The sequence below is a fragment of the Rickettsia endosymbiont of Hedychridium roseum genome (assembly GCF_964028255.1).
In the GTDB taxonomy this organism is placed as follows: Bacteria; Pseudomonadota; Alphaproteobacteria; order Rickettsiales; family Rickettsiaceae; genus Rickettsia; species Rickettsia asembonensis.
Genome location: NZ_OZ034753.1, coordinates 344,955 through 402,625, shown reverse-complemented (window position 1 = coordinate 402,625; position 57,671 = coordinate 344,955). Strand labels below are relative to the sequence as shown.

Here is a 57,671-nt window from a genome sequence, read left to right as displayed (position 1 = left end):
GCTAAATAATTATAGTCCTTCTTCAAATCTAAGGTGCTACTTCCTCTACCAGCGGTTCTAACAATGACGCTGTAAGCATTTTTGTCACCGCTTACTATTTTATTTAAAATATCTTTCAGTCTTTTTCTTTCTTCCCCGTTTGATATTTTACGTGATATGCCGTTTTGCGAACCTTTATTAGGCATTAAAACACAATATTTACCAGCCAAGGATATATAAGTAGTAAAAGCGGCACATTTATTTCCTCGTTCTTCCTTAGTAACCTGTACTAATAATATTTGGTTTTTTCTTATTACGTCCTGAACTTTATATTGTTTATATTGTGGAACGTTCTGCTCAACACCGCTTTGAATAATTTCAATATCGTCAGCCGCTTCTAAATTAAGTTCTGATTGGAATTTACTCTCTACTAAATCTTCTATGGTTTTTAGGTCAATTTCTTCACTATCAACCAAAGAATCATATATAGCAGCCGGTTTCTCTTTATCATCCTCAACCGTAATATTTGAAAGAGCTATTTCAGGAAAAGCATTAACCGGAAAATTTCTCTCTGAGGCAGATAAATTGTAATAGTTAGGATGGATTTCACTAAACGGTAAAAATCCACTTTTATCCATTCCGTACTCTATAAAAACAGCTTGTAGCGATGGTTCTATTCTTGTGACTTTTGCTAAATAAATATTACCTTTATTTTGTTGTCTTACAGTTGTTTGAAATTCAATATCTTCTATATTGTTGCTTTGTCCTAATAAAACTACTCTTGTTTCGCTTGGAAAATTAGCATCAATTATAATCTTTTTATTCATTTATCTTGCTCACTAACTTGAAGAACAAATAATTAATATAATGCTTGTATCTTAAGAAAAATCATTGTTTATCTTGTATTAATTTATTTAAATAGATAATTTATCTATGATTAAAGAGCAAAAATGAAATTCTAGATAAACTTCAAATAACACCTCTTTAAAATACTAAAAAATATATTATTATTTTTCTTACATTAAAATATTTTCATATTATTTAATTCATTAATTTTTTTAAAATTAAACAATAATTATATACAAATTATAAATAAGACTACCATACTTGATTAAAAGCTGATAATCTAATAACTATCCATATATACTTAAATAATGGAATTACGAATCTCTTTAATTTTTAAGATAATAATCTTAATCATTATAATTATGAGTTATATACCATGTATTTATGTTTAGCAAACACTTAATTTATGACTTTAAAAAACAATTATAAAACTATTTTTTTCTCGCTTTTGGGAATATTTATTTTTTCCTGTATCAATGCTATAAATTTTTATAATTTTAAAATCTTTTTACTGATAAATAAAAATCTAGGCGGAGAACAAATAAATCATATAAATCAAACTAAATTTATAGGTTCGATAATCGCAGGCTTTGCCTTAACACAGTTAATTAATAGATTAAGTAATAAAAAAATTATTTTAATTAGCTTATCTTTATTAATTATTTGTACAATAAACCTCATTTTATTAAATAATTATACTCTAATTAAAATTAATTTTATTTTAATTAATTTTGGAACATTTTCATATTTCACTTCTATAACATTAGACATTATTGAGAGTAGCAAAGAAAAGAAATATTTTTTTTTAGCTTGTATAATGTTGTTATGGGTGGGTGGAAACTTAATGGTAGATTTATTAAATCCATTTATAAAACCTACAAATAATACTATAGTAATTTGTGCATTGTTATATTGTATTAATATACTAACCGAATTTCTGCATTATAATCCCACATCTCATAAATTAAATCTAAATTCAAAATTCTCATCCTTAATAAAAAATGTCGAATTACAATTATTGACAGGTTTCGTAGTTGCTTATGTCACATTGGATATATTATGGTATTATGAAGCTTTTGCATTAAAGAAAGAATTAGCATTAATTAATTTAAGACTCATATTAAAATATATTTTCCTAGCAATATGTTTTTCTATAATTCCTATATGCTACATATTAAGCAAAGTAAATAAATATTTGGCTAATTTATTACTAACTATAATTCTGCTCGTCTGCTTTATTTTACTACCGCTTCATGGAACTAGTAAAAATCTTAATATATTATATATAATACTAATCGGTAGTTGTTTAGGATCCATTTATATTTGCAATATTTTAATACTAATTGATAAATTTAGAGATTACGAACTTAGAACAGCTTTATTTTCGTATTTTTCAATGTGCAGCATCGGTATATATGCCGGAGCTTTATCATCTCATGTACCTTACGGCACCATTAACGGCAGTGATTTCTTATTTTCCGTTTTTGCCGTAGTCGGTAGTTTTGTAGCTTATCATTTTTGGTATTTTATTAAGTATAAACTATATAGATTTTAATTGTATACTCGTTTAATTTGAAAAATTGGCTACGTCGTATCATAAGAGCTGCGGTGCTCACGTATTAAGTATACGCTCTGCTCCTCGCCTTATATACTCCTTGCTCTTTTCCAAATTAAACTTCGTCTACCTACATACCACAAAATATATAAATTAATTAGACTTCTTACATCACTTGCTTCTAAGAGGAATGGAAACCGTTACTTAATATAGTTCGTACCGCAGTACTTGTAGGATGACGTAGCCAATTTTTGAAGTTCATCGAGTATATGTGTAATATTTTGTAACATAATATAGCTTGTATAATTCGGCATTAAATATATATATTTAAATATATTTTTTATAGCCTCGCATGCAGCAAAGTACATTATTAAAACCGGTTAGTTGTTACGGGATCGGGGTTCACTCGGGAAAACGTACCCAGTTAACTATAGAACCTGCTAAAGAAAATACCGGAATTATATTCATTAGAACCGATATATCTTCTGAAAATAATTATATTGAAGCTAGCTATTTCAATGTTTCCGATACCTTGTTATCTACCACTATAAGTAATGATCATAAAGTTCAAATTTCAACAATTGAACATTTAATGGCAGCACTTTGGGGATGCAGCATTGATAATGCAATTATTAAAATTGATGGTCCTGAAGTACCAATTATGGACGGCAGTAGTAAACCTTTTGTGTTTATGATTGAATGTGCAGGAAAAAAATTACAAAATGCTCCTAAAAAATATCTAAAAATTTTAAAAGATATAAAAGTAGTTCACAAAGATTGTGAATTATATTGTACTCCTTCCGATCACATGACTGTAGATTTAACCATTGATTTTAGCAGTAAAGCTATAGGTAGACAAAATCTAAGTTTTAGAGATCAAGAATCTTTTACTAAAAATATTGCGGATGCTAGAACTTTTGGATTTATAAGAGATGTTGATTATTTGAAAAGCAAAGGACTTGCCCAAGGTGCCTCATTTGAGAATGCTATAGGAATAGATGAGCAGGATAAAATCTTAAACCCAAACGGCTTACGTTATGAAGATGAATTTGTTCGCCATAAATTATTAGATTTATTCGGTGATTTATATACCAGCGGCACTAGCGTTGTAAGTTCAATTAAAGGCTATAAAACCAGCCACGCTCTTAATAATGAATTATTGCATAGAATATTTAGCGATACTACCTCTTACAAATTTGTAACTAGCAGTGAGTTATAATAATCATTTCATATTGTTAAATTTCGCTTTCTTTTTTGCATCCTTTTTAAATTTTCACTTTTTGTCCTTTTTATTTCAGCATTATTACCTTTATCTTTATCCATAGCTTTAGTTAACGGACTATATCCTTCGGCTTTACTAGGATTTTCATAAAATGGATTCATTACATTTTTAATATCTTTAACATAACTCTCTTTTCTATTATCCATTGTTATTTTATTTTCTCTAAAAAATTCTTCTAAACCGTTTCTTTTTATTTCAAAATTAAAATTACCTCTTATTTCTCGAAATTTTTGTATTTTTTGGTCTTTATTCATACTCCAATAATTCTTACCCGTTATTAATTTTTTTAAAGCCCATGTTTGCAATACTTGATTCTTAGTATAATTCTCTAATTGTTCTAAATTTTCATATATAGGAGTGTCTTGTTTTTTATATTCTTCATTTATATTTAATTTAAATATTGCTTTTATTTCTATTTTTTCCTTTTCAGTAAGACCGTCGATAATTAATGATGCGGTCGTAACTACACCGTAACCCGTAGCTTTTAATATATCAAGCACATTACCGCTAGCACCTTTAATAATAGAGGCAGCCAAACTTGCGGCTCCACCTAAATTATTTCCAAATATTCGTCCTGTACTTTTCAATTTATTTACATTTAACTCATACTTATCTTGAGTAGTATCCTTACCTGCCGTTTGCGGCGTATATAATTCATTTTTCAAAATATCTTTTAAACTCGGTTCTAATGATAATATATAATCTTGCTGACTTTTAGCATTTCTGTTATGTACTAATAAATTATTCTCTTTATGAAGTTTACGCAAACCATGCACTTTCAAAGTCTCATTTATAGCTTGAATTCCTACGCTAACTCCTGAAACAACAGCTACAGCTATAATTATTGGTGATATAGGAGTAAAAAGCCCGGAAACTGCAATTGCTATAGAAGCTACGGAAACTGCATAACTTAAACTATTGCTAAATAATATTTTACCGATTTTACTTTGTCTAAAACTAGTCCAATAAGATTTTAACTTATTAAATATTTTTCTAACCCTTGATTTTTTTGAATCAGACATCTATTTTTCTCTCCAAAGAACAAATATTTTTATAAATTTTTCTTTTATTTATTTAATTAACTTCTCTTACAACTTAAATTATAGTATAAATTCTAATAAAAAAACAAAATAAATGTCTGGAAAAGAATTAAATAAAATTGTTGCAGCCATCTTATTTGCTAGTTTAATTGCTATGACGGTTGGATTTGTTGCAAATATATTATACAAACCCACTCTAGAGTTACAGCATCGCGGCTACAGCGTTGCGGTTCAAGAATCATCAGAAAATCAAAATACTACCGCATTAGAGCAAGCACCGGTAAATATACCGGAATTAATGAAGACTGCTAACGCCGATAACGGTCGTGAAATAGCCAAGAAATGTTTAATGTGTCATTCTCTTGATAAAGACGGTCCAAATAAACTAGGACCGCATCTTTGGGATGTAGCAGGCAGACCAAAAGCAAGCATAGCAGACTATAAATATTCTCCTGCTCTATCAAAACTCGGCGGCGTATGGGATGATAATAGTTTATTTGCTTTCTTACATAAACCAAGTAGCTATGCACCAGGAACTAAAATGTCCTTTGCCGGTATCTCAAAACCACAAGACATAGCTGACGTAATATTATTTTTAAAAACTTATGTTCATGATAAATAATTACCTCACCGAAATATGGTTAATAATAGGCATAATTTGTGTAGTCGTTGAATTCTTTGCAGTTCCAAGTATCGGATTCTTATTCTTTGGGCTTGGAGCATTATCAAACACTCTTATGGTATATAACTATCCTCTAGTTAGCTTAATAAATCAAATAACATTTTTTGGTATATTATCGCTTATTTGGTTTTGCATATTATATTATCCTCTTAAAAAATATGTTTATAATAAAACTGATAAAACAGAAAATTACTCGGATATGATAGGCAAAACGGTAGAGGTTTATAGTTCTACCGTTTCTTCTGATACTATAGGACAAGTAAGATGGTCGGGTGCTATTATGAATGCTTATCTTGTACCGAATGAAATCGATGCAAACACAGGCGACCGACTTTTTATTGTCGAGGTTAAAGGGAATGTACTAATTTGTTCTAAGCATAGACCTAATCATAACTAAATATACTCTTATTATCCTATATATTAATATTATTTCCTAATAAAAAATTAACTATTATCTTGCAAAAATAAAATTTTCGTGTATAATTCACAATATAAGCAATGAATATAATTCTTTAGTTATAATAAATTAGTACTCCTTATAACTATCATAAATATATTTTTATCTTATTTCAATTGCTTAATTTTTTCTAAAAATTTTAATGATTTATTTAAGGTAATAATATATGCAAAAAATAGTTCTCCAAGGACCGAAAATAACAAACTTACCAAACCAAGAAACTTTAGCAAAAATTTATAAAGAAGATGAGATAAAAACATATCTTGCTTCTTCTCATAATCCTCAAGAAATATTTATATATGCTCATGGAATGGAGCATTTTGAAAAAAATTTATTATCACAATTAAGGTTAGAGTTATTTCAAGAAAATAATACTTGCAACCTCTCTGAACAACTAGCACATAACGTTCTGACAAAAATAGCAAAAAATACTGTAGGAGATCAACTTAATATTGTACATATATTTTCCTGTCATTCTGATGTGGCTCAGCATAATTTAAAAGATGTTGAAGGCAATGTTGTATTATGTACTTATATTCCGGCTACAAATACTACAAAGGCAGGGATAGATAATCTGTTGTTTAATAAAAACTGTAACTCAGAGAGTTTAATTGATTTTATAGTAAAAAATCTACCGTTATTAACAGTCGTCGGCTTTTCTATTAGTTACAAATTAAATAATAATATACATAGTTTGGCTTTTGATCATAAAACTATAAAAACAATGGACATGAATAGTTTTTCAGAATTCTTGCAAGAACAATATCAAAAAGTAAAAGAATTTTATAAAGAACTCAAAGAACATTTTTCTCAGGAGCATCTAAATTCAGAGCTATTACCAGATTATGATTTTTCGGAGAAGATATATACAAGTAACGAGTTAGAGGAGGCGTTTGGCACAATACTTAATTTATATAATCAGAGTTTAAGCGGTCAAGAAATGTTAACTATTTTAAATATGATAAATAAGGCCGATCTTACATATCTTTTTTGTGATCTTATTAGTGAAAACGGTTGTGAAATTATATTACTTGCTGAAACAATACTTAATAAAATAAATGATGATCCTAGTCGATATATATCTCATGCTATTAAATCTCAGGCTCCATTTGCAGTTGAAACACTATTGAATAAAGCAGGAAAAATTGAGGATATAAAGTTGAATCTATATCTAGGGAAAGCTATAGAAACAGGTTATTTCCGTATAATTAAAATGATAGTCGATAAAATATCGATAATAAACGAAAATAACCTTGATATAGCTTTTAATTGTCAGTTTGGGATTCAACAAAAGAATCAAATAATTGAATTAATCTCTTCAAAAATTGATAATATTAGTGATTTAAGGGCAATAAAAGTACTTGAATCATGTAACTTACCGGCTATTAAAATGGTACTTAATAGCAAAAAAAAGATAGCACATAAGGAGCTAGAATCAGCTCTTAAAACAAAAAACTCAGAAGTTATTGATTTTGTATATAGCAAATATAACGGTAATTTTGATCTAGCTTTAAACTATGTTATTAGAGAAAAAGCACAAACATCTTTTATAGATGAATTAATAAATAAAAGTAAAATCTCAATGTTAAAAATTTTTCTTGCACTAGAAGAAAATAATTTAGAAATTTTACCAAAATTGCTTACAAAGATTAATATCAAGAATATTAAACCTGAAGATCATGAACGCTGCTATGAGGTAATAACCAAAAAATATGATATTGAACTAGCTAAAGAAGCTATTAAATATATAAAACAATTTAATATTACTTCAAACATTACTTTGCCTGAATTAAATGAATCTACTGAAGTTAGTAATCTCGAAAATGATCTTATGCCTGTAATAGGAGAAGAATCGGCTTTTGGCTTTACCCCAGCTGCCGGGTAATATTGGATCGTCATTGCGAGGAGCGAAGCATTGTTGTAATCTAGAAAAAGATTAAAAAAATTCTGTAAATCAGAATTTTTAACTGGATTGCTTCGTCAATTACTTACGTAATTTCCTCGCAATGACGATTTGATATCTATCAACATCTCTAAACATTCTCTTTAAACCAATCAAAAGCTTTTTTAAAGAAGCTGCTATTTTCATCAAGTCTAATATGAGCGAATTCTTTTTGCTGTTTTAGAGCATGAATTTTTAGCATTCCTATAGTTGCTGAATACATAGCCGGATTATAATCTTCTGTAAAACCGGCAATAATCTCCGGTTTACCGATTCTACTCTGTTTTTCAAAAATTTTATTTGAAAGCTCTTTAAGTCCTCTAAGCTGAGATCCACCGCCGGTAATTACAACTCTAAAAACCTCAACCTGCCCTTTTGTTGCTTTATCATATTCGGCTTTTACCATTGATAATATTTCTTCGACTCTTGCTCTTATTACCTCGGCTAATTTATAAATTGTTACGGAAGTATTTAAATTATGATGAGTATCAACCTGAAAATCATCCATATTTATAATACTATCTTTCTCAAATAAAGGTATAATTGCATTACCGTATAAAATTTTTAATTTCTCTGCCGTAACAAGATCAATACCAAAGACTTTAGCAATATCCGAGCTAATATGAAAACTACCTATATTTACATGCCCCGTATATATTAATTTACTGGCAAAAAAAATGCCGAAAGAGGTAGTTTTATCGCCCATATCTATAATAAGCGAGCCTAGATTTTTTTCATCATTCGTAAGACAGCTAATAGCAGAAGCATAAATTGCTAGAGTAATATTTGTGACTTCAACATGACATTTAGCGAAGCATTGTACAATATTTGATAACATATTTGAACTAGCTGCAATAATATGTAATTCACAACTAAGCTCTCTACCGTACATACCTATAGGATTCTCGACTGAATTATTATCAAGGGTAAATTCAAGAGGAAAATAATGAATAATTTCTTGGTTTTTAACTTTAAACTCAAGTAATGCTTTTTGTAGTAACTTTTTAATATCCTGCTGCGTTACGGTTTGCCCGTTAACTTTAATGGTATAATTAATATAATAAGATTTAGTGTCGGCACCTGATAACGATAATATAACTTTTTTTATATTTTTACCGCAATCTTTTTCAAGTGCATAAATTGCCGAAACAATGCTAGTTTCAGCATTTTTTAAATCTGATATAACTCCTGATTTAATACCTTTAGAATGATGCAAATTTTGGCTAGCTACTTTAATTTCACCTTTTTTACTAATATAGGCAGCAATTACGGCAATCTTACTACTACCGAAATCAAGTGTTACAAAATTTGATATTTTCTCTTTCATTTTTTTATTTTGATGTCATTCCCTATATATTTCAGTCTTGTTGCATGGATGGTTTTATGTCATTCCCGCGAAAGCGGGAATCCAGCATAAAGCGAGATAATTTGAGCTTTTAATTGGCTCTGGATATATAAGTGTGTAAATTCTAAAATAGGCATTAAATTCGCCCCTCAAATTTTATCAAAAAGTGAGCCATGTCCTCTCCCCAATTTTGGATAGGCATATTTCATTTTCGCGTAATATAGTCAATTGTCAAGTACAAAGTCTTAAATACAGAGTCGTCGTTAGGAAAACCCCTTTTGTTATTAGTAACCTTGCGTAATTGACTATTTAAACCTTCGATTGCATTGGTTGTATAAATGATACGCCTAATCACTTCTGGGTATTGTAAAAAAATTATCAAATTCTGCCAATTATTTTGCCATGATTTTGCAATATGTGGGTACTGTTTGCCCCATTTCATATCAAAATCAGATAAGGCAGTAAGTGCTTCATCCTCAGTGATAGAGCTGTATACTAGCTTCAAATCTGCTGCAAGTTCTTTACGGTCTTTATAGCTTACATATGACAAACTATTTCTGATTTGATGTACAATGCACAGCTGATGCTCAGTTTGTGGATATACTGCAGATATCGCCTCACTCATGCCCGTTAGATTATCGCTACAAGCAATTAAGATATCTTTTAATCCCCTGTCTTTCATTTCAGTAAAATTATTTAACCAAAATTTAGCTCCCTCATTCTCGCTAATACACAAGCCTAAAATATCTTTCCTTCCGGTTAAATCTACACCTAAAGCTACATATACTGCCTTATTGATAATTCTCTTATCTTGACGTACTTTAACTATAAGTGCATCAAAATATACTATAGCATATATGGCTTCCAGAGGCCTATTCTGCCAACTCCTGACCTCATCCATAACATTATCGGTAACCCGACTAATAAGGCTTTCACTGTTCTCTGCACCATATAGCTCATGAATCTGAATCTTAATGTCAGAGAGGCTCATCCCTTTAGCATATAAGGATAATATCTTCTGATCTAATCCATCAATCCTAGTCTGACGCTTTGGCACTAGTACAGGAGAAAATTCAGCATTTCTATCACGTGGTACTTCAAGTTCCAATACTCCACCTTCAGTAATTAGGCTTTTTTTGCATACACCATTTCTACTATTGTCAGTCTCTATCCTGCCATATTTGTTATAGACAAGATGCTCATCCATCTCAGCTTTTAAGGCTCTTTCAAATATATTTTTAGTTAACTGCTTTAATATCCCGTCTTTGGCAAAAAAACTCGTTAAATCAGTATCTTTATCTATTAGCAAATCTACTGCTTGTTTTATCTTCTCTTGGTTACTGTTACTCATGTTATTCCTGATAAATTATATTATTGTTAATATAACCTATCCTAGAAATTTACACACTTAGTGAGACAGCACCTCCATGCCGGAATCTTCGCAATAATTTTCATAAGTTTTATAATACTCTAATACGCTATATTAATTTAAGAAAAAATAAACACTTATGAAAAGTTTTCAATATTATTTACAATAGATTTTTCTTTTTTTCTTTCTCAAGTTGCTCTTTTTGCTGTAGTTTATCTAAATATTTATTGTAAAACTCATTAGTTATATACATTAACTCCATATCAAAATTAAGATGTGGAGAATCTAAAGTAATAGTGCAGTCATCATCAACAAAAATTGCCTTTTTATTACCGACAAAAGGTATATTTTTTTCTTTTAATGTATATTTTTCTGACAACATACCAAATAACTCATTAAAATTATTTTTGCTCATTACTAAAATTACAGCTTGCACTATATTATTATCATTACATATTATCAAAGCATCTGAAACATTTTTAAAATCAATACTTTTAGGATCTATATAATAATTAGTACCGTTCCATTTATTAGCTTCCTTGCTTATAACTTTATATTTTTCTTTCACCTCTTCTAAGGTTGCTTTATTTAATTCAAGCCCTATAGGTTTAGGATTAGCATATGAAATTAAATTAAAAAATAATAAAGCTAATATAAGTAAAAATTTTATAAACAACTGTTCATATTGATAATATTTTTCTTTGTTTTCCTTAGAATTAAATTTTCTTTGATAATATATCATTAGTTCATCATATTCTTCATCAGAAAGCCAGCGGTCAAAAACTGAAATACAACGAACATAATATTCTTTTCTAAGCCTTATATGATATTCTTCAATTTCTTTATCGCTCCAAATACACTGATCATCATCTATTAAACAACACATTCGATAAAGCTTAATATTTTCCTTGCTTAAAACTTCTTTCACAATATCACCTATAATATTGATACTTTAAGTATTTAAACGTTAAACCTAAAATGTACTATATCTCCATCCTGCATTTTATATTCTTTACCCTCTAAACGCATTTTACCTACTTCCTTGGCTTTTGCTTCACTACCAAGGTTTATATAATCTTCATAGCCGATAACTTCTGCTCTAATAAAGCCTTTTTCAAAATCGGTATGAATAATACCGGCAGCAGCCGGGGCAAGAGTACCGTCTTTAAAAGTCCAACTATGAGCTTCTTTAGGACCTATGGTAAAGAAGCTTTTAAGGTTTAAGAGATTATACCCCTCTTTAATCACTTTACTAAGCCCCGTTTCCTCTAAACCTATAAATTTTAAGAACTCTTCTTTTTCTTCCATGCTTTCAAGTAAAGCAATCTCAGCTTCTATTTTTGAAGAAATTACAACGCTTTTAGCATTTTCTTTCTTTGCTCTTTCCGCTACTAATTTTGTAAATTCATTACCGACTGCAGCATCTTTTTCAAGTACGTTACATATATATAAAGCAGGCTTAGAGGTAATTAACTGCAATTGCTTTAAATTATCAGCTCCTAAAATTTCATTTAACACTCTTGCAGGTTTACCGTCTGCTAGTACTTTATAAACCTCTTTTAACAGCTCTATCTGCTCTGCCATTATTTTATCGCCTGACTTCAAGCGTTTTTCACTTGTTGCTAAACGCTTTTCGACCGATTCTATATCGGCAAGTATTAACTCTGTTTCAATAACCTCAAGATCATGGATTGGATCAACTTTGTTATGTACGTGCGTTATATCCTCATCTTCAAAGCAACGCAGTACATGCAATATTGCATCGACTTCCCTGATATGAGATAAGAACTTATTACCAAGCCCCTCCCCTTTACTTGCCCCTTTAACAAGTCCTGCAATATCGACAAACTCAATATAAGACGGAATAATTTTTCCACTTCCGGCTAAGCTTGCGAGTCGTTGCAAACGCTCATCCGGTACTAAAACTTTGCTGCTATTAGGCTCAATAGTACAAAACGGATAATTAGCAGCATCCGCAGCCTGACTTGCCGTTAAGGCATTAAATAACGTCGACTTACCGACATTCGGCAACCCAACAATTCCTAGTTTTAGTGTCATAAATATTTCCGTAAATAATACATTATAGAGTCTTTTTCATAACCGTGTCTTGTGAATTCAAGCTTGTAACCAAGCTTCTCGTAAAAAGGCTTAGCCTGAAAATCCGTAGTCGATAAAGCAATAAAATTACAGCCACGCTCACGTGCCAATTCTTCAGCTTTTTCCATTAATATGCTTCCATATTTTTTGTTTCTATGATTTTCATCTACAAACAATGAAGTAATATACAAACTACCCCAAAGGCTTATTCCTTGTATACCGGCAATAAAATTTTTATCTTGATCTAAGCATGAGAAAGAAAAAGATTTTAAATCTCCTGTTAAACCTTTCTTTTCTCTTGCCTCTTTATTAAAAGCATCACAAATTATAGCTGAATAGGCTTTATCCATTTCATCGGCATAAACAATTTCAAAATCTTGTGTCATAAATTTTTCCTTTCTATGTCGTTCCCTATAGTACCAGACATTTTTTATTCTATGTCATTCTTAGCTAGAAGCGGGAATCCAGCATAAAGCGAGATAAATCGAGCTTTTAAAAAGTTTTATAAGTAATGGATTCCCGCCTACGCGGGAATGACATCGAGTAGGCTTTTTTTGAGCCATACAGGCAACTCAAAATAACATTATCCAACCTTACTCTTAAACTCTTCTAACTTATTCTCTAATATTAAACCAAAATTATTAGCTATTTTATCTATAGCTTGCAACGCTGTTTCATACTCGGATTTCAAGAAATTATTAAGTACATAATCTGCTACATCCTGATTATTTTGCGGTCTACCTACCCCAACCCTAATGCGATTATAATTATTGCCTATAACACCGTCAATTGATTTTAAACCGTTATGCCCGCCGTTACCGCCACCCGTTTTGAATTTTATTCTACCTGTTTCTAAATCAATATCATCATGAATAACAAAGATTTTTGCGGGGTGGATATTATAATATGTTTTCACCGATATCACTGACTTACCGGACAAGTTCATATAGGTATTGGGCTTTATAAAAATTATCTTTTGTCCATCACTAATAGTTTCAGCAATTTCACAATTGAATTTTTTCTTTGTACTAAATGATGAATTATATTGGTTTGCTATTTTCTCTATAGCAATAAAGCCTATATTATGCCTCGTATATTGATACTCTTTTCCTGGATTACCAAGACCAATAACAAGAATCATAATAATTTACCTAATAAACAGTAATGGAAAATTTTTGAAGAAATATTAATTTGGAAGAAGTATATGAACATTCAGAATGTCATTCTCGTTTCTAGCGGTATTGCCCGGCATTGCCCGCGTGGATCGAAAAACCTACTCGATGTCATCCCCGCGTAGGCGGGAATGACATAAAATGAGCTAAACAACAACACCTACGAATCCTCACAATGACGATTTAAGTATCTAAGCAAGTCCTTATCGTGAGAATTATCTTACTTCCCTGCTTCAGCGGCTTGTTGTTCACCTTCAGCTTCAGTTCTTGCACCTCTACGTCCTATAATAGTTGCAAGAACAAATTCTTTTTTAGTAGTAAAACTGCATCCTTTCGGCAATTCTATTTTTGATGATTTTAGCGAGGTAGCAATAGGCATGTTAGTAACGTCTATAGTTACATTTCTTGGGATATTATTAACATCACATAATAAAGTAACTCTTCTTTTTACTATATTAAAATATCCGCCTCTTTTAACGCCTAAAGCTCTTTCCTTCCCTTCATATACTACAGGCACTTCCATTTTTTGAGTTTTCTCTTCTAAAAAGACAAAATCCACATGGCGTACCATATCCGTAACAGGATGTAACTCCACGGCTTTCGGTAACACTTTATATTTTTTCTTATCAATTGTTAAATTAATTAACTGAGAGATAAAAGCCGGCTTTCTATAATATTTTGTTATTTCCTTTTCTTCTAAAGAAATACTAACAGGTGTTTTACCCGCTCCGTAAATAATAGCCGGAACACGCCCTTCTCTTCTTAATGCTCTTGCTGCTCCCGTACCGAATTCATTACGGGACTTAGCTTCAAGTTCTAATATTTCACTCATTATTTCAACACTTTAAACTTAAAAAAGATTATAATAGCTTCAATTAATATAAAATTCAAGTATTTTTAAAATATCTGTGATGGCTTAATGCTTCGATGTCATTCCCGCGGAAGCGGGAATCCAGAAAAAATAGCCTTAATATTGGTACAAAAATTATAATTTGATAAAACAAACATATGAAAAATAAGTTTTTTATATGTCTTACTAGATTCCTGCTTTCGCGGGAATGACATAAGAGCCATGCAACAAGCCCGCTTTTAGCTGAGAATGACAAGTGACTTGACAATATTTACTCAATCCCTAAAAATTTATGAGTCTGCAACGACAACCTAGTGCCGCTTTCTAGTGCTAATTTTACTGCTAACTCATTATTTTCGTCATTAAGTCTTTGGTCGTTTTGATCCATAGGCTGAACAAAAACCGGTATATTATAAGAGGTTTGCCCTACTTCCGGTATGAGACTATATTCTAAAATATTTTTAGCAACGATAAATTTCACCGCACTAATTTTAGGCAATAAATCTTCTCTTATTTTACTATAACCGTTTTTACCTGCTTTTGGCGAACAAATTATAGACACTTCATTCGGCAAAGAGCGATATAACGTACCGTTAGTCTCTATCTGGATTTTAAAATCTTGATCTAGTAACTTTTGACATAATAATTCTATAGGTTGACGCATCGGCTCACCGCCGGTTATGACTACTAAATTAATTGATTTTTCATTTTTAGAATTTAATACCAAACTTTCAACTTTATTTAAAATCTTAGCTATATCTATTAACTCAAAATCTTCAAACTCGGTATCGCAAAAATTACAAGCAAGATTACACCCTCCAAGCCTAATAAAGATCGCAGGGCAACCTACAAAAATACCCTCACCTTGTATAGTCTTAAAAATAGACTGCACCTCTAACTTAGTACCGTCACCATTTAATATGCTTCTTTTAGGATTTTGTCCGAACATTTTCAGTATTAATTATGTATTCAGCATTCCCATTATAGCAAATAGCTTTAAAAAATAATAGAGCGTTTGCTCAATAAAAATTTAATCAAGTTCTACAATATTATTCATGGGTACATCACCCAAAGGAGTTACCACTAGCTCATCATTCAGTATAAAATGCTGATAACTCTTTCCTGATTCTAATATTACTGCATTGGAATTTTTATCACATGTGAATTTAATATAAGGTCTACCCTCAAGCAAACCAAGCATTTCATCATTTACTGTAACGCTACTACCTCTAGGGATATGAAATTTAATCGGTTTTCCATGCGGTATATTGAGCTTGAAGTTAGCATCGGTAGGAGCTTCAAAAGAATTAGTATTTTTCATAAAATTTTAATTTTAGATTGAATTTATAGCATATAGAATATGAATTTTTTCTTAAAAAATCAATAATTAATCTAGTTTTAATTTTTATTTATTAGGTGAATCTCTAAGACTTTAAAAAAAAATCTTGCAATAACTAATAAAAAAACTATTATCTAGTTTTGTATCTGTACGTGGCTTTGGTATGCCTAATTACAGTTTAAATCTAGTAAATACCAATATAAGGAATAAATATGCCTAAATTAAAAACAAAATCCGCTGTAAAAAAGCGTTTTAAACTTACTGCTAGCGGTAAGGTTATCGCATCCCAAGCAGGTAAAAAACATTTTATGCGTCGTCGTACTAAAGCTCAAATCCGTAACCTTAGAGGAACTACAATACTTTGTCCTCAAGACGGATATAATATTAAAAAATATTTTCTACCATACGGTATAAATTAATTTAATTAGGAGCTACAGCAATGACACGTGCAAAATCAGGAAAAATTTCCAAAAATCGACATAAAAAAATCCTCAAATTAGCCAAAGGCTATAGAGGTAGAGCTAATAGCTGTTTTAGAGTAGCTATTGAAAAAGTAGAAAAAGCCCTCCAATATGCTTACAGAGATCGTAGAAATCGTAAGCGTGATTTCAGAGGCTTATGGATTCAAAGAATAAATGCAGCAGTAAGAGAGCATGGGCTTGTTTACTCTCAATTTATGGGGGGTCTTAAAAAAGCAGAAATCGATATAGATCGTAAAGTACTTGCAGAACTTGCCGTCAATAACAGTGATGGATTCGCAAGTATCGTAGAAAAAGCAAAAGCATATATTTAGTGTCATCCCGCGACTTGATCGCGGGATCTTAGGACACAAGCTACGATAACAAGATCCCGTGGTCAAGCCACGGGATGACATATTTATAACAATTAATTTTTATTTTCGTTCGGTATAAATATTATGAAACGTACATTTCAACCTAGCAATTCAGTTAGAAAAAGAAGACATGGTTTTAGATCTAGAATGGCTACTCCAACCGGAAGAGCAATCTTAAGAAAACGTCGTGCTAAAGGTAGACATAAATTATCTGCTTAAAATAATCTGACTTATCAAATTGTCTATTACCTCTTTAAAAAATCAAAAAGAATTTGAGCTTATAAATAAGCTTGGAAAGAAGTTCCATGAGAGATATTTTATTTTGGTAATAGCCAAAAAACTTCCAAAAATCTTCATTGAATCAAAATATAACACCTTTTTAGGAATCAAAGTTAGCAGAAAACTAAATAAAAAAGCCGTGGTTCGCAACAAAATTAAAAGGCGTATAAGACATCTGATTAGAATTATTGTTAGCGATTCTAAGCTTAATGCTATAAAATTCGCAATGATTATTATCCCAAGAAAAGGATTTGAAGAGATAAACTTCTCACACTTGAATTGTGAATTAAGTAAAATAATTCTAAGAAATATTTAGATTTTATTGAATGGCTAATGGCTTAACATTGCCCGACGTGGAGCGGTTTTTCCGTCATTGCGAGGAGGCATTACCCGCGTGGATACCATACCACCCCGTCATTGCGAGCAGTCGTAGTACTTGCGTGGCAATCCAGAAAAATAATAAAGGTGCTGTCTCACTAAGTGTGTAAATTTCTAGGATAGGTTATATTAACAATAATATAATTTATCAGGAATAACATGAGTAACAGTAACCAAGAGAAGATAAAACAAGCAGTAGATTTGCTAATAGATAAAGATACTGATTTAACGAGTTTTTTTGCCAAAGACGGGATATTAAAGCAGTTAAAAAAATATATTTGAAAGAGCCTTAAAAGCTGAGATGGATGAGCATCTTGTCTATAACAAATATGGCAGGATAGAGACTGACAATAGTAGAAATGGTGTATGCAAAAAAAGCCTAATTACTGAAGGTGGAGTATTGGAACTTGAAGTACCACGTGATAGAAATGCTGAATTTTCTCCTGTACTAGTGCCAAAGCGTCAGACTAGGATTGATGGATTAGATCAGAAGATATTATCCTTATATGCTAAAGGGATGAGCCTCTCTGACATTAAGATTCAGATTCATGAGCTATATGGTGCAGAGAACAGTGAAAGCCTTATTAGTCGGGTTACCGATAATGTTATGGATGAGGTCAGGAGTTGGCAGAATAGGCCTCTGGAAGCCATATATGCTATAGTATATTTTGATGCACTTATAGTTAAAGTACGTCAAGATAAGAGAATTATCAATAAGGCAGTATATGTAGCTTTAGGTGTAGATTTAACCGGAAGGAAAGATATTTTAGGCTTGTGTATTAGCGAGAATGAGGGAGCTAAATTTTGGTTAAATAATTTTACTGAAATGAAAGACAGGGGATTAAAAGATATCTTAATTGCTTGTAGCGATAATCTAACGGGCATGAGTGAGGCGATATCTGCAGTATATCCACAAACTGAGCATCAGCTGTGCATTGTACATCAAATCAGAAATAGTTTGTCATATGTAAGCTATAAAGACCGTAAAGAACTTGCAGCAGATTTGAAGCTAGTATACAGCTCTATCACTGAGGATGAAGCACTTACTGCCTTATCTGATTTTGATATGAAATGGGGCAAACAGTACCCACATATTGCAAAATCATGGCAAAATAATTGGCAGAATTTGATAATTTTTTTACAATACCCAGAAGTGATTAGGCGTATCATTTATACAACCAATGCAATCGAAGGTTTAAATAGTCAATTACGCAAGGTTACTAATAACAAAAGGGGTTTTCCTAACGACGACTCTGTATTTAAGACTTTGTACTTGACAATTGACTATATTACGCGAAAATGGAATATGCCTATCCAAAATTGGGGAGAGGACATGGCTCACTTTTTGATAAAATTTGATGGGCGAATTTAATGCCTATTTTAGAATTTACACACTTATATATCCAGAGCCATAATAAAAAAAATTCTGTAAATCAGAATTTTTTACTAGATTGCTTCGTCAATTACTACGTAATTTCCTCGCAATGACGACTTGGATATTCATGCAACAATGTCGAGTTTGTAGAGCTTTGTAATATTGTTTATTAAATCTCCGGGTCAGTATTTCCTAATATTGTTATATCTGAATTACTATCCGTATTTTCTTCCGTAAAATTTAAATTGAGTGCAATAGTCTTATTTAAAAGAATTTCAGGAGTTATTCCTTTATAATTTATATTTTCTATTATATTTTTTGAAACAATATTTGATCCTAGAGTTAGTGTACCCTCACCTGATATATTTAAAGTGCTTCCTGATCCTATAGTTAGTAGACCAGCGATATTCAAAGATTTTCCTGTTTCTATAATTACGGTAGTATCAGAATTGAATGAGATATTACCAAGAATCACATCTGATGCTATAATAAGTTTAAGAGTATTCATATTCATAGAATCTAAATGAATATCTAAACAATCTTCAATCTTTATTTCTTTTAAATAATTTTCTTGTGCCTCTTGTGACATTTCAAGTAACTCATTTTTAGCAATAGTCATTTTTTCTGCTAGTTTATATAGATTTTTATCTTTTAAGAGATCTAATAAAAATTTTTTACTAGGTAACAACTGCAATAGTTCCTTATAAGTTATGGTATCGGAAAACCATTTTATTAACTTCCAATTTTCAAAAAAGAATTTTTTATCATTTTCCTCTGTTAGTGTTCTATAGAATTTTATTCGCTCATCATTTACCGTAAAATCATCAGCTAACTTTTTGAGAGTTTCTTCTAACCTAGCTAATATTGCTAAATCAAAAAAATCATTACCACTATGTAGCTGGTCATTATTAAGAGTAAGAATCGCACTATTTCCTGCTATTAACTCACATAATTTATCTAACTCATTACCAACTACGTAATCAATATCTTTAAAACTAAGTTGCTTTTGTTTAAGTAATCTTTGAATATTTTCATTAAGAAGATAAGTTGCTTTTGTATAGTTTATTACTCCAAGTTCATTTATGCCTTTTTGCTTATCATCTTCATAATAATTACGAGCAATTTCAAATAATTTTGTTACTGCATTTGCACTAGCCGTATCATTATAACTAGCTAATGTATTTAACAATTCATGATTTGAAATAATAGTTTTCATTTCTTCTGCACTTAATATTTTCTCTTTAACTAAAAAATGATCTTCCATCTTTTCTATTGATGATTTAGCTCTTAACGCTTGTACCTTTGCACCTAATTGTTTAAAACTGTCTATACTTTCCTTATCTTGTTTTTTCTTATAAGCATTTTCTATTTCTTTTTGCCTTAATTCATTACTCTTACTCCAGTTATAAGCCTCTTTTTCTTCTTCATTTTCAGCTTGACCGTTTTTAATACGCTCTATTTTGTTCTCTATTTCTACAATTTTTTCTTTTATAAATTTAGAAGACTCTATATATATTAACTTCAAAAATTCCTTATCTACATTCCTAACTTTATCTTTAATATATTTTCTAAATTCTGATTTTAATCTGAAAAACTCTTTCATAACCTCAGCATTCTCAATAGGCATTGATTGGTTAAGGTACTTTAAATTATTGTAAATATACTGGAAATTTTCTCTTTGTTTTTCATAGTCAAATAAAAATTCTGCTTTTATATACTCTTCAATAGCATCAATAACACTTACTACAAAACTTGTCTTTTCTACTTCAAAATCTAATTCGCTCATATTCAAATCCTAATTATTATTAATTAAGATAGTGTCAATGTCATATAGTCAATTCAATTGGATTTTCATACAAGAAGCAAGGAGCGAAGCCTATAACTAGTAGGCAAGTCCAAATCAATTGACTATAAAATACGGTCATTGATTTTTATGTAAAATTCTATCAAACTATTATCAATAAAAACTTACAACCACTTCCGTTTCTTAAAATATTTATAGGTAATAATTGTAGATAATAGCATTAAGAATAAGGCTATAGGATAACCATACGGTGATTTAAGCTCAGGCATTACGGTAAAATTCATGCCGTAAATACTGGCTATTAAAGTAGGTGGGAGAAAAAATATAGTAACCAACAAGAAAATTTTAATAATATTATTTTGTTCAATAGCAATCATACCTAGTGCTGCGTCTAGAGTTCTTGCAATCTCACTAGATATAAATTGTGAAAAATTAATTATTGAGTCTACGTCTCGAAGCAATGTATCTAATAGATCCTTAGATGATTTATTTTGAGTTATTTGTGGAGATTTTAAAATATATTGAATAGCCATAGTTAAAGAAAATAAACACTCACGACTTTTAGAAAGTAAATCACCTTTTCTACCTATTTTCTTTAATACATTGGTATGATCTATACGCAAATCATTAATGTTATTATCAAGTATTAAACGTCCATAATCATCAATATCCATACTAATCGACTGTACAATATTCGATAATCTTGTTACCATATTACGAAGTAACATAAATAAAATATTTTCTGCATTATGTTTGTTATTAAGCTGCTTAGCAAATTTATTTATACAGTCATTAAAGGGTATTAATTCTACGTAACGAACTGTTATAAGACAACCTTTATGCAAAATAAATACTATAGAATGTGTTTCGGGAAATTCTTGCTCTTTATTAACGAGTTCCGTAATAGTTAGATATAACGCCTCATTTTCAACATATAACCTCTCGGAAATCTCAATTTGTGATATATCCTTTAAAGTCGGTATTTCTATATTTAATGTATTTTTTACTATTACTTTTTCTTCATCGGTTATATTGAATAAATCAATCCATAATGTGGATTCATTAATAATATATTCTTCATTTTTTACTATAGAATTATTTTCCTTTAAATATGTAGTTATCATATAATCTCAAATATGTTTTTGTAGAGATTAACAAACTTCACTCTTTAAAGCAACTTAAAGCTTTTATTCTCGCAGATGATTCCTATTATTAGACTTCTTACATAACAAAGTTTGAAAGAAACACGAAAGCACTTGCCACCGCAGCGTATATAAATACGTTAGGATGCGAGTAGGTATGTTGCGTGGACCGGTAAAACTCACTGTGTCACCTAGTTCGCTTGCTAACTAGGTCTATAAAAACAATAAAAAATACTAATAATTTTAGTATTTTTAACTAGATCCTGTGGCGGGGCCTATAGTACCGGACAATTTTCAAAAAGCTCTCGATGTCATCCCTGCGAAAGCAGGGATCTATGCTAAAAAAATCTTGATTTCAAAGATTTTTTTATTAGATAATTTTTTTCAAATAAAGCTTTTTAAAGCTTTATTTGACTGGATTCCCGCTTTCGCGGGAATGACATAAAGTAAAAATTATCCGGTACTATAGGCGGGGTCGCGGGATGATAGAGGTAAAATTGAACCACGCGGGCCAATGCCTTGCGAGTACCGGATTAACGTACAAATCATCTTTAAAAAGAGGTTATGCAAGAAGTCTATTTTCTAAATAACAAATAATATACAATATAAAACCATCCAAAAAATCCATGAATGATAGCCCATAATATTGATTTATTCACATTAAATGATATTACTATTGCAAGTATTGTTCCAAGAGAAATACCACCATATCCTAAGTAATTCATATATTTTACCCTTAATATTTTTTAATATTATTGTAGGATATTTATTATGTTTTATTAAGATATTTTATGAATTAAAAATAATTAATTTATATATTATTGCTTAAAAACTACTTTATGGGACTGTTAACAAAATAGATTTAATTAATAATATTTTTGAGAGGATATCCCCTATTTCAAAAAAACCTTATAATTTGCAGCTAAAAAAAGCAAAGAGTCCACAAGACGAAGAATGACAACAGTTATTAAATGTTCAGCATTCGAGAACTTAAAAAGACATTACCGCCAATTTTTTAAGTTCTATCTGAATATATACGTTCCTTATAAAAGCAGAACTTTATATATTAATTATTTTTTTGCAGTAAGATTCCAAATTTTCTCTGCTTTGCTTCCAAGCCACCAAAAGCTTATTCCTAGAATTGTAAAAAATACTGCTTTATGAGTTGTATTCCAAAAATATTCAAAAAATCTTGTATATAAATTAATAAATAAAAAAGTAACTCCAAATCCTTTAGTTATCGAATTATCTTGTTTTAAACCGTGATAAATAGCTGCTCCGGACATTAAGGCAAATAATAAAGACCAATGAAATAATTCTATTGGCTTTATCGACTTTAAGTAATAATCTTCAGGGGCATAATTTCCAAATATTGATAATAACCACATTGCAATAAATGAATATAATAAACCAATTACAAGAGTTACTTGAGTAAAATGATTGAATTTTTTATTTTCCTCTAGTGCAAGAGCAGAAAATGTTAAGATTCCTCCAAATAATATAAAACGTAATGGATAATTCATACCTAAGTAATACGCTCCCCATCCTGACATATACCCGGTTTCTGCTCCCATCCAACTACCTAGTGAAATTAAAGCAAAGCACCAAATTAAATTTGATTTAGAGAAATATCCTAATATGGCATAAACAATAAAAGATAAAAGCAATAAAATGGAAAAATGTCCACTCCCTGAATCAAATGCTTTTCCTAGTTGATAAATAGCACAAGCAGTGGTTAAGACCCCTAAAAATAATATTGCTCCATTGCTAAAAATTTTCTCTGGTTTTTGTTGCTGTCTTTTAAAACCAATAAAATAAATTATTCCCGATAAAGTTGATAAGGTAATAAATTTCAGCAGATACGGGGCATTAAAAATATATTCTAATAATTCTCGTAGATAACGATCAGACAAAATAGCATTAATAGCAATAACTATACATATTAAAGAAACCCAAAAAGAATATCTAGCTAATTTCTTCCAATCAAAATTTAATATTTCTATATCGTTTTTAAGTAATACAGTCATATTATCATCAAGTAAACCAGTGTTATTCCATTCATCTAATGCTGAAAAAAGTATCTTTGCCTGTGATTTAGCAATTTTCATAAGTTAATCTAAATATCTCCCAAATTTTAATAGAAAGATATTATTAATATAAAAATATGTCAAGAATTACTAGATTCTGTAGACAAACTGCCTTTAGAAAGAGTATATGCAATAAGTCTAATGAGTACATAAGCAAATAAGTTTTGTTACCCATTACTTTAATTTTTTCTTTAGAAAAGATAGTATTGTTTTTGAGAAGAGATATAGGAAATTGAGAAAAGAAAATTATAGTCTTAAAAGCAAACAATTAGTTAAAGATAGTGACAGTAAATATTTGGACTGAGTAATTACTTATATAAATATAAGCAATATACTAATTTAGTCTTTAAGGAGGTAATCCAGCCGCAGGTTCCCCTACGGCTACCTTGTTACGACTTCACCCCAGTCGCTAATTTTACCGTGGTTGGCTGCCTCTTACGTTAGCTCACCACCTTCAGGTAAAACCAACTCCCATGGCGTGACGGGCAGTGTGTACAAGGCCCGAGAACGTATTCACCGCGGCATGCTGATCCGCGATTACTAGCGATTCCAACTTCATACTCTCGAGTTGCAGAGAACAATCCGAACTGAGATGTCTTTTAGGGATTTGCTCCACGTCGCCGTCTTGCTTCCCTCTGTAAACACCATTGTAGCACGCGTGTAGCCCAACCCGTAAGGGCCATGATGACTTGACGTCGTCCCCACCTTCCTCCGGCTTATCACCGGCAGTTTTCTTATAGTTCCCGGCATTACCCGCTGGCAAATAAGAATGAGGGTTGCGCTCGTTGCGGGACTTAACCCAACATCTCACGACACGAGCTGACGACAGCCATGCAACACCTGTGTGTGGTCCAGCCGAGCTGAAGGAAAGCATCTCTGCGATCCGCGACCACCATGTCAAGGGTTGGTAAGGTTTTTCGCGTAACATCGAATTAAACCGCATGCTCCACCGCTTGTGCGAGCCCCCGTCAATTCCTTTGAGTTTTAATCTTGCGACCGTACTCCCCAGGCGGAGTGCTTAATGCGTTAGCTGCGAAACCGAAAGAGAATCTTCCGATATCTAGCACTCATCGTTTACGGCGTGGACTACCAGGGTATCTAATCCTGTTTGCTCCCCACGCTTTCGTGCATCAGCGTCAGTTGTAGCCCAGATGACCGCCTTCGCCACCGGTGTTCCTCCTAATATCTAAGAATTTCACCTCTACACTAGGAATTCCATCATCCCCTACTACACTCTAGATTAGTAGTTTTGAAAGCAATTCCGAGGTTAAGCCCCGGGCTTTCACTTCCAACTTACTAAACCGCCTACGCACTCTTTACGCCCAGTAATTCCGAACAACGCTAGCCCCCTCCGTCTTACCGCGGCTGCTGGCACGGAGTTAGCCGGGGCTTTTTCTGCAAGTAACGTCATTATCTTCCTTGCTAAAAGAGCTTTACAACCCTAAGGCCTTCATCACTCACTCGGTATTGCTGGATCAGGCTTTCGCCCATTGTCCAATATTCCCCACTGCTGCCTCCCGTAGGAGTCTGGGCCGTGTCTCAGTCCCAGTGTGGCTGATCATCCTCTCAGACCAGCTACAGATCGTCGGCTTGGTGAGCCGTTACCTCACCAACTACCTAATCTGACGCGGGCTCATCCATCAGCGATAAATCTTTCCTCCGTAGAGAATATACGGTATTAGCTTTTATTTCTAAAAGTTATTCCGTACTGATGGGCAGATTCCCACGTGTTACTCACCCGTCTGCCACTAACTAATTGAAGCAAGCCCCAATTAGTCCGTCCGACTTGCATGTGTTAAGCACACCGATAGCGTTCGTTCTGAGCCAGGATCAAACTCTCAAGTTTGATTCTGTCAGTTTTACTTTAAAAAATTGACAGGTTTAATTATCACTTTTGTGATATGTACATGTTTACTGTCACTATCTATATCTAATTATTTACTTTTAAAAACAGCTGCGACTTTTTTTCATTTATCGCTTTGGATAGGTGTAGTTATATGCAATATAATCAGCCCTGTCAACTACAATTTTGAAATTATTTTATTTTTTTTATTTTTGTTCTATATATCTAATTTAGATCCTTCTTTTGCAGCTTATAATCATTACAAAACTTTAGTTAAAATCTAATCACCACTAATGCTAATATTCTTTATTATATACTGTGCAGATATCTATTACTCATTGATATAGTATTTAATAAATACCTATCTCAATCATAACTTTTCATGCTCATATAAAATATCATGAATAATTTGTAAATTCTTAACAGCATAAAGACCATCTAATGGAGCAATTAAAGCTTTCCACAAAGCCCAGCCTCTTGCTCTATCCCAAGTATCATCATCTAAGGCTAGCTTTTCTTTAAAAACTTTTCTTGCTTCATTTTAAAGAAAAGTCCAAATTATTACTAAATCACAAGCAGGATCGCCAACACTCATACCTCCAAAATCAATTACTGCATCAAGTTTGCCATTTTTTATAATAATATTACCGCTTGCAAAATCACCATGAATCCATACAGGTTTTTTATTCCACTGAGAATTTAATGCTTTTTCCCAAACAGATAGAGCTTTATCTACATCAACCAAATTTTTTAAGTTTTTAATTGCTGATTTTGTCTCAAGGTTATAAACTGCAAGATTCCCCCCACGCCAAAAATTATGAGTACCTGGAATAGGTCCATCAGTTATATCAATCTTATGTAATTCATTTAGAAATTTTGCTAAATCAGAAGCAATTAGAGATAAATTTAAGCTACTAGCATCAAAGCTATTTGCACTTTCTCCTTTAATCCATTTATATATTGACCAATTCCAAGGATAATTTTTTGAAGGTTTACCTAAAGTTAAAGGCTTAGGGATATGAAATGACAAATTAGGTGCTAATACTGGTAACCATTTTTGTTCTTTTGAAACCGCATCTACATATTTTTCTGCACTTGGTAATCTAATCAACATTTCATCGCCTAAATGAAAGGTCCTATTATCGTGACCACTAAATTCAACCGATTTAATTGATAAATTAGGCCAATTAGGGAATTGTTCTGCAATAAGTTCTTTTGCTAGAAGCTCTGTAATTTCTATATTCATAACTTTTTGCCTATTATCTATTATTAAGTGATCAAGTAACAGGATGACAGCGGTAGAATTGATTCATGCAATAATGCTGGGCTAGTGATGGCATACAGGGTTTTTCAAGAATTGTCCTATACTATAATTCTAACCTCCGGAACGCCCGGCTTTCAAATCCAACTCTTTTAAATCGAATTTTATATCGATTATTGCTCCCTCTTCTTCTATGTTTGCGATATCTAAAACACCGCAATGTTCTTCGACTATTCTCTTGACTATAGCAAGCCCTACCCCCATACCTTTACTACTGGTCGTAACATAGCTTTCGGTAGCTTTGCCTATTAGCTCAGGCGGAAATCCCTTACCGTTATCAATTACAATGACGCTAATAAAATCGTCTTTAGCATCTATAGTAACTTCTATTTTTCCGGATTCTCGCCCTTCTATTGACTCTTCTGCGTTTTTCAATAAATTGATCATAACTTGATTTATTTGGGTAGCATCACACATAAAATCAAATTGATCTACGTTAGACTCAAATTTATACAAAATATTATCATTAAGTAATTTACGTGCTTCAACAATATGCTTAACTAAATAAACTAATTCACTTTTCGTAAATTTAGGAGCAGGAAGACGTGCAAAAAGAACAAATTCGGACACTATATTTTTAATATCGTTAGTATGACGAATAATCATTTTTAAATAATTTTCAAATTCTGCCTTTTCCTTAATTTCAGGACTAAATTTCTTAAGCAATCTTTCAGAAGCAAGTAAAATAGGAGTTAACGGGTTCTTGATTTCATGGGCTACTTTTTTTGCAACATCCGACCAAGCCATAGCCCTCTGTGCTATAACTAAATCACGTTGCTGGCGGGAAAGCTGCTTAATCATTCTATTAAATGCCGCATAAAGCGTACCTATTTCGTCTTTATCTACTTCATTTTCAGGCACTTGTACCGTTAAATCACCATCTTTAACTTTGTCAGTTGCAGTAACTAATTTTTTAATAGGCTTTACTATTTTAGCGGTAAATATAACCCCAAAACTTATAGCTACAAAAAGAAGTAATAAGGCAATAAAGATAAACATTATAGAGAACTTAATCTGTATATTATCTATTTCGTTTTTAAGGCTATTATACTCGGCAGCTGCTCCGTTAGTTGCATCTACATGGTCGATAATTTTATTATCTACTAATCTACCGACTAATAAATACACATCATTATATTCTTTTAATTTAATCAGCATCCTTATTTTGGTTGGATCGGATTTTACTTCCACCGGTTCCCCTAAATCCGCTTTTTTAATTAAATGTGCGGGAATAGTTGCAAATGATAATGAAAAACTTAAATAACTATTAGCTACTATAGTATTAGTAGATTTATTTAAAACTATAGCTTCATCAAGCGAACGCATCTCTGCTTCGGTATTAAGTGTTTTAGTAAATAAAGCGGGATTATGAATTAAATCATAATACATATCGCTTAAATCTTCAGCAACGGCTAGAGCCGTTTCTTTTAGCTGTAATTTATGCTCGGCAATATAAGATTCCGCAACTATTACGGATTGATCAAGAACTGTAGAAATCTTCTTATCAAACCAAGCTTGAACACTAAGATTAAAAAAATAAACAGAAAATACTGAGACAATTATAGTTGGAATAGCTGCAACTAAACTAAAGGCAATTACAATACGATTTTGTAATTTAGAACTATCGTTATTACTATTTTGAGTAAAAAATTTTTGAGTTAGTAAAACGCCTAAAATTAAAAAAATTGCTAAATCAACTAATAAAAATCCAATAATCGTACTAAAATTCTTTGATTCTAAAGATATCACATAAAAAGTAGCACAAGCAAAAATAATAGCCGCTATTGTTAAAGTAAAAATTAGTACTCTACTAGAAAAATAAGAACGTAAATTTTGTTTAAGATAACTAAGCATATATACGGTTTATATGGCTATAACAATTCTTTATAACATAAAAAAAGCTAATTGGGAATATTTGTACTTTAATGTCATTCTTGCGGAAGCAAGAACCCAAAAAAAGCGAGATAACCTAAGCTTTTAAAAAGCTTTAAAGTAATGGATTCCCACTTCCGCGGGAATGACATAGAGCCATGCGAGCAACACCCGTGGCTTTGTTGCAAGGAAAATTACAAAGTAATTTGACGAAAAAATCTACATAACAAAAAAGCTAGAAATATTAATATTTCTAGCTTTTTATTTAGTATTAAAATTGTTTGAAATTTTATTCATCAAACATTTTTTTACGAGCAAATTTTTTCTGTCTTCTCGCTGCTTCTTGTGCTTTACGAACACGCTTCGCTGAAGGTGTTTCATAATAACGCTGTTCTTTCATCTTACGAAAATAAAGCTCTCTTTGTAGCTTTTTCTTAAAATTCTTAAGCGTATTGTCACAATTACCGGCGTGAACATTTACTAGTATCACTAAAATTACTCTCCTTAAAAGATATTGTGGTTTATTGAACTATACCCTATAATTAAGTTATATGTCAAGGTTAAAAAATATGAGCATTAAAGAAGAACACCATATCAAAAAAATAAGTTTCGTGCAATCTTTATTAGAATTATTACCGTTTAATGAATGGAATAATAAACTACTTGAGGAAGCAGAAGAAAAATGCGGCTTTGCAAAAGGTTATGCTTTAATAGTTTTTCCGGAAGGTTTATCTGAAATAATAGAATTCTTTGAAAGCTACTTAGATAATATTATGCTAGAAAGCTTAAAGACAATAGAAGAGCCGGCAAAAATAAGAGATAAAATATCTTTAGCGGTAAAGATTAGGATCAAAACCGTACTCCCTATTATTCATAGTAAGAATGCCGCTTATTTTGCGTTAAACCCAATGCAAGGAACTGAAGTTGCATTCCGTAGTTGTGATGCTATTTGGCGTTATACCGGCGATAAATCTCTTGATTTTAACTATTATACTAAAAGAGGTTTATTGCTATCGGTTTATGTCTCCTCTATTCTTTTTTACATACAAGACGAATCGGAGAATTATATTGAAACCGATAAATTTATAGAGACTTCCGTAGAAAATATAGTAAAAACTTTCTCGCAGATGAAAAAACTACTCGACCCTTCAAATATACCCATAGTTAGAATGTTTACGTAGGTATATATTTAATGGGGCAAAATATATTTTTGTGTAATATTAATTATTTGGTAGCTTTAAAATAAACCCATGATTAATAATTGACACTATATGTATATTATAATATTCTATTTTAGAATTTATTAAGTGATATAATTATGAAAGCTTTACATAGTAGCATTGATAAAAACAGTAGATTATTAATTCCTCATCAAATTAGAAACGCTATGAAACTTAAAGCAGGCGATTCTTTCATTATAAATAAAGTTAATAATGAACTACATTTAGTAACTCTTCATAAGGCTGTAAAGGAAGCTCAAGCATTGTTTAAACAACATGGTTCTAAATCAGAATCATTTGTTGATGAATTTTTAAAGCAGAAATATCAAGAAGCAAATAAAGAAAATTCTAAGTTTTAATTTATGGTCCAATAATGTCTTCTCATAATGATAAATCTGTGATTCTAGATAGCTCTTCCTTGATAGCTTTACTTGCTGAAGAAAAAGGACAGGAAAAAATTATAGAAGTACTACCTTACGCTGTAATGAGTACTGTAAATATTGCAGAAGTAGTAAAATTCTTGATAGACCGAAAAGGTTTAACAAGAGAGCGAATACATAAGCTAATACAAAATCTCATTCCAACAATTTTACCTTTTGATGAGGAGCAGGCTTTTTTAAGCGGAGAGCTAATAACCAAAACTAAACAACTAGGATTATCACTTGGTGATAGAGCTTGTCTTGCTCTTGCACTATCAAAACATTATCCAGTATATACAGCAAATAAAGCGTGGGCTAGCTTACAATTAAGTTGCAATATTTTTTTGATTCGCTAATTTTATTTTTATAGAGCTTAAATACTTCATTTAAAAAACTCTTCTGATTCTTTTGCTGATAACCACGGTGATTGTTGTTCAATATTTGCCGCTGCTTTCCCCCAATAATTATCTTTAAGATTTTCTATCCAAGCTTTATCTCTTATTTCTTCAAAAGAAAACTCATTATTTTTCTTATATTTTGAAAATATTCCTCCTACATCCAGAATAGGATATAACACAGTTTTGGCATTAGAAGGTTTCTTGGTTTTCATTTGTCCCTTAAAAATTAAATAGTTTAGTACAAATTATGTATTTATCTATTTGTCATTATCTATTATTATAAACCAAACTATTATAATAATTTCTAAAATAATGACAAATACTAAATATTATCCTGAAGTTAGTTCAAATGCTGATTTTGCGGCTATAGAGCAAGAAATACTAAAATTTTGGCAAGACAATAATATATTCCAAAAATCTATTGATGATAGGAATGGAGAGTCAGAATTTATTTTTTATGACGGACCACCTTTTGCCAACGGTTTGCCGCATTACGGTCACTTGCTTACTGGTTTTATTAAAGACGTATATGCTAGATACCAAACGGTTAAAGGCAAAAAAGTTGAGCGTCGCTTTGGCTGGGACTGTCACGGTCTTCCTGCTGAAATGCAATCAGAGAAAGAGCTGGGTATTTCAGGGCGTCTTGCAATAACTAATTTCGGTATAGAGAAGTTCAATAGCCATTGCAGAGCTTCGGTAATGAAATATGCCAGCGACTGGGAAGAATATGTAACTCGTCAAGCAAGATGGGTAGATTTTAAAAATTCTTATAAAACGATGGATAAGAATTTTATGGAATCCGTACTTTGGGCATTTAAGGAGTTACATAATAAGGGGTTATTGTATGAATCTATGCGGGTAATGCCTTATTCTTGGGCATGCGAAACACCGCTTTCTAATTTTGAAACAAGACTTGATAATTCTTATCGTGAGCGAGCAGATAAAGCTGTAACGGTGAGTTTTGTACTATGTCATCCTAAAAACATAACCGATGTCATTCCCGCGAAAGCGGGAATCCAGGAAAAAATGGATCCCCGCCTACGCGGGGATGACATTGAAGAGGGCGGTGATTATAAAGAATACCGTATACTTGCTTGGACGACAACGCCTTGGACATTACCGTCAAATTTAGCTTTAGCAGTCGGTAGTGATATCGATTATGCATTAGTCCCTAAAGAAAATATTTGTTATATAATAGCTGCCTCGTCAGTTTCTAAATATGCTAAAGAATTAGGGCTTAGCGGTGAAGAAAATTTTGAGATAATTAAGGGCTCAGAGCTTCAAGGATTGAGCTATAAGCCTTTATTCAACTATTTCAAGAATCATCCAAACAGCTTTAAGATATTTGCAGGCGATTTCGTGGTTGAGGGTGATGGCACGGGTGTTGTACATATGGCTCCGGGCTTTGGTGAAGATGACCAAATACTTTGCGAATCAAAAGGAATCTCACTTGTTTGTCCTGTTGATAATAGCGGTAAATTCACTAAAGAAATTCCTGATTTAGAGGGCTTACAAGTATTTGATGCAAACGACAAAATAATAATCAAACTGAAAGAACAAGGAAACTGGCTTAAAACCGAGCAGTATATTCACAATTACCCTCATTGCTGGCGAACAGATACGCCTCTTATATATAAGGCTGTTCCTTCATGGTATGTAAAGGTAACGCAATTTAAAGATAGAATGGTAGAGCTTAATCAGCAAATAAATTGGATTCCACATCATGTTAAAGATAATTTATTCGGTAAGTGGCTTGAAAATGCCCGTGATTGGTCAATAAGCCGTAATAGATTTTGGGGAACGCCGCTGCCTGTATGGAAATCAGACGATCCAAAATATCCACGTATAGATGTTTACGGTTCTATAGAGGAATTAGAGAAAGATTTCGGCGTTAAAGTTACTGATTTACATCGTCCGTTTATCGATGAACTTACTAGGGGCAATCCTGATGATCCAACCGGTAAATCAACAATGCGTAGAATCGAAGACGTGTTTGATTGCTGGTTTGAAAGCGGTTCAATGCCATACGGGCAAGCCCACTACCCTTTTGAAAATAAAGAATGGTTTGAGGATCATTTCCCGGCTGATTTTATAGTTGAGTATTCAGCTCAAACACGTGGTTGGTTTTATACTTTAATGGTGCTATCTACCGCTTTATTTGATCGTCCGCCGTTTTTAAATTGTATATGCCACGGCGTGATTTTAGACGCTACCGGTCAAAAGCTCTCAAAGCGTCTTAATAACTACGCTGATCCGCTGGAATTATTTGATAAATACGGCTCTGATGCTTTAAGAGTTACGATGCTATCTTCAAACGTTGTTAAAGGTCAGGAGCTATTAATCGATAAAGATGGTAAGATGGTGTTTGATACGCTTCGTCTATTCATCAAACCTATCTGGAATGCTTACCATTTCTTTACGATGTATGCTAATGCCGATTCGCTTAAAGGTGAGCTTAATTTTAGCTCTAAAAACGTGCTTGATGTTTATATATTATCTAAGCTTAAAATAGCCGTACAAAAAATTGAAGAGAGTTTAGATAATTTCGATACGCAAACGGCTTATCATGCAGTTTCAGAATTTTTTGAAGTGTTAAATAACTGGTATATAAGACGAAGCCGAGCTAGATTTTGGAAAAGCGAAAAAGATGCAGATAAACAAAATGCCTATAATACTCTATATTCATGTTTAGAGACCATGGCTATTGCGATGTCGGCATTAGTGCCTATGATTTCGGAGGCGATATATAAGGGACTAATGGACAGAAATGTCATACCGCGACTTGATCGCGGGATCTCAGGAGATAAGCCTGTGGCACAAGATCCCGTGGTCAAGCCACGGGATGACCCCCCATCAGTGCCTCGCAATGACGGGTCTATTTCCGTCCACCTATGCAACTACCCTAATCTCTCAAACTTTGAGATAAATCACGAGCTAGTTGCAACTATGGATAACGTGCTTGATATTTGTAGTAATAGCCTGTTTATTAGAAGTACTGAAAATATACGAGTAAGACAACCGCTTGCAACTATAACTATCATTAGTAAACATAATGATAAACTAACAAGCTTTGAAGATTTAATAAAAGACGAAATTAATGTTAAATCAGTAATTTATCGCGACGATCTAGAGAATTACGCAAGCAAAAAACTATCGATTAATTTTCCAATGCTTGGTAAACGTCTTCCCGCTAAAATGAAAGAGATTATAGCCGCTTCTAAAAAAGGCGAGTGGGAAGCTATCGCAGGCGGTTTAGCTATATGCGGTGAAATCTTAAATAGTGACGAATATAAGCTAGTTTTAGAGCCGCACGTGCATATCAAAGGAGCAGCAAGTTTTAAGAATAATAGTAGCTTGTTAATACTTGATTTAGAACTAACAGCTGAGTTAATAGAGGAAGGATACGCAAGAGACATTGTACGCTTCATACAACAGGCTCGAAAAGATGCAGATTTCTCTATAACCGACAGGATTTTAATTGAGATAATAAGCGAGTTTGATTTATCTAAGATAATTGATAATTATGGAGACTTTATTAAAGAACAAACTTTAGGCGAGTTTTCTAAAAATTTCACGCCTGATTATGTAAGTAAAGTAGAATTAGAGAACCATCAAATACAACTTAAAGTTAAGAGATCGTAAATTATTTTACTATCAATTAAGATATTGATAATTTACTTAGATTAATCTATAGTACGCACGCTATAAATTAATTTAGGTAAATTATCATGCACAACTCCTCCATAGCTCCGAGGAAAGGTTCTAAGATTAAAAACCGTTTAGGAACTAATACCACGGCAACTACAAACACAGAAATTGTAATAACTCTAGAATATTTAAAACAATATTTTAATGCATTTCATCCTCTAGAAGGAACAGCATTAAATATTGTAGCTAGTTTAGATGACCCGAATTTAAATAAAATAAATCTCATAGAAGGCCTTATATCGCAAGGTGCAAATAAATACAAAGCATTAGAATTTGCACTTAAAAACAATAAAGAACAAGCTGAATATTTACTTAATAATCTTACGTTTGAACCTAATTCTAGCCTAATACAAGCAATACAAAACCAAAGTTTAACACTAGTAAAGTATTTTGTAGAAAAACAAGAAGCGGATGTCAATTTTAGTAATTTTGGTTTTAACCCATTAAGACTTGCTGCTGGCTTAGCAGAACCTTATAAAACAGATATTACATGTTATCTTTTAATAAAGGGAGCAACTTATTTAAATACAACCCCACAAGAAGCAACACAAGCTGTGTCAAAATGTAAACGATCTTCATAAGCAAGTCTTTTTTAAAGCAATAAATGAAAATAACCTTGAAGTAATTAAAAAATTCGTCGATATATACGGTTTTGATGTTAATACTGAATATCGTTTTAACACACCGTTAAGTACCGCAAATTTAAAAAATAGAAAAGAAATTGCAAAGTATCTTTTATCTAAAAATGCTAATTCAGATGCAGCATTAGAAATAGCAATAATATCCGGTAATTTAAATGCGGTAAAAACATTATTAGATGCAGGGGCAAATATTAACGGCAATAAAGATGCATCACCTTTAATGCTTGCATCAGAGCATGGACAAGTCACAGTAGTAAAATATTTACTTAAACACGGTGCTAACTATAATGTTAAAGGATGGGAAAAAGATAACTTACATAGTGATGTATCGTATCAATTAACTCAAATCACTGAGATTTCTAAATTATGTAAAAAAGCTAATTTTAAATATATATTAGAGAGGATATTAAAAACAAGTATAGCATCACATTATGACGGATATAAGGATTTATCATCAGAACAAATAAAGCAAAAATTTTCTAAATTCAAAAAACAACTGAATCAAGATTTACAAAATTTTACAGAAATTAAAGCACTGTTAGACGATTATTCTAACAGAAAGAAAATTCCAATAAATACATATACTATAGTAGAAGACGAGGTCTATGTTTCGGATTTTGACAAAGCTGAACCTAAATCAACAAAAACAGGCTCTAGGTTAGAACATACTCCTTCTAAATCAGGTATATTTCGTACTTTTTCGCTTAAGGAACTTAAGGAGCTGGATGAAGAAACTCCCTTAACCGGTGATATAAAAAATCTAAAAGATATATTTCATTTTGAACTTGAATAATGTTTATTCATACAGAGACAGGGAAGTATTGTTGAGTAGATACCCAATTCGTCATTGCGAGGAGGCATTGTTGCGTGGACCTGCTTTTCCGTCATTGCGAGAAGAATTACGCAGTAATTCGACGAAGCAATCAAGTAAAAAATTCTGATTTACAGAATTTTTTTAATTATTTTTCTGGATTGCCACGTCGCTTCGCTCCTCGCAATGACGATTCGAGTATCCATGCAGCAACACCGATTTATTAACGGAATCCAGTTAAAAATACTAATAAAATTAGTATTTTTAGTTGTTTTTCTGGATTACTGATTTTAGTTAGAAATAACATCAAATAAAAAACCTCTTGCACATTTATTAGATACATATATATTACCATGAAACATGGCTAATCCAAATCTTATGAAAGGAAATAATTATTTTAGGAATGAGCAATATAAAGAAGCTATAGAAGCTTATAGCAAAATAGATAAAAGTAGCACATCTTATCCTTATGCTCTGTTTAATATAGGAGAGTGTTACTTTCAACAAGGGAAATTTATAGAAGCCATAAAATATTATAGTCAGATCTCTGATAACCATTTCTCACTCTATCAAAGTGCTTTATTTAATTGCGGTAGTTCTTTTTACAATCTAGATAAATATGCTGAAGCTATAGAAATGGCTGATAAAGTAGACAAATCAAAGATTTCAGGTATTGAAGAAAGTTTTAACTTAATGAAATATATTCTCGAAGAAGAAACTAGCTTTAATATTTTATGTCTTGAGAAAGATACTAACTTTAGTATTTTAGGAGAAAATTGTGACTTAATGGATATGTCTGAATAAATGAATATAGTAAACTGCTTTCTATTGTTGCATGGATAGGCTTTTCCGTCCTTGCAAGAAGGCGTTGTTGCGTGGACACTTATGTCATTCCTGCGAAAGCAGGAATCCATTATAAAGCGAGATAAATCGAGCTTTTAATTTAAAAACTTGCTGTATTTATACTTTTTTTTCTGGATTCCCGCTTTTAGCTAGGAATGACATAAACTAAATGACATCAACTACTTTATGCAAATTCTAATAATATCTGTCCTCTTACAACATTATCCTTTTCATTAACAAAAATTTTAGCTATTTTTCCGTCTCTTTCGGCAAGAATCAGGTTTTCCATTTTCATAGCAGTTAAAATCATAATTTCTTGTCCTGCCGTCACTTCCTGCCCTTCTTTCACCTTTATCGCAGCAATCTTACCGCTTAGAGGAGCTTGTAGTTCGGAGCTTTCTTCTACCACTACTTTTGAGACCATTAATGCTTCAAGTTCTGATATACGAGGAGAGCGTACAAAGGCTTTTACGCTAATACCGGCATGCGATAATAAATAACCGGTTCTGATATTCTCAATTTTTACATTTGTCTTTTTACCGTTAATTATAGCCGTAAAAAGTTCATTACCTAAATTCCAGTTACTACGAATATATATTCTATCGCTTTCGTGACGTATATTATAGCCGTTTTCAACAGGTGTAATTAATACGGGGAATAATTTATCATCGATAGTTACCACCCATCTTGTACCTATTTTGTTAGCTTGATTGTTAATATTGCCGGAAATTAAAGAAGCACGTCTTTGCTCTGATATATAAATAAAAATAGCCGTTGCCAAAAATACGGTAGTTACTTCTGAAGTTAGACTAGCTCCGGAAAAACCGTCAGGATATTCTTCTTGAATAAAGGCAGTAGAAATATCGCCGCTAACAAAGCGTGGATGTAGCATTACAGCTTCTAAGAAACTGATATTATGAGCAATACCGTTAATTATATAAGAACTCAAAGCAGAACGCATTACCTCAATCGCCTGCTCTCTTGTTTCACCGTAAGTACATAATTTTGCAATCATCGAATCATAAAACATACTTACTTCACCGCCAAGCCCAATTCCTGTATCTATACGGATATTAGGACTCTTTGCAGGTTCGGAATAAGCTATAATTCTACCGCTAGAAGGTAAGAAACCTCGGCTTGGGTTTTCGGCACAAATTCGTGATTCAAATGCCCAACCTTTTAATTTTATGTCATCTTGTGTAAAGGATAATTTCTCACCGGCTGCGATTTTTATCATCTCTTCAACGATATCTATACCGGTAATTAGCTCAGTAACAGGATGCTCGACTTGCAACCTAGTATTCATTTCTAAAAAATAGAAATTTTTATTACTATCTACTATAAACTCAACGGTACCGGCCGAATAATATCCCACTTTTTGAGATAAGGATATTACCTGCCGATACATTTCTTGCCTTATATCTTCAGTAATAAAAGAACTCGGTGCTTCTTCGATTACTTTTTGATGGTGACGCTGTATTGAACATTCACGCTCTCCGAGACATACACTATTGCCGTATTGATCGGCAATTAGTTGAATTTCGATATGACGGGGAGTTTGAATTAACTTCTCAATAAACAATCTATCGTCACTAAAACTATTGGCTGCTTCAAGCTTTGCCGACTCAAAAGCATTTGCCATTTCAGCAGGATTATTCACTACTCTCATACCACGTCCGCCGCCGCCGGCAGCCGCTTTTACTATTACCGGAAAACCAATCTCTTTAGCAATATCCACCGCTTGCTTAACATCGTTTATAGTTCCCATATAACCCGGAACGGTGCTAACTTCGGCTTCTATCGCTATCTTTTTTGCTTCAATTTTATCGCCCATTTTTTTAATAGTTCCGGCACTCGGTCCTATTAAAACCACACCTTCTCTTTTAAGAATATTGGCAAAATTTGGATTTTCCGATAAAAAACCGTAACCCGGATGTACTGCACTTGCTCCACTTTCACGAATCGCTGAAATAATATTTTTAATAGATAAATAACTTTCCGTTGCAGGGGAATCACCTATATAATAAGCCTCATCTGCATGCTGCACATACATTGAGTTTGTATCTGCTTCAGAATATACTGCAACCGACTTTATTCCCATCTTTTTTAAGGTACGTATTATCCTAACGGCAATCTCGCTACGATTAGCAATTAAAATTTTATCAAATAATGGTTTTTTCATAGTTTTTTGTTATAATTTTAGTTTTTGTCATTGCGAGGAAATTACAAGGTAATTGAAGAAGCAATCTCAGGACTTTGGCACGAAATTGCCACGTCGCTTCCGCTCCTCGCAATGACGATTTATCCACACAGGAATAACAATTACAACGGCAAATTATCATGCTTCTTCCAAGGTAATTCTACTTTTTTAGTACGCAGGAAATTTAACGCCTTACATATTCGCCATCTAGTATTTTGCGGTCTTATAATATCATCCAAATATCCCCTAGATGCCGCAACAAAAGGCGAAGTTACTACTTTTCTATATTCATCGATTTTTTGTTTTTTAGCTTCAGGGTCTTTACATTCTTCCTTAAATATTATCTCGGCTGCTCCCTCTGCACCCATAACAGCGATTTCCGAATTAAACCAAGCATAGTTTATATCGCCTCTAAGATGCTTGGAGTTCATAACTATATAAGCACCTCCATAAGCCTTACGGGTAATTACGGTAATCTTCGGCACTGTAGCTTCCGCATACGCGTATAACAGCTTAGCTCCGTGTTTAATAATACCGTCATGCTCTTGGGAGGTACCAGGCAGAAATCCAGGTACATCAACAAGGCTTACTATAGGAATATTGAAAGCATCACAAAATCTAATAAATCTTGCTGCTTTTCTTGAGGCGTTTATATCTAAACATCCTGCTAAATGCAAAGGCTGATTAGCCACAAATCCTACCGGATAACCTTCCATATAACCAAAGCCGATAATGATATTCTTAGCAAAATCAGGTTGTAGTTCAAAAAATTCTCCCTCATCAACGATACGTTCAACAAGCTCTTTCATATCATAAGGCTTATTAGGAGTGTTAGGTATTAACGTGCTAAGAGACATATCGACTCTATCGGCAGGATCAATAGTCGAACGAACAGGAAGAGGACTACGATTGGATGACGGAAGGAAATTAAAGAACTTACGAATTTCGAGCAATGCTTCTATATCATTATTGAATGCAAGATCGGCAACACCGCTTTTAGTGGTATGCATTCTAGCACCCCCGAGCTTTTCTTGGCTTACTTCTTCACCCGTAACGGTTTTTACTACATCGGGCCCGGTTACAAACATATAAGAACTATTCTTAACCATGAATATAAAATCGGTTAAGGCAGGGGAATATACCGCACCACCGGCACAAGGTCCCATAATTAAGGTAATCTGAGGGATAACACCAGATGCTAAAACATTACGCTGAAATAATTCACCGTATCCGGCAAGAGCATCAACACCTTCTTGAATTCTTGCTCCCCCTGAGTCGTTAATACCGATTACGGGAGCACCGGTTGCTATAGCTTGATCGATAATATCGCAGATTTTCTTAGCATGATATTCACCGAGTGAGCCACCAAGTACGGTAAAATCTTGGCTATAAATAAATACCAACCTACCGTTTATCGTACCGTGTCCCGTTACAACACCGTCACCTAAAAACTTTTTATCCTGCATCCCAAAATTATTGCATCTATGGGATACAAACATACCTGTTTCGGTAAAGCTATTCGGATCTAATAATACTTCTATGCGTTCTCGTGCAGTTAACTTACCTTTTTGATGTTGTGCGTTGATCCTAGCTTCACCGCCCCCTTGCCTTGCAATATTTTTTCTCTCATCCAGTAACTCAGGAGAGATTATATTACTTTGATTCATAGATTATTTATAGTTTTATTTCCAAAATATCCATAATATAATATAATAATGCTAATGTGAAAAGATAATTATTTATGTCATCTACCGAAGATACCAAAGAAGCATCGAAAAAAGCCAAACCGACAGCTAAATTTAATAACTTATCAACTGCTTTAAAAAAGAATTTACAAAGAAGAAAGAAAGTACAAAAAGAAAAGAATAATAAAGAAAAATATTGATACTAGGGCCTTATATCTATAAAGAGCGATAGAATAGAAAATAATTTTTAGGAGAATACAATGTGAGTTTACATGAAGTAATAATTAAAATTAGTAAAATTTTTTCTCTTTATTATTCCCAAACAGGATATAGAGGAATCTAATAATAATATTCCTGCTAATAGAGAAGAAATGCACGATTATTATGAAGATTTAAATAATCCTCATTAAAAAGTATTTATCTATATGCAATTTGACATATTAATATAAATTGCTAATATTTGGGGAGTTTAGATTTTGTTTTGAGTCCTATGTCATTCCTGCGAAAGCAGGAATCCAGTAAAACCTACAAAAAACTTGTTTTTTTAGGTTTATTTTGTCAATATTAAGACTATTTTTTGGATTCCTGCTTTTAGCTAAGAATGACATAAATAAGCCATGCGGGCAAAGCCAACACCTTGCAGCAATGACATCAAAATCCAACAAAATCGGTATTTTAAATATTTAATATAATATGGACACAAACAAATTATATCTTTTCAAAGATAGACGATTTTTACCAAATTTTATAGTACAGTTATGTGGTTGTCTTAATGATAATATATTAAAAAATGCTCTAGTAATCCTTATAACTTACGGCATTACTGGTTCTTTAAGTAAATATAATAATCTACTCGTTTTAATTGCTAATGCTACTTTTGTACTACCTTTCATAATATTCGCAAGCATAGCAGGACAAATTGCCGATAAATACGAACGTGCAAATCTTATTAAAATTATTAAGATTTGTGAAATCGGTATAATTGCCTTTGCAATTTATGGATTTCATCATAATAATCTGCTAATTCTGTTCTGTTCTATTTGCTTAATGGGTATACACTCTACTTTTTTTGGTCCAATAAAATATAGCGTATTACCTGATCACCTAACTAAAGACGAACTACTCGGAGCTAACGGCTTTGTTGAAGCCGGAACTTTTATCGGTATTTTTATCGGTACTATAATCGGCAGCTATTATACAATCAGCAATAATTTTATAATTTATTCCTTAATTACCATCGCCTTTCTCGGCTTCATTACAAGCCTTTTCTCTCCAAAATCTAAAAATGCAAATCGTGATATTAAAATAAATTTTAATATTATAGATGAAAGCATAAATATGATTAAATATGCCAAAGCAAAAAAAGAGATATATTTAGCTATACTTGGTATTTCATGGTTTTGGTTTATCGGAGCTGCTATAATTTCACAAATACCTTTACTTGCTAAGATAACTTTTAAAGCTGATGAGAATGTTGCTAACTTATTTTTAGCGGTTTTCTCGCTTGGTGTTGGGGTCGGTTCGTTTTTATGTAGCAAAATATTTGAAGATGAGATTACCGTAAAATATCTATTTATTTCAGCCCTGGGCATTAGTATTTTAGGTATTGATTTATTCTTCGCAAGTAGAATTAGCTCAGTTAACTATGAACCTACTCAGCTAAAAAGTATTTTGGTATTTTTATCAAAAAGACATAATTGGCGAATAGTTATAGATTTATTTTTCTTAGCAGCAATAGGCGGTTTATATATCGTTCCCCTTTTTGCTATATTACAGCATTATGCAAACCCTGCTCATCGTAGCCGAATTATTACCGTTAATAACCTCATTAATTCCATTTTCATGGTGGGATCAACAATTATTTTATCTTTATTATTTTACCTAAATTTCACTATACCCTGGATTATATTATTTATTAGCCTAGCTAATATAATCGTTACTATACATATTTACCGCTTAATACCTGAAGTTAAAATTATTCCGTTTAAGCTGTTGCGAAGAATATTCCAAATCTGTTTTGATCTTATGTATAAGGTTGAAGTTAAAGGATTTGAAAATTTCCAAAAAGCCGGTAAAAAAGTAGTAGTTGTCGCTAATCATATTTCATATCTCGACCCGCCGCTAATTGCTACTTACTTACGAGAAGAAATGACTTTTGCAATTAGTCCCGATATACAAAAAATATGGTGGATTAAACCGTTTTTACGTATGGCAAGAACTTTGCCGGTTGATCCAAGTAACCCAATGGCAATAAAGACTTTAGTAAAAGAAGTACAAAAAGATCAGAAAGTAGCAATTTTCCCTGAAGGTAGAATAAGCGTTACCGGCTCTTTAATGAAAATATACGAAGGACCGGGAATGATTACCGATAAAGCCGGTGCTACCGTTTTACCGGTTAGAATAGACGGTACTCAATTTACTCATTTATCAAAATTAAAAAACATATTAAAAAGAAAAATATTTCCTAAAATTACTATAACCGTTTTACCGCCGGTAAAATTCGCTAATATTAATATGGATGCTGCAAGTAATCAAGAACGACGCAGTTATATATCTAGGACTCTTTATGATATCATGGCTGACATGATGTTTGAGAGTTCAGACTATAAAAATACTTTATTCTCATCTCTTATAGAAGCTGCTAAAATTCATGGATTTAAGAAAAAAATAGTTGATGATTTTGAAAATAATGCGGTTACTTATCGAGATTTAATATTAAAATCTTTTATCCTAGGTGATTTAATCAAAAAGAATAATATCTTTGGCAGAAATTTAGGCTTAATGTTGCCTAATACCACAAATACGTTAATTACTTTTTACGCCATGCAATCTAGCGGTTATGTTCCTGCTATAATTAACTGGAGCAGCAGCATAAGTACTATTATTAACTCCTGTAAACTTGCACAAATTAAAGTAGTTTACACTTCAAAACAATTTATTGAGAAAGCAAATTTACATGAATTAATAACTAACTTATTAGATTTCGGTATTAAAATAATATATTTAGAAGATTTTAAAAATCAGATTGGTACAGCTCTAAAACTAAAAGCAAAAATAGGAAGTTATTTTGTCCAAACTTATTACAATTATTTTTGTCGTAATCGTGATGACGAAAAACCGGCAGTGATAATTTTTACTTCAGGCACTGAAGGAGAACCTAAAGCCGTATTACTATCTCACAGAAATTTACAAACTAATAGATATCAAATAACTGCTAAAGTACCTTTTAGTCCTGAAGATATAGTATTTAACTCATTACCTTTATTTCATTGCTTTGGTCTTGGTGGTGCAATTATTACAACTTTAAACGGTATTAAGCTGTTTCTATATCCTTCTCCACTAAATTATCGCAGCATTCCTGAAGTTATATACGATATCGGAGCAACTATATTAATTTCTACCGATACTTTTTTAAACGGTTACGCTAATTATGCTCACCCATATGATTTTTACTCATTACGCTATATATTTGCCGGTAGCGAGAAATTAAAAGAATCTACAAGACAATTCTGGCTTAATAAATACGGCATACGTATTTTTGAAGGATATGGGATTACAGAAGCCTCACCTATTATAGCTTGCAATACCCCTATGCATAATAAAGCAGGCACGGTAGGAAGATTATTACCGAAAATTGATTATAAGCTTGAGAAAGTAGAGGGAATAAATGAAGGGGGACGTTTATTCATTAGGGGTCCTAACATCATGCTTGGTTACTTGGACTTAGAAGGTCACCGTACTTATAAAGAATGGTATGACACCGGCGATATAGTCAAAATAGATTCTGAAGGATATATAACAATTTTAGGACGTTTAAAACGCTTTGTTAAAATAGCGGGGGAAATGATATCTCTTACAAAAATTGAAGAACTTGCAAGCGAAATTGCTCCTGATTCCTTGCACGCTGCTATTTCCATCGCCGATAAAACACACGGAGAAAAAATTATTTTACTTACTACCGGTTCTGATATAAATAGAGAAAATTTTGCAGATACTGTATCTAAAGCTCAAATTTCTTTACTACATTTACCGAAAGTAATTATTACCGATTCAGAAATACCTATGCTTGCAAGTGGTAAGATAGACTATCTTGAGATTATGAAGAATGTGGATAGATTCTAACGTCATTGCGAGCGACTGCAAGGAGCGTGGCAATCTCAGAAATCTTGCCTGAGATTGCTTCGTCGACCCCTATGGCGTCTTCTCGCAATGACGAAAAAAAACTCTCCACACAACAACGCCGGAGGGGTCACGGGGTAACATTTATTTTTTCTTTTGACTGTTAATAGCGGCATTCAAAGCTAATTTAAACCACTTGCCTAATAACTCTTGATCCTCCATAATTTCAGATAACACCTTCCAATATGATAAAGTTACAAGTTTACCTTTACTTTGATATACAAATGGCTCAGAACCGAAAGATTGAAAATATTCATAAGTGCTTAGGTGTGACTTAAAATATAATTCATTGCTCTTAATAATTCCTATCATAACACCACCCTTATATATACCATATCCACCAAACATTGCACGAACGGCTACTGAACCATATGGTTCTAACAATTCTCTGACATATTCAGTAAATTCATTTTTGTTCATAACAATCGCTTTAAATACAACAAACCATAAATAAACGTACCTAATATAATAAACAATGGAGTTAAAGGTAAGTCAAAATAGAAAGAACTAAGTACAGCACAAAAATTAATAAATAAAGAGATAAGAATTGATATTATAATCATCTGAGAGGGACTATATGCTACAAACCGTGCAATCATAGCAGGAATAAGTAAAACAGCGGTTACCATCAATGCACCGACAATCTTTATAGCAAAAAATACCGATAATGAGAGAAGAAGTAAAAATATTAGCTCAATAATATTAACCTTTAAGCCTTTTATTACTGCAATATCTCTATTTATGATTATAAGAAGAATTTGATTATAAAAATATACTATAAAGCTTATAATAGTTATTAGCACTACCCCCAGTATAATCAAATCATTAAAAGACACGGATAAAATATCCCCAAACAACAAATTCACTATATTATTCTGCAAAGAAGTAAAATAATTAATAACCAAAGCAACAGCTAGCATAAAGCTAGAAATCAAATTAATAACTGCATTTTTTTCAGAATTATTTTTAAAAATAAACACAAAAAATGAAAAAAGAATCGCAACTATTATCCCTGAATATATTAATGGGAAATGTGCTATAATGCTTATGCTAGCCGCTAAAAAACTACTATGAGCAAGCCCGTCACCAAAATAAATATATCTCTTCCATAGGGCAATGCAGCCAAGGGGAGCAAATATGCAGCTAATTAAAATTAAGGCTAGTATTATTAAAGTCATCTGAGTATATTATATATGTTTGTTGTATAGTGGGATAATGCTCATGTCATTCCCGCGAAAGCGGGAATCCATAATAAATAAATTTCATATTAATATAAAATAAATTTTTATATATTTTACTGGATTCCCGCTTTCGCGGGAATGACATACACTGCAATAATATAATACCTATATCATAGACTATGTCTTCAATCGATAAAAAAGAATTAGAAAAATTTGAGAAAATTTCTCATAATTGGTGGAATAAGGACGGAGAGTTCGGTATCTTACACCGAATAAACCCTATTCGCCTTGAATATATAATAGAGAAAATAACCTCGCATTACAACGATATTTCTAAATTAGAAATATTAGATGTTGGTTGCGGTGGAGGGTTAATTGCAACACCTCTAACGGCTCAAGGTTTTAATGTTACAGCCATTGACGCTCTGCAAAGTAATATTGAAACGGCAACTGCTTATGCTAAGGAAAACGACATAAAAATAAATTATTTACAATCTACTATAGAAGAATTAGAAAGTGACCAGCTATATGATGTGGTAATTTGTCTTGAGGTTATTGAGCATGTAGAAAACGTGCAGCAATTTATACTAAATTTGGTGGGGCATATTAAGCCAAACGGTATGGCAATAATTTCTACGATTAACCGTACTAAAAAAGCTTATGTACTTGGAATAATAGTTGCTGAATATGTTTTAGGTTGGGTGCCTAAAAACACTCATGATTATAGCAAATTCCTAAAACCGTCGGAAATTTATGAAATGCTTACAGATACCGACATTGAAATTAAAGAGCTGAAAGGCTTGGTATATGATCCTGCTAAAAATGAATGGAAATTAAGCGATGATATAGACGTGAATTATTTTATGTGTTTGGGGAGAATTGATAAGTAACATAAACTACCGATGTCATTCCCGCGAAAGCGGGAATCCAGAAAAAAAGTATAAATCAGCAAATTTTTGAAATTAAAAGCTTGATTTATCTCGATTTATGCCTGGATTTCTGCTTTCGCAGGAATGACATCGGTATCCATGCAACAACGCCTGCTCGCAATAACATATATACATTTAAAAAAGATAATAAATGACTAACGTAATCACTAGATTTGCTCCGTCACCGACGGGGTTTTTACATATAGGTTCAGCAAGAACTGCCCTTTTTAACTATTTGTTTGCAAGGCATCATAACGGTAAGTTCTTGCTTCGCATTGAAGACACTGATAAAGAAAGGTCAACTAAAGAAGCGGTAGAAGCCATATTCTCAGGTCTAAAATGGCTAGGGCTTGATTGGGACGGTGAAGTTATATTCCAGTCTAAACGTAATGATCTTTACAAAGAGGCGGCACTAAGATTACTGCAAAAAGATAAAGCATATTATTGTTTTACTAGCCAAGAAGAAATAGAAAGACAGCGACAAAAAGCTTTAGAAAATAAACAACATTTTATTTTTAATAGCGAGTGGCGTGATAAAGATTCGTCCACCTACCCTACCGATATTAAACCGGTAATACGCCTAAAAGTACCTCGTGAAGGTAGTATAACCATTCATGACACTTTACAAGGCGAGGTAGTAATTGAAAACTCTCATATCGATGATATGGTATTATTGCGTAGTGACGGCACTGCTACTTACATGCTAGCCGTTGTAGTAGACGATCGTGATATGGGTATAACTCATATTATTAGAGGTGACGATCATTTAACCAATGCAGCAAGGCAAATCGCTATTTATCATGCTTTCGGCTATGAAGTACCGAGCATGACTCATATACCGTTAATTCATGGAGCAGACGGAGCAAAATTATCCAAAAGGCATGGAGCTTTAGGTGTTGAAGCTTATAAGGATATGGGATATTTACCGGAAAGTTTATGTAATTATTTATTGCGTCTTGGATGGAGTCACAGTGATGATGAAATTATCTCAATGACTCAGGCTATAGAATGGTTTAATCTTGATTCACTCGGTAAATCACCTTCTAAGCTTGATTTTGCTAAGATGAATAGCCTTAATGCCCATTACTTAAGAATGCTTGACAATGATAGCTTAACTTCAAAGACTGTAGAGATATTGAAACAAAATTATAAGATTAGTGAGAAAGAGGTAAGTTATATAAAACAAGCAATGCCGAGCTTGTTAGTTAGAAGCGAAACATTACTTGATCTAGCACGGCTTGCCGGGATTTATCTCGTAGATTCGCCTATCATCTACAACCAAGATGCAAAAGAAATAATAGAAAATTGTGATACAGATTTAATCAAACAAGTTATAGAAAGCTTAAGCAAACTTGAGCAGTTTGATAAGGAATCCGTGCAGAATAAATTTAAAGAAATAGCAACTCATAATGGCTTAAAGCTAAATGACATTATGAAACCCGTAAGAGCTTTAATAACTGGTATGACGGCTTCACCTAGCGTATTTGAAATTGCAGAAATTTTAGGAAAAGAAAATATTTTAAAAAGGTTAAAAATTATATGAAAAATTGTATAAAAAAAATTGCTTTTGTTTTTAGCGGGTTATTTATAATAACCGGCACTTTTGTTTTGTATAGCATAGAAAACGTCAACGCATCAACGGCACCAAAAAAGTACGGAGCTTGGACTTTAAATTGTACTCTTAATAATGAGAAAAAACAACTTTGCTTCTTATCAACAAATTAATAATTTAGAGAAAGATAAAGAAAATATTAGCCATTTATCATATAGGTTATTTCAATGGGGAGCAAGAAGAACAGGAATTTAAAATAATAGAAATAGTCCCGTCAAATGTTCAAATTCCGGCAGGTACAGTTATTAATAGCGGTGACAAACGAATATCAGCCGGAAGATACGTAAATTATACGGTAAACGGCTGTCAAGCTTTAGCTATTATTACAAAAGACGATCTAGACGCGATTTTATCTAATGATAATTATTTAGAACTAATTACCGCAGACGGTAAACAAGCTAAAATTTCCTTTATAAAAGACGGTCTAAAGGAAGGTCTAAAAGCTTTGAGTAGATAGTAACGGAATTTAAGCATTGTTGCGTGGACTGTTTTTCGTCGTCATTGCGAGGAGCCATAGGCGACGCGGCAATCTAGAAAAAAGAAGTTTAAATAATTAGTAGGTTTATGGAAGATATTGATACTTGGCAGAAAAAATTTGAGGTTTGTGATTATAGTAAAAAATTAATTGATCGAATTAAATATTTGAATACTATAGTAGACTCGCCTATAGATATAACAGAAATTGAAAAAGGTCTTTATTATACCCGTAAATATCATGCTTCTCAAATGCGTCAATCAGGGGAGCCTTATTATTCTCACCCTATAGAAGTTGCAATCATGCTTGCAGATTTTACGGCTCTTGAGGCTCCTAAACTTTACAAATCATATATGATAAATGTTGCCCTTCTTCATGATACTATAGAGGATACAATACTTACATATGCTGATATTAGCAAAATTTTTGATAAGAATATTGCCGATAGCGTAGAACGTTTAACAAGAATTAAGCCGTACGGTAAAATTAGCTCCGGTGAAATGTTAAATTTACTAATACAGGAACAAAGATATGATATCGCACTTATTAAAGTGTTTGATCGCCTACATAATTTACAAACTATAAATGCTAAATCTACGGAAAAGGCTTTAGAAACAGTAAAAGAAACTATAGAAAGCTTCTTACTCATAGCAGCTTATTTAGAAATACGACCCGTAGAACAACAACTATTAAATGTTTGCACTAATTTTATCAAGCAACATTTCCCTTCAGAACAAAAAGAAATATTTCAAAAAGTCGGTTTACGAAATTTCTTTTTTAAACTTCAAAATAATACAAAATAAATTAAAGAGTATGCAATACTACTTTAGAAAGAAAGTGTATATTAGCTAAAAACTATTTTTATATTTCCAGTGTGCAGCTTCACCGCTCTCTGCATGATAATGCATCTTATGATCACGTATTTGTATCTCTATTTTATAATTATCCTCAGTTGTAATAATAGTATGTAAAGATTGATAGCCGTTTGGCTTAGGATTAAGAATATAATTTTTAAATTTATCCTTTTCATGCTCATAAAGATCATGAACTACTTTTAAAGCTTTATAACATTTCTCTTCATCTATTACCACTATTCTTATCGCAAAAATATCTGTTAATTCTTCTAACTTTATACCCTTACGATATAATTTATATAAAATTGATATTGGATGTTTGATCCTACCTGTTATTTGAGGAGTAATATCATGTTCAGATAAATTATGATTTAAATGTTTAATAACCCTTTGGAGCAAAACTACCTCCTTAATTTACACTAATTTAGTTAATAGTTATACTTACGAATAACTAAACACCAATTAAAGCAATAAACTTGATTAAATTCTATTAATATTTCCAATTAATTTGCTATTTTAGTAAATATTAATAAAACCCAGCTTTAGTTGGATATTAATAGGAAAAATTAAGCTTGTGGCGAGCTTCGCACTACCCTACCCTATTATTTTTATCTTTTAGAACCTAATTTTTTTAAGTTTTACATATAAAATTTAAATTATCTTATTTTAGTCTTTCTTAACTGTATAATTATAAGATTTTTTTAAAATAAGAATAGTAATTTTTCTAAAACCTTACTAATTTTAGTTAGCATAGTTAACCGACCAAAAGCTAGAAACTTTTATTACTAATTTTTTAAATTAAACGAATATATATTATAGATTAAGCTTGCCTATAGCTTCAACAAGAAATCTGTTCTTAATAATTAAGGCAAAACCTCTTTAAACCTTTTGATCTCCTATATGGGACTGTTAACCAAATAACTTTAATTGATAATTAATAAGATTTTTGATAGGATAGCTATCCTTATTTCAAAAAAACCTTATAATTTGCAATTAAAAAGAATTTAATGAGCTTTAAAATTATTTTGTTAACAGTCTCATAGGATAAATACCAAAGGTTGAGCTATTATAATTAATTAAAAAATATTTGCAATCATTTATTGAAATAATTACAAAAAATTCTATATTTTATTTTTTAAGGAAGAGTTTTATTAAAGAATTTATTTTCAAATTAAGCAAAGAATCGCTTTAAAACCCATTTGTTACATAAATCAGTTTTTCAGTATACTAAACTGCGACTTGATAGTATGTTGTACGGTACGTTGTTAAAATCGTTATTATAACAAGCATTGCCTGCGTGGACACAAAACGCATTCGGTGTCATACCGTGGCTTGTCCACGGTATCCAGTAAAACAACTAAAAATACTAATATTAGTATTTTTAACTAGACCCCGTGGTCAAGCCACGGGGTGACGGCGGTAAAACCGATCCATGCAGCAACGTCTCCTCGCAATGATGGATAACAAGCAATGCAACAAGACGAGTTTATTAGACCTATTGCATATATGGAGATATAGACTTAGAAGTCCATACCGCCCATGCCTCCCATACCACCACGCATTGGCGGCATTGAATCTTCTTTATCAGAAGGCTCGTCAACAATTAAAGTTTCCGTGGTAATAATTAACGAAGCAACGGAAGCAGCATCTTGAAGTGCAGTACGCACTACTTTAGCCGGATCGATAATTCCTGCTTTAATCATATCGACATATTGCATGTCTTGAGCGTTAAAGCCATAATTTTTATCCTTATGCTCTAGTAATTTACCAACTACTACGCCACCGTTTTCACCGGCATTTTCAACAATCTGTTTTAGCGGATCCTTTAAAGCTTCTATTACTATTTCAATACCTGCTTGTTGATCTTTGTTATCTACTTTAAGATTTCTTAAAGTTTGTGAAGCGTGAAGTAATGTTACACCGCCCCCTGCAACAACACCTTCCTCAACTGCCGCTCTTGTAGCAGCAAGTGCATCTTCAACACGATCTTTACGCTCTTTTACTTCAACTTCCGTAGCACCGCCGACCTTTAATACGGCAACACCGCCGGAAAGTTTAGCTAAACGCTCTTGTAGTTTTTCTTTATCATAATCAGAAGTAGTTTCAGCTATTTGAGATTTAATTTGTAATACTCTATCTTCAATATTTTTCTTATCACCGTTACCGTCAACAATTACGGTATTTTCTTTAGAAATTGTTACTCTTTTTGCCGTCCCTAGACTTTTAATACTCACATTTTCAAGCTTCATACCTAAATCTTCAGTAATAAGCTCACCTTTAGTTAGGATAGCAATATCTTCCATCATTGCTTTTCTCCTATCACCAAAACCTGGAGCTTTTACTGCCGCAACTTTTAAACCACCACGTAATCTATTGACTACGAGCGTTGCAAGAGCTTCACCCTCAACATCCTCAGCAATAATTAATAACGGGCGTTGTGATTGTACTACAGCCTCAAGTATAGGTAACATCGGTTGTAAATTTGATAATTTTTTCTCAAATAATAAGATGAAAGGATTTTCAAGCTCAGCAACCATTTTCTCGGAATTCGTTACAAAATACGGTGATAGATACCCCCTATCAAACATCATACCTTTAACTACTTCAACATCGAAGCTAAAATTCTTTGCTTCTTCAACGGTTATCACGCCTTCTTTACCGACTTCCTCCATTGCCTTAGCAATTTTCTCACCGATTTCTTTATCACCGTTTGAAGAGATAGTACCAACCTGTGCGATTTCCTCTTGGCTATTGATTTTTTTACTGGATTTTTTAATTTCTTCTACTACTGCGTTTACCGCTAAATCCATACCACGCTTTAAATCCATAGGATTATAACCGGCAGCTACTAACTTATTACCCTCACGAGCTAATGCTCTAGCAAGTACCGTAGCTGTAGTAGTACCGTCACCGGCTACTTCTGCAGCTTTTGTAGCAGCTGATTTTAATAGCTGAGCTCCTGCATTTCTAATTTTATCTTTTAACTCGATCGATTTTGCAACCGTCACACCGTCTTTGGTAATTTTCGGTGAACCGAATGATTGCTCGATAAGTACATTTCTGCCTTTTGGACCTAAAGTAACTTTTACTGCATCTGCAAGTATGTCAATGCCTTCTAGCATTTGCTCACGAGCTTTTGAGCCGTGTTTAATAAGTTTTGTTGCCATATTTAATTTCTCCTTAAAACAAATAATTAATTAATAATACCAAATACGTCGTTTTCTTTCATAACGATCAGTTTTTCGCCTTTAATTTCAATTTCGGTGCCTGCCCATTTACCGTATAAAACTTTATCGCCTACTTTTAACTCTAAAGGATGAATTTCGCCTTTTTTATTACGAATACCGTTACCTACGGCTACTATTTCACCTTGCATCGGTTTTTCTTTTGCGGTATCAGGAATAATAATTCCACCTTTAGTTTTTTCTTCGTGTTCGATAGGCTTTATTGCAATTCTATCATGTAATGGTTTAAAAGACATTTTAACCTCCAATTATTAAATCTTTAAATGTACATACTATATATATTTTATTTTTGCTAGTTCAAGGGGAAAGAATAAAATTTTTTTTACTGACCTCTTTCAAATTCTTCTTTGTTTATACAAGAGGTCTATTCTTTTTCAAAATCCTCTAAACTAGTGCCGTGTTTAGTTTTGCTCCATTTGAAAGGACAGAAAATTATTTCAAATACTGCTTTATATGAAGCTACGGTATGTAATATAAAATAACTAGCCCATAAGATCAAAGCTACTATATCCTGAAATTTTACTTTTCCGCTTTTTAAAGAATTCTTTAATATATAAAGAGCAGTACTATAAAGATATAAAAGCGAAAAAATACTATTAACAAGCCATAAATAATTAATTATAGAATTTTTATTTATAATAATAGAAAATATTATAAAAGGTAAACTCCAAAAATTATAGGTAGATAAGCCGATAAAAATATAAATTGTTATTATCTGAGGTAAAGTAAATTTTCGGTATTTATCTTTTTGTGCTTTAAATACAAAAAATGTTTGCAGAAAACCTTTAATCCAACGTGACCTTTGATTTAGCCAATTACCTAAACTATTCGGAGCTTCTTCTAGAGTATAGGAATCAAGGATAGCTACTTTATAGTTCTGTGAGTAAATTCTTATACCAAGCTCGGCATCTTCCGTTACATTATAAGCATCCCATCCGCCAAGCTTATTTAATATATCCGTTTAAAAATGATTACTAGTACCACCAAGAGGGGTAGGAAGTTTTAATAAACTTAATCCTTTCAAGATATATTCAAACCATAAACTATATTCTATATTAAACATTTTGGTTAAAATATTCTCATTTTTATTATAAAAATTGAGCTTAGCCTGAAGACAAACATATTCATCAGATAAATTTCTAAACGCTGTTAGAGCTTTAAGTAGCTGTTCAGGTTCAGGTTTATCTTCAGCATCATATACTACTAGATACTCACCACGTGAATATTCTAAAGCATAATTAAGAGCCTTCGGTTTAGTTCTTGGTAGACTTTTCGGAACAGATATAACATGAAAATAAGACGGTAAATTATATAAGGCTATTTCTTTAATCATTAAATAATCGTCATCTTCGATAATAATTTTAACGTCTAGCTTATCTTCTGGATAATTAATTAATGAAATATTTTTTATTATTGACCTTAACTTACTTAATTCTTTATATAACGGTATTAAAACTGTATAGACCGGTAAAGCTTTTTCCTCATTCTGAGAAATTTGTGAGCTTGCCTTATGATTTTGAGTACTACTTGCTTTGTCGTCTATGTAGAGTCTCATGTCATTCCCGCTTTCGCGGGAATGACATAGAGGAGTGCAGAAATGGCATTTGTACCGAAGACGATTCTCTTACTGCCCTTATAAATAACAGAGATTTTAAAATATTTTGCAAACAATAGCTTATATTATTAGCAACATGAAATAAAACCGGCATATAAATCAATGTGGCTATAAACACGACAAAAAATATTATTACTTTATTGGTATAATTAATATTCTTAGCAATAATCGGTCCAAATTTAAATCCAAGAGCATATTTTGCTTTGATACTAGTTAAATGAGAGAAATTTTTTTCTAATAATTTATAAAAATAATATTTCTTAATCAATATTATAGATCTAAAAATATTATTATTATTAAACAATATTTTTAGATCATTTATAGCAGTTATTTTATTACCATGAACATCTTCATATATAAAATAACCATTCACTACATAAGCTTGTATATAAGAATAATTATAAATTTTAATATAAGAAACATTGCTTATTAGCGGTAATATTTTATTTTCATATAATATATCAATCATTATCTCATTATCGATAATTGCTTCTTCGATAATAGCTTTTAAACTAGTAGTTTGTTTTTTATCTAATAAGTTTTTATCTCTGATTATTCTTAAGATTATATCTTCATCTATACATCTAACCATGCTGAAAAACTTATACCTGATATTTTATATTTCTTATTTGAAAGACTGTGATCCCAAAAATAACCGATTTGAGTCGTTAATGAATTTCTATTCTCTTTACCGAAATTAATTATCTTTGCAATTCCTAGCTTCTCATAAACTGAACTATCATATACATAACCGTAATTTTGCCGAGTATGGTATTTTGTAAAACTTGTAAGCATTATGCCGTTTTTAAATTTAATCCCTTCACAAGTAGAAAAATTATAATACATTTTCTTAGAACCGAGATTATTAATTGAATGTCCGAAGCTAAATATATTTTGATTAAAGATAGTAACAGAGAGGATATTTTTAGACATTCCCATTAGTAAAGATATCTCTCCTAAAAAATCTTCTTTAAGTTTTTTACTCTTACTCATTAAAATTTTAGGCTGAGCTGAAATAACAAAATCTTTATCTTCAAATAGCTTCAATTTATAGTAAATAGAAGCATCCGTGCTTATGTTTTTTTCATTCAAAAATTTATCTTCTTTGTACAAAAAATGTACTCCTATATTCTGATTATCGGTAATACCATATTCTATTGAACTATTTACAAATTGCTCATCTTGGTAAGATGATAATTCTACTATCTTCTGCTCTAATCTTTTTATTTGCCGCAAGATTTTTGCATGAAGGCTCGGCTGATCACTTACTTTTTTGAGGGACTCCCATAGATAAGTTACTCTTTCTCTTAGGTATAAAACGGCTTCTTCTCTTTGTTTTTTCTCGTTTTTTGATATCTTATTAACTTTATTACCCCCTACAATATATCTATATCTTCCCTGCTCTAACAACCATGCCGAGGCATGTACCTTATTAATATCAAAAATAATTATAAGGCATATTAGACAATAATATAATCTTAATGCCATAGCCGTTTAAATTTAAAAAATGTACTATAATAGCAATTATAAATTGAGTAAAGAGCTAGATTAAAAAATTTTTAATTGAAGTAGTATATGGAATATTGTAGTAATGATTTTACAACTTAAAATTCATTTAAAGAGGAAAATATGAACGATCAAAAATATAGAAATATTACTTTTACCAAAGAAAGTAGAATAGCAAATATTAATATATCTCCCGATAAAATAACAATTGGAGCTAATCAGCGGGTCACGTTTAAAAGCCTAGGTAATATTGAGAAATTAATCTTAGGACCACATAGTAGTGTTAAAGTAACAGATCTTAATCATAAGGTATTTATAAATAATACTAATCGAGATAAGATAATTATATTATCAGGTGAAGATACTAATTTTTATGATAATCCCTACGCTTAAATTTTATTGATATTCTCTGTCATTCCTGCTTTCGCAGGAATACGTTGTTGCGTGGATCAATTTCGCCTCTGTCATCCCGTGGCTTGACCACGGGATCCAGTTAAAAATACTAAAATTATTAGTATTTTTTATTGTTTTTATGGACCCCGTGGTCAAGCCACGGGGTGACACATTGGATTTTACCGGTCTACGCAACAATGCCTGCTCGCAATGACGGGGTGGTATCCACGCGGGCAATGCCTCACAGAATGACATAAAGAGCATTTTACCGCCCCACAAAATAACACCTCTAAGCCCCAAGCAGCACTTGATTTTGTAGTTTAAATAATTCTGCCGCACCGCCTTTAGCAAGTTTTAACATTGCTATAAACTGCTCTTCGGAAAAAGGTTCTTTCTCTGCCGTGCCTTGCACTTCGATTAAATTACCGTTACCTGCAAATACAAAATTACTATCCACTTCAGCATCGCTATCTTCTAAATAATCCAAATCTAGTATCGCCTCACCTTTATATATCCCGCAGGAAACAGCTACAATTTGACTAATTAACGGATTTACCTTTAAAATTCTCTTTTTCATCAATGATCTAATAGCTAGGTGTAATGCTACGTAGCTTCCTGTTATCGCTGTCGTTCTAGTACCGCCATCGGCATTAATAACGTCACAATCTATAATAATCTGCCTCTCACCTAGTTTCTTCAAGTCAATTACACATCGCATGCTTCTTCCTATCAAACGCTGTATTTCTTGGGTTCTTCCGCCTTGCTTCCCTTGTGCTGCTTCTCTTTTAATACGCTGGGATGTAGAGCCTGGGAGCATGCCGTACTCAGCGGTAACCCAACCTTGATTCTGCCCTCGTAAAAACGGCGGT

Annotated in this window: 52 protein-coding genes, 1 rRNA gene and 9 pseudogenes (2 of these 62 cut by a window edge); 26 read left to right on the top strand and 36 right to left on the bottom strand. The window is 32.2% G+C overall.

The window, feature by feature from the left end; translation table 11 throughout:
* Positions 1–806 carry the beginning of an Rne/Rng family ribonuclease gene (locus AC5587_RS02360; RefSeq protein WP_499162724.1) on the bottom strand. The gene continues 1,276 nt to the left of window position 1, outside the view, so 806 of the gene's 2,082 nt are visible here — the first part of the coding sequence; the start codon lies at positions 804–806; the stop codon falls past the left edge of the window.
* A 425-nt stretch (positions 807–1,231) separates the two neighbouring features.
* Between AC5587_RS02360 and AC5587_RS02355 the strand changes: the two genes are divergently transcribed.
* Together AC5587_RS02355 and lpxC are read left to right on the top strand one after the other, a co-directional pair.
* Complete coding sequence (locus tag AC5587_RS02355; RefSeq protein WP_499162723.1) at positions 1,232–2,380, top strand: MFS transporter; 1,149 nt, start codon at positions 1,232–1,234, stop codon at positions 2,378–2,380.
* 352 nt (positions 2,381–2,732) lie between these two features.
* Positions 2,733–3,599, top strand: a complete 867-nt coding sequence (gene lpxC / locus AC5587_RS02350) for a UDP-3-O-acyl-N-acetylglucosamine deacetylase (RefSeq protein ID WP_410527255.1) — start codon at positions 2,733–2,735, stop codon at positions 3,597–3,599.
* 8 nt (positions 3,600–3,607) lie between these two features.
* Here lpxC and AC5587_RS02345 read toward each other — a convergent pair whose 3' ends face one another.
* A complete protein-coding gene (locus AC5587_RS02345) occupies positions 3,608–4,684 on the bottom strand; it encodes a hypothetical protein (protein ID WP_499162722.1) in 1,077 nt (358 codons plus the stop codon).
* Positions 4,685–4,796: 112 nt separating this feature from the next.
* On the opposite strand from AC5587_RS02345, the gene AC5587_RS02340 reads away from it, so the two are divergent.
* The 3 genes from AC5587_RS02340 (at position 4,797) to AC5587_RS02330 (ending at position 7,726) form a co-directional block, all read left to right on the top strand.
* Positions 4,797–5,324, top strand: a complete 528-nt coding sequence (locus AC5587_RS02340; protein ID WP_499162721.1) for a c-type cytochrome — start codon at positions 4,797–4,799, stop codon at positions 5,322–5,324.
* A complete protein-coding gene (locus tag AC5587_RS02335; RefSeq protein ID WP_499162720.1) occupies positions 5,308–5,781 on the top strand; it encodes an NfeD family protein in 474 nt (157 codons plus the stop codon). The genes AC5587_RS02340 and AC5587_RS02335 overlap by 17 nt, the downstream gene beginning before the upstream one ends.
* 226 nt (positions 5,782–6,007) lie before the next feature.
* A complete protein-coding gene (locus AC5587_RS02330) occupies positions 6,008–7,726 on the top strand; it encodes a hypothetical protein (protein WP_499162719.1) in 1,719 nt (572 codons plus the stop codon).
* Positions 7,727–7,874: 148 nt separating this feature from the next.
* On the opposite strand, the gene ftsA is transcribed toward AC5587_RS02330, so the two are convergent.
* From ftsA to AC5587_RS02280, 10 genes and pseudogenes are all read right to left on the bottom strand, one after another.
* The gene (gene ftsA / locus AC5587_RS02325; protein WP_499162718.1) at positions 7,875–9,110 is read right to left on the bottom strand and encodes a cell division protein FtsA; all 1,236 of its coding nucleotides are present in this window, start codon (positions 9,108–9,110) and stop codon (positions 7,875–7,877) included.
* 154 nt (positions 9,111–9,264) lie between these two features.
* Positions 9,265–10,479, bottom strand: a pseudogene (locus AC5587_RS02320) (IS256 family transposase).
* Between the two features lie 178 nt (positions 10,480–10,657).
* The gene (locus AC5587_RS02315) at positions 10,658–11,425 is read right to left on the bottom strand and encodes a hypothetical protein (protein WP_499162717.1); all 768 of its coding nucleotides are present in this window, start codon (positions 11,423–11,425) and stop codon (positions 10,658–10,660) included.
* 32 nt (positions 11,426–11,457) lie between these two features.
* Positions 11,458–12,555: a redox-regulated ATPase YchF gene (gene ychF / locus AC5587_RS02310; protein WP_499162716.1), complete on the bottom strand. Its 1,098-nt coding sequence runs from the start codon at positions 12,553–12,555 to the stop codon at positions 11,458–11,460.
* The gene (locus AC5587_RS02305) at positions 12,552–12,944 is read right to left on the bottom strand and encodes a GNAT family N-acetyltransferase (protein ID WP_499162978.1); all 393 of its coding nucleotides are present in this window, start codon (positions 12,942–12,944) and stop codon (positions 12,552–12,554) included. The genes ychF and AC5587_RS02305 overlap by 4 nt, the downstream gene beginning before the upstream one ends.
* Positions 12,945–13,177: 233 nt before the next feature.
* Positions 13,178–13,735 carry an aminoacyl-tRNA hydrolase gene (pth, locus tag AC5587_RS02300; RefSeq protein ID WP_410526921.1) on the bottom strand — a complete coding sequence of 186 codons (558 nt, stop codon included), beginning with the start codon at positions 13,733–13,735 and terminating at the stop codon, positions 13,178–13,180.
* Between the two features lie 251 nt (positions 13,736–13,986).
* Positions 13,987–14,598, bottom strand: a complete 612-nt coding sequence (locus tag AC5587_RS02295) for a 50S ribosomal protein L25/general stress protein Ctc (protein ID WP_499162715.1) — start codon at positions 14,596–14,598, stop codon at positions 13,987–13,989.
* A gap of 98 nt (positions 14,599–14,696) precedes the next feature.
* Positions 14,697–14,831 (bottom strand): hypothetical protein, encoded by a 135-nt coding sequence (locus AC5587_RS02290; protein WP_499162714.1) that lies wholly within the window; start codon positions 14,829–14,831, stop codon positions 14,697–14,699.
* Positions 14,832–14,887: 56 nt separating this feature from the next.
* Positions 14,888–15,565 carry a 7-carboxy-7-deazaguanine synthase QueE gene (locus AC5587_RS02285; RefSeq protein WP_499162713.1) on the bottom strand — a complete coding sequence of 226 codons (678 nt, stop codon included), beginning with the start codon at positions 15,563–15,565 and terminating at the stop codon, positions 14,888–14,890.
* A gap of 81 nt (positions 15,566–15,646) precedes the next feature.
* Positions 15,647–15,937: a hypothetical protein gene (locus AC5587_RS02280; protein WP_410526925.1), complete on the bottom strand. Its 291-nt coding sequence runs from the start codon at positions 15,935–15,937 to the stop codon at positions 15,647–15,649.
* A gap of 230 nt (positions 15,938–16,167) precedes the next feature.
* Between AC5587_RS02280 and rpmI the strand changes: the two genes are divergently transcribed.
* The 5 genes and pseudogenes from rpmI (at position 16,168) to AC5587_RS02255 (ending at position 18,816) form a co-directional block, all read left to right on the top strand.
* Positions 16,168–16,374: a 50S ribosomal protein L35 gene (gene rpmI / locus AC5587_RS02275; protein ID WP_004997924.1), complete on the top strand. Its 207-nt coding sequence runs from the start codon at positions 16,168–16,170 to the stop codon at positions 16,372–16,374.
* A 20-nt stretch (positions 16,375–16,394) separates the two neighbouring features.
* A complete protein-coding gene (rplT, locus tag AC5587_RS02270; protein ID WP_499162712.1) occupies positions 16,395–16,748 on the top strand; it encodes a 50S ribosomal protein L20 in 354 nt (117 codons plus the stop codon).
* Positions 16,749–16,871: 123 nt separating this feature from the next.
* Positions 16,872–17,006 (top strand): 50S ribosomal protein L34, encoded by a 135-nt coding sequence (gene rpmH, locus AC5587_RS02265; protein WP_499162711.1) that lies wholly within the window; start codon positions 16,872–16,874, stop codon positions 17,004–17,006.
* Positions 17,007–17,025: 19 nt separating this feature from the next.
* The gene (gene rnpA / locus AC5587_RS02260) at positions 17,026–17,382 is read left to right on the top strand and encodes a ribonuclease P protein component (protein WP_499162710.1); all 357 of its coding nucleotides are present in this window, start codon (positions 17,026–17,028) and stop codon (positions 17,380–17,382) included.
* Between the two features lie 221 nt (positions 17,383–17,603).
* Positions 17,604–18,816 (top strand): annotated as a pseudogene (locus tag AC5587_RS02255) (IS256 family transposase).
* A 298-nt stretch (positions 18,817–19,114) separates the two neighbouring features.
* On the opposite strand, the pseudogene AC5587_RS02250 reads toward AC5587_RS02255, so the two are convergent.
* The 9 genes and pseudogenes from AC5587_RS02250 to rpsU all read right to left on the bottom strand — a co-directional run.
* Positions 19,115–19,333 (bottom strand): annotated as a pseudogene (locus tag AC5587_RS02250) (hypothetical protein); the annotation flags it as partial.
* A gap of 525 nt (positions 19,334–19,858) precedes the next feature.
* Positions 19,859–20,083, bottom strand: a pseudogene (locus tag AC5587_RS02245) (hypothetical protein); the annotation flags it as partial.
* Positions 20,084–20,787: 704 nt separating this feature from the next.
* On the bottom strand, positions 20,788–21,747 hold the full coding sequence (locus AC5587_RS02240; protein ID WP_499162709.1) for a magnesium transporter CorA family protein: 960 nt from the start codon (positions 21,745–21,747) through the stop codon (positions 20,788–20,790).
* A gap of 1,088 nt (positions 21,748–22,835) precedes the next feature.
* Entirely contained in the window at positions 22,836–23,873 is a 1,038-nt protein-coding gene (locus AC5587_RS02235; RefSeq protein ID WP_499162708.1) for a hypothetical protein, read from the bottom strand.
* A 326-nt stretch (positions 23,874–24,199) separates the two neighbouring features.
* A 16S ribosomal RNA gene (locus AC5587_RS02230) occupies positions 24,200–25,698 on the bottom strand.
* Positions 25,699–26,236: 538 nt separating this feature from the next.
* On the bottom strand, positions 26,237–26,809 hold the full coding sequence (locus AC5587_RS02225) for an aminoglycoside phosphotransferase family protein (RefSeq protein WP_499162977.1): 573 nt from the start codon (positions 26,807–26,809) through the stop codon (positions 26,237–26,239).
* Positions 26,798–26,941, bottom strand: a pseudogene (locus AC5587_RS02220) (acetyltransferase); the annotation flags it as partial. The gene AC5587_RS02225 and the pseudogene AC5587_RS02220, both read right to left, overlap by 12 nt.
* Positions 26,942–27,070: 129 nt before the next feature.
* Positions 27,071–28,870 carry a sensor histidine kinase NtrY-like gene (locus AC5587_RS02215; protein WP_499162707.1) on the bottom strand — a complete coding sequence of 600 codons (1,800 nt, stop codon included), beginning with the start codon at positions 28,868–28,870 and terminating at the stop codon, positions 27,071–27,073.
* A 307-nt stretch (positions 28,871–29,177) separates the two neighbouring features.
* Positions 29,178–29,378 (bottom strand): 30S ribosomal protein S21, encoded by a 201-nt coding sequence (gene rpsU / locus AC5587_RS02210; protein ID WP_499162706.1) that lies wholly within the window; start codon positions 29,376–29,378, stop codon positions 29,178–29,180.
* A 79-nt stretch (positions 29,379–29,457) separates the two neighbouring features.
* On the opposite strand from rpsU, the gene AC5587_RS02205 reads away from it, so the two are divergent.
* The 3 genes from AC5587_RS02205 to AC5587_RS02195 all read left to right on the top strand — a co-directional run bounded on the left by AC5587_RS02205 (position 29,458) and on the right by AC5587_RS02195 (position 30,883).
* Complete coding sequence (locus tag AC5587_RS02205) at positions 29,458–30,069, top strand: COQ9 family protein (RefSeq protein WP_045813220.1); 612 nt, start codon at positions 29,458–29,460, stop codon at positions 30,067–30,069.
* 206 nt (positions 30,070–30,275) lie between these two features.
* Positions 30,276–30,467 carry a hypothetical protein gene (locus AC5587_RS02200; RefSeq protein ID WP_037214239.1) on the top strand — a complete coding sequence of 64 codons (192 nt, stop codon included), beginning with the start codon at positions 30,276–30,278 and terminating at the stop codon, positions 30,465–30,467.
* 14 nt (positions 30,468–30,481) lie between these two features.
* Positions 30,482–30,883 carry a type II toxin-antitoxin system VapC family toxin gene (locus tag AC5587_RS02195; protein ID WP_499162705.1) on the top strand — a complete coding sequence of 134 codons (402 nt, stop codon included), beginning with the start codon at positions 30,482–30,484 and terminating at the stop codon, positions 30,881–30,883.
* 26 nt (positions 30,884–30,909) lie between these two features.
* Here the strand turns inward: AC5587_RS02195 and AC5587_RS02190 are convergent, their stop codons facing one another.
* Positions 30,910–31,137, bottom strand: coding sequence for a hypothetical protein (locus tag AC5587_RS02190; protein ID WP_410527913.1), 228 nt, complete (start codon positions 31,135–31,137; stop codon positions 30,910–30,912).
* A gap of 100 nt (positions 31,138–31,237) precedes the next feature.
* On the opposite strand from AC5587_RS02190, the gene ileS reads away from it, so the two are divergent.
* The 6 genes and pseudogenes from ileS to AC5587_RS02160 all read left to right on the top strand — a co-directional run bounded on the left by ileS (position 31,238) and on the right by AC5587_RS02160 (position 36,889).
* Positions 31,238–34,567: an isoleucine--tRNA ligase gene (gene ileS / locus AC5587_RS02185; protein WP_499162976.1), complete on the top strand. Its 3,330-nt coding sequence runs from the start codon at positions 31,238–31,240 to the stop codon at positions 34,565–34,567.
* A gap of 86 nt (positions 34,568–34,653) precedes the next feature.
* A complete protein-coding gene (locus tag AC5587_RS02180; protein WP_499162704.1) occupies positions 34,654–35,214 on the top strand; it encodes a hypothetical protein in 561 nt (186 codons plus the stop codon).
* Positions 35,159–35,410, top strand: a pseudogene (locus AC5587_RS02175) (ankyrin repeat domain-containing protein); the annotation flags it as partial. The gene AC5587_RS02180 and the pseudogene AC5587_RS02175, both read left to right, overlap by 56 nt.
* A 3-nt stretch (positions 35,411–35,413) precedes the next feature.
* Positions 35,414–35,680, top strand: a pseudogene (locus tag AC5587_RS02170) (ankyrin repeat domain-containing protein); the annotation flags it as partial.
* A gap of 379 nt (positions 35,681–36,059) precedes the next feature.
* Positions 36,060–36,215, top strand: coding sequence for a hypothetical protein (locus tag AC5587_RS02165; RefSeq protein WP_499162703.1), 156 nt, complete (start codon positions 36,060–36,062; stop codon positions 36,213–36,215).
* 230 nt (positions 36,216–36,445) lie between these two features.
* Positions 36,446–36,889, top strand: a complete 444-nt coding sequence (locus AC5587_RS02160) for a tetratricopeptide repeat protein (RefSeq protein ID WP_499162702.1) — start codon at positions 36,446–36,448, stop codon at positions 36,887–36,889.
* 223 nt (positions 36,890–37,112) lie between these two features.
* Here AC5587_RS02160 and AC5587_RS02155 read toward each other — a convergent pair whose 3' ends face one another.
* Both AC5587_RS02155 and AC5587_RS02150 read right to left on the bottom strand, forming a co-directional pair.
* Entirely contained in the window at positions 37,113–39,110 is a 1,998-nt protein-coding gene (locus AC5587_RS02155; RefSeq protein ID WP_499162701.1) for an acetyl-CoA carboxylase biotin carboxylase subunit, read from the bottom strand.
* Between the two features lie 140 nt (positions 39,111–39,250).
* Entirely contained in the window at positions 39,251–40,795 is a 1,545-nt protein-coding gene (locus tag AC5587_RS02150; protein ID WP_410527916.1) for an acyl-CoA carboxylase subunit beta, read from the bottom strand.
* Between the two features lie 74 nt (positions 40,796–40,869).
* Between AC5587_RS02150 and AC5587_RS02145 the strand changes: the two genes are divergently transcribed.
* Together AC5587_RS02145 and AC5587_RS02140 are read left to right on the top strand one after the other, a co-directional pair.
* On the top strand, positions 40,870–41,013 hold the full coding sequence (locus AC5587_RS02145; protein ID WP_187145856.1) for a hypothetical protein: 144 nt from the start codon (positions 40,870–40,872) through the stop codon (positions 41,011–41,013).
* Between the two features lie 493 nt (positions 41,014–41,506).
* Positions 41,507–44,935 carry an acyl-[ACP]--phospholipid O-acyltransferase gene (locus AC5587_RS02140; RefSeq protein ID WP_499162700.1) on the top strand — a complete coding sequence of 1,143 codons (3,429 nt, stop codon included), beginning with the start codon at positions 41,507–41,509 and terminating at the stop codon, positions 44,933–44,935.
* A 141-nt stretch (positions 44,936–45,076) separates the two neighbouring features.
* Here the strand turns inward: AC5587_RS02140 and AC5587_RS02135 are convergent, their stop codons facing one another.
* Both AC5587_RS02135 and AC5587_RS02130 read right to left on the bottom strand, forming a co-directional pair.
* Positions 45,077–45,412, bottom strand: coding sequence for a TfoX/Sxy family protein (locus AC5587_RS02135; protein WP_499162699.1), 336 nt, complete (start codon positions 45,410–45,412; stop codon positions 45,077–45,079).
* Positions 45,409–46,170: a metal ABC transporter permease gene (locus tag AC5587_RS02130; protein ID WP_499162698.1), complete on the bottom strand. Its 762-nt coding sequence runs from the start codon at positions 46,168–46,170 to the stop codon at positions 45,409–45,411. The genes AC5587_RS02135 and AC5587_RS02130 overlap by 4 nt, the downstream gene beginning before the upstream one ends.
* A gap of 182 nt (positions 46,171–46,352) precedes the next feature.
* Between AC5587_RS02130 and ubiG the strand changes: the two genes are divergently transcribed.
* From ubiG to AC5587_RS02110, 4 genes and pseudogenes are all read left to right on the top strand, one after another.
* Complete coding sequence (gene ubiG / locus AC5587_RS02125) at positions 46,353–47,063, top strand: bifunctional 2-polyprenyl-6-hydroxyphenol methylase/3-demethylubiquinol 3-O-methyltransferase UbiG (RefSeq protein WP_499162697.1); 711 nt, start codon at positions 46,353–46,355, stop codon at positions 47,061–47,063.
* Positions 47,064–47,253: 190 nt separating this feature from the next.
* Entirely contained in the window at positions 47,254–48,645 is a 1,392-nt protein-coding gene (gltX, locus tag AC5587_RS02120; protein WP_499162696.1) for a glutamate--tRNA ligase, read from the top strand.
* Positions 48,642–49,171: pseudogene (locus AC5587_RS02115) on the top strand (invasion associated locus B family protein). The gene gltX and the pseudogene AC5587_RS02115 overlap by 4 nt, the downstream one beginning before the upstream one ends.
* 107 nt (positions 49,172–49,278) lie before the next feature.
* Complete coding sequence (locus AC5587_RS02110) at positions 49,279–49,992, top strand: HD domain-containing protein (RefSeq protein WP_499162695.1); 714 nt, start codon at positions 49,279–49,281, stop codon at positions 49,990–49,992.
* Between the two features lie 45 nt (positions 49,993–50,037).
* On the opposite strand, the gene AC5587_RS02105 is transcribed toward AC5587_RS02110, so the two are convergent.
* The 8 genes and pseudogenes from AC5587_RS02105 to AC5587_RS02070 all read right to left on the bottom strand — a co-directional run bounded on the left by AC5587_RS02105 (position 50,038) and on the right by AC5587_RS02070 (position 56,016).
* Positions 50,038–50,442, bottom strand: a complete 405-nt coding sequence (locus AC5587_RS02105) for a RelA/SpoT-related domain-containing protein (RefSeq protein WP_499162694.1) — start codon at positions 50,440–50,442, stop codon at positions 50,038–50,040.
* A 1,121-nt stretch (positions 50,443–51,563) separates the two neighbouring features.
* Entirely contained in the window at positions 51,564–53,210 is a 1,647-nt protein-coding gene (gene groL / locus AC5587_RS02100) for a chaperonin GroEL (protein WP_045813231.1), read from the bottom strand.
* Between the two features lie 26 nt (positions 53,211–53,236).
* Positions 53,237–53,524 carry a co-chaperone GroES gene (locus AC5587_RS02095; protein WP_499162693.1) on the bottom strand — a complete coding sequence of 96 codons (288 nt, stop codon included), beginning with the start codon at positions 53,522–53,524 and terminating at the stop codon, positions 53,237–53,239.
* Positions 53,525–53,652: 128 nt separating this feature from the next.
* A complete protein-coding gene (locus AC5587_RS02090) occupies positions 53,653–53,787 on the bottom strand; it encodes a hypothetical protein (RefSeq protein WP_499162692.1) in 135 nt (44 codons plus the stop codon).
* Positions 53,788–53,925: 138 nt separating this feature from the next.
* Positions 53,926–54,183 (bottom strand): annotated as a pseudogene (locus AC5587_RS02085) (glycosyltransferase family 2 protein); the annotation flags it as partial.
* Between the two features lie 66 nt (positions 54,184–54,249).
* Positions 54,250–54,843: a glycosyltransferase gene (locus tag AC5587_RS02080; protein ID WP_499162691.1), complete on the bottom strand. Its 594-nt coding sequence runs from the start codon at positions 54,841–54,843 to the stop codon at positions 54,250–54,252.
* A 1-nt stretch (position 54,844) separates the two neighbouring features.
* Positions 54,845–55,495: a hypothetical protein gene (locus AC5587_RS02075; RefSeq protein ID WP_499162690.1), complete on the bottom strand. Its 651-nt coding sequence runs from the start codon at positions 55,493–55,495 to the stop codon at positions 54,845–54,847.
* Positions 55,480–56,016, bottom strand: coding sequence for a hypothetical protein (locus AC5587_RS02070; protein ID WP_499162975.1), 537 nt, complete (start codon positions 56,014–56,016; stop codon positions 55,480–55,482). Before AC5587_RS02070 ends, AC5587_RS02075 begins: the two co-directional genes overlap by 16 nt.
* Before the next feature lie 516 nt (positions 56,017–56,532).
* On the opposite strand from AC5587_RS02070, the gene AC5587_RS02065 reads away from it, so the two are divergent.
* Positions 56,533–56,802 carry a hypothetical protein gene (locus AC5587_RS02065; RefSeq protein WP_499162689.1) on the top strand — a complete coding sequence of 90 codons (270 nt, stop codon included), beginning with the start codon at positions 56,533–56,535 and terminating at the stop codon, positions 56,800–56,802.
* Positions 56,803–56,805: 3 nt separating this feature from the next.
* Here AC5587_RS02065 and AC5587_RS02060 read toward each other — a convergent pair whose 3' ends face one another.
* Both AC5587_RS02060 and rph read right to left on the bottom strand, forming a co-directional pair.
* Positions 56,806–57,057, bottom strand: a complete 252-nt coding sequence (locus AC5587_RS02060; RefSeq protein ID WP_499162688.1) for a hypothetical protein — start codon at positions 57,055–57,057, stop codon at positions 56,806–56,808.
* Between the two features lie 34 nt (positions 57,058–57,091).
* Positions 57,092–57,671, bottom strand: the 3' portion of a protein-coding gene (rph, locus tag AC5587_RS02055; RefSeq protein WP_499162687.1) for a ribonuclease PH. It continues 140 nt past the right edge of the window; 580 of the gene's 720 nt are visible here — the last part of the coding sequence; its start codon lies off the right edge, out of view; its stop codon occupies positions 57,092–57,094.

Bases quoted from the DNA above. Each gene is read 5' to 3' on its own strand.
- AC5587_RS02355 (WP_499162723.1), top strand. From the start codon at position 1,232: ATGACTTTAAAAAACAATTATAAAACTATTTTTTTCTCGCTTTTGGGA.
- lpxC (WP_410527255.1), top strand. From the start codon at position 2,733: ATGCAGCAAAGTACATTATTAAAACCGGTTAGTTGTTACGGGATCGGG.
- AC5587_RS02345 (WP_499162722.1), bottom strand. From the start codon at position 4,684: ATGTCTGATTCAAAAAAATCAAGGGTTAGAAAAATATTTAATAAGTTA.
- AC5587_RS02340 (WP_499162721.1), top strand. From the start codon at position 4,797: ATGTCTGGAAAAGAATTAAATAAAATTGTTGCAGCCATCTTATTTGCT.
- AC5587_RS02335 (WP_499162720.1), top strand. From the start codon at position 5,308: ATGTTCATGATAAATAATTACCTCACCGAAATATGGTTAATAATAGGC.
- AC5587_RS02330 (WP_499162719.1), top strand. From the start codon at position 6,008: ATGCAAAAAATAGTTCTCCAAGGACCGAAAATAACAAACTTACCAAAC.
- ftsA (WP_499162718.1), bottom strand. From the start codon at position 9,110: ATGAAAGAGAAAATATCAAATTTTGTAACACTTGATTTCGGTAGTAGT.
- ychF (WP_499162716.1), bottom strand. From the start codon at position 12,555: ATGACACTAAAACTAGGAATTGTTGGGTTGCCGAATGTCGGTAAGTCG.
- AC5587_RS02305 (WP_499162978.1), bottom strand. From the start codon at position 12,944: ATGGATAAAGCCTATTCAGCTATAATTTGTGATGCTTTTAATAAAGAG.
- pth (WP_410526921.1), bottom strand. From the start codon at position 13,735: ATGATTCTTGTTATTGGTCTTGGTAATCCAGGAAAAGAGTATCAATAT.
- AC5587_RS02295 (WP_499162715.1), bottom strand. From the start codon at position 14,598: ATGAGTGAAATATTAGAACTTGAAGCTAAGTCCCGTAATGAATTCGGT.
- AC5587_RS02290 (WP_499162714.1), bottom strand. From the start codon at position 14,831: ATGTCATTCCCGCGAAAGCAGGAATCTAGTAAGACATATAAAAAACTT.
- AC5587_RS02285 (WP_499162713.1), bottom strand. From the start codon at position 15,565: ATGTTCGGACAAAATCCTAAAAGAAGCATATTAAATGGTGACGGTACT.
- AC5587_RS02280 (WP_410526925.1), bottom strand. From the start codon at position 15,937: ATGAAAAATACTAATTCTTTTGAAGCTCCTACCGATGCTAACTTCAAG.
- rpmI (WP_004997924.1), top strand. From the start codon at position 16,168: ATGCCTAAATTAAAAACAAAATCCGCTGTAAAAAAGCGTTTTAAACTT.
- rplT (WP_499162712.1), top strand. From the start codon at position 16,395: ATGACACGTGCAAAATCAGGAAAAATTTCCAAAAATCGACATAAAAAA.
- rpmH (WP_499162711.1), top strand. From the start codon at position 16,872: ATGAAACGTACATTTCAACCTAGCAATTCAGTTAGAAAAAGAAGACAT.
- AC5587_RS02240 (WP_499162709.1), bottom strand. From the start codon at position 21,747: ATGATAACTACATATTTAAAGGAAAATAATTCTATAGTAAAAAATGAA.
- AC5587_RS02235 (WP_499162708.1), bottom strand. From the start codon at position 23,873: ATGAAAATTGCTAAATCACAGGCAAAGATACTTTTTTCAGCATTAGAT.
- AC5587_RS02225 (WP_499162977.1), bottom strand. From the start codon at position 26,809: ATGTTGATTAGATTACCAAGTGCAGAAAAATATGTAGATGCGGTTTCA.
- AC5587_RS02215 (WP_499162707.1), bottom strand. From the start codon at position 28,870: ATGCTTAGTTATCTTAAACAAAATTTACGTTCTTATTTTTCTAGTAGA.
- AC5587_RS02205 (WP_045813220.1), top strand. From the start codon at position 29,458: ATGAGCATTAAAGAAGAACACCATATCAAAAAAATAAGTTTCGTGCAA.
- AC5587_RS02200 (WP_037214239.1), top strand. From the start codon at position 30,276: ATGAAACTTAAAGCAGGCGATTCTTTCATTATAAATAAAGTTAATAAT.
- AC5587_RS02195 (WP_499162705.1), top strand. From the start codon at position 30,482: ATGTCTTCTCATAATGATAAATCTGTGATTCTAGATAGCTCTTCCTTG.
- AC5587_RS02190 (WP_410527913.1), bottom strand. From the start codon at position 31,137: ATGAAAACCAAGAAACCTTCTAATGCCAAAACTGTGTTATATCCTATT.
- ileS (WP_499162976.1), top strand. From the start codon at position 31,238: ATGACAAATACTAAATATTATCCTGAAGTTAGTTCAAATGCTGATTTT.
- AC5587_RS02180 (WP_499162704.1), top strand. From the start codon at position 34,654: ATGCACAACTCCTCCATAGCTCCGAGGAAAGGTTCTAAGATTAAAAAC.
- AC5587_RS02160 (WP_499162702.1), top strand. From the start codon at position 36,446: ATGGCTAATCCAAATCTTATGAAAGGAAATAATTATTTTAGGAATGAG.
- AC5587_RS02155 (WP_499162701.1), bottom strand. From the start codon at position 39,110: ATGAAAAAACCATTATTTGATAAAATTTTAATTGCTAATCGTAGCGAG.
- AC5587_RS02150 (WP_410527916.1), bottom strand. From the start codon at position 40,795: ATGAATCAAAGTAATATAATCTCTCCTGAGTTACTGGATGAGAGAAAA.
- AC5587_RS02145 (WP_187145856.1), top strand. From the start codon at position 40,870: ATGTCATCTACCGAAGATACCAAAGAAGCATCGAAAAAAGCCAAACCG.
- AC5587_RS02140 (WP_499162700.1), top strand. From the start codon at position 41,507: ATGGACACAAACAAATTATATCTTTTCAAAGATAGACGATTTTTACCA.
- AC5587_RS02135 (WP_499162699.1), bottom strand. From the start codon at position 45,412: ATGAACAAAAATGAATTTACTGAATATGTCAGAGAATTGTTAGAACCA.
- AC5587_RS02130 (WP_499162698.1), bottom strand. From the start codon at position 46,170: ATGACTTTAATAATACTAGCCTTAATTTTAATTAGCTGCATATTTGCT.
- ubiG (WP_499162697.1), top strand. From the start codon at position 46,353: ATGTCTTCAATCGATAAAAAAGAATTAGAAAAATTTGAGAAAATTTCT.
- gltX (WP_499162696.1), top strand. From the start codon at position 47,254: ATGACTAACGTAATCACTAGATTTGCTCCGTCACCGACGGGGTTTTTA.
- AC5587_RS02110 (WP_499162695.1), top strand. From the start codon at position 49,279: ATGGAAGATATTGATACTTGGCAGAAAAAATTTGAGGTTTGTGATTAT.
- groL (WP_045813231.1), bottom strand. From the start codon at position 53,210: ATGGCAACAAAACTTATTAAACACGGCTCAAAAGCTCGTGAGCAAATG.
- AC5587_RS02095 (WP_499162693.1), bottom strand. From the start codon at position 53,524: ATGTCTTTTAAACCATTACATGATAGAATTGCAATAAAGCCTATCGAA.
- AC5587_RS02080 (WP_499162691.1), bottom strand. From the start codon at position 54,843: ATGAGACTCTACATAGACGACAAAGCAAGTAGTACTCAAAATCATAAG.
- AC5587_RS02075 (WP_499162690.1), bottom strand. From the start codon at position 55,495: ATGGTTAGATGTATAGATGAAGATATAATCTTAAGAATAATCAGAGAT.
- AC5587_RS02065 (WP_499162689.1), top strand. From the start codon at position 56,533: ATGAACGATCAAAAATATAGAAATATTACTTTTACCAAAGAAAGTAGA.
- AC5587_RS02060 (WP_499162688.1), bottom strand. From the start codon at position 57,057: ATGTCATTCTGTGAGGCATTGCCCGCGTGGATACCACCCCGTCATTGC.